Genomic DNA, 54212 nt, shown 5'->3' on the forward strand with positions numbered 1-54212 from the left:
TCCTGCCGGGAACTGTAGCCAATAATTTTCAGCGAAACTGTTTCGTCCAGCGCATGCAGCTTTTCGGCCAACTCCACCGCCTCGAAAACTCCGTTCATCTCTGCGATAGTACCCGAGTACAGGAGGCGCAGGGGCACTTGCTGCAGCCTTACGGGCGTGGCAGGCAGTGTGTATCCCGGTGCAGGTTTATACTTGTTTTCGATGATGCTATACCTGGCTTCTTCCAGAAATGGCAACTCATCGGCATAGCTGCGCTCGGCCAACAGGAAATGCGAAACAGCATGTGCCGCCCGGCGTTCTGCCCGGCGTACACTCCAGGCAAGCAGCTGCCTAAGCACCGGTAAATAATTGCGCTGCGAGGTGAGGTTCAGGCTGTAGTTTTCCTGCACATCGTACACCAGTTTAGCGCCTGTGCTTTGGCAGTAGCGCATACTTGGCAGCAGCAACTCATGCGTGCAGGCAATAATGAGGTGTGGCTGTAGCTGTTGCAGCAAGTTGAGGTATAGCTGCTGTGCTTTGAAGCGAGTGAGGCTTAACCGGTTAAAGCGAAAGATCGGGTGAAACCTAAGATTGGAGGGAGCATCCGTGGGTAGCGGCGCATGGAAACCTGCAATATGTATTTGGGTATCCGGTAGTTTGCTTAGAGATAGTCCCAGCTTCTCGTACATGCGGGTGTCATTCACGGGCTTCAATACCGCTGCCAGCAGGATTCTCTTTTCGGACATCCATCAAAAATACTTACTTTTGCTGAATATTCTGAATAAACCATATCCTGAACATGGAACTAAAGCAACTGATAGAGCAGGCCTGGGAGAACCGTGAACTGCTGAAAGAAAATAATACCATAGAGGCCATCCGCTCGGTGATGGAGGAACTGGACAAGGGCCGCCTGCGCGTGGCAGAACCAGCCGGAGACGACTGGCAGGTAAACGAGTGGGTGAAGAAAGCCGTGCTGCTATACTTCCCGATCCAGCAAATGAAAACGATAGAGGTAGGCCCTTTTGAGTTTCATGATAAGATGGAGCTGAAGAAGAACTATGCCGATCTAGGCGTACGCGTAGTGCCGCATGCAGTGGCACGTTACGGGGCTTTCCTGGCCAGAGGCGTGGTGATGATGCCATCTTACGTGAACATTGGTGCGTACGTGGATTCCGGCACCATGGTGGATACCTGGGCTACAGTGGGAAGCTGCGCGCAGGTAGGCAAGAACGTGCACCTAAGCGGTGGCGTGGGACTAGGTGGCGTATTAGAGCCATTGCAGGCTGCCCCTGTTATTATTGAAGACGGTGCCTTTATCGGCTCCAGAAGTATATTGGTAGAAGGCTGCCGCATTGGCAAAGAAGCTGTGATCGGCGCTGGCGTAACCATTACGGGCAGTTCCAAGATTTTTGATGTTACCAGCAGCGAAGAGAAAGTTTACAAAGGCTATGTGCCACCACGCTCGGTGGTTATTCCGGGTTCCTATACCAAAAAATTCCCAGCCGGTGAATTCCAGGTGCCTTGCGCCCTCATCATCGGGCAGCGCAAAGAGAGCACGGACTTAAAAACTTCCCTGAACGATGTGCTGCGCGACCACGCAGTAGCGGTGTAGTTTCGTTGCACGTTAATTGTTGCTCGTTAATCGGGAAAAACAATGTACATACTTAAAAAAAGAGCCTCTGATGTAGTATCAGAGGCTCTTTTTTTAAGTATAAGTTTTATCACACTATTCGATCAACGAATAACGAGCAACGATCAACTATTTTCTGAACCGTTCTGCCACCACCAGTTCTTTGGTGCCGTGAGTCCAGGAATAAAAGCCCTGGCCGGATTTGATGCCCTTGTGGCCGGCTTGCACCATGTTCACCAACAGCGGGCAAGGGGCATACTTAGGGTTGCCAAAGCCATCGTGCAGCACGTTCAGAATTGAGAGGCAAACATCTAGACCAATGAAGTCGGCTAACTGCAGCGGTCCCATTGGGTGCGCCATGCCGAGTTTCATAATCGTGTCAATTTCTTCCACGCCGGCAACGCCCTCAAACAGCGAGTAGATGGCCTCGTTGATCATCGGCATCAGGATGCGGTTGGCCACAAAGCCCGGATAGTCGTTTGCCTCGGCGGGTACTTTGCCTAATTTCTTCGACAGTTCTATCACTTGTGTAGTTACTTCATCAGAAGTAGAGTAGCCGCGAATTACTTCCACCAGTTTCATCACCGGCACAGGGTTCATGAAGTGCATGCCAATCACTTTGTCGGGGCGGTTGGTAACGGAGGCAATTTTGGTGATAGAGATAGAGGAGGTGTTGGAGGCAAGTATGGCCTCGGGCTTTGTGAACTTCTCCAGGTCCCGGAAAATATTCAGCTTCAGGTCCACATTTTCAGTGGCGGCTTCCACTACCAGATCCGCATCCTTCACACCTTCTTCCATAGAAGTGTGGGTGCTAATATTGTTCAGTGTCTGTTGCTTTTGCTCCTCTGTCAGGTTTCCTTTGGCCACAATGCGGTCCAGGTTCTTGCTGATGGTGCCAAGCGCTTTCTGCAGCGCCTCCTCCGATATATCAATAAGCGAAACCGGAAAACCATTTTGTGCAAACACATGCGCGATGCCATTGCCCATGGTGCCGGAACCAATTACTGCAATTCTCTTCATAGGGTATAGGTGTATGTCTTGAGTTTTGATTAGTCTATACAAAGCTAAGAACTTTAGGGTTATCCTTTTAAGGTGCTGGGGGATTCTTAAATTCTTACAAACTATTAATCCTAAAACTTATAACCTGATATTTGGCCAATGCTTAGCGCCAAGTTTATTGTAGCGGGCGCATGTTTTATTTTTAGACCTTGCCGATTGGCTTAACCTTTTGATAAATAGGGGGTATGGAGGTAAATGAAACAGCAGCCAAAGAGCGAATTGACACCTTTAGCACTATTTATTATTTAAATTTATAGTATAATCCAAATCCTTTATATTCAAGCGCCGTAAAAGCTAGAAAATAGAATAATACAAAACGCGCAGCCGCAATATAAAGCAACCTTTTTAAAGGAAATCTGTATAGTAGCTGCAATAAACAAAACGAGAACAATGGGAAATTTACTTTATATCATCGCCGTAGTACTGGTGATTTTCTGGCTGATCGGTTTCCTGGGTTTCCCGGATGCTGTCGGTGGAATTATTCACGTACTGCTGGTAATAGCAGTGATCGCGGTGCTGTTGCGCCTGATCCGAAGTGCTTAACCAAAGCACCTTATACACGTAACAACAAACAAATAACGAAACACTAAACAAATAAAACTATGGGAAATTTATTGTATATTATAGCTGTAGTACTTGTGATCATCTGGCTTATCGGTTTCCTTGGATTCCCTGATGCTGTAGGTGGTCTGATCCACATACTACTTGTAATTGCGATTATTGTAGTGCTGCTTCGACTCATAAGGGGTTAAACAGCTAAATCAACATAAATAAAAAAGCGGCTGCCATACTTTGGCAGCCGCTTTTTTATAATCTCTTAGAGAGGAAAGCTTACCTGTTCGTAAACGGTATGTTCAACCCAAACCGAATAACGGGATTGCTGTAAGGGTTATAGAAACTGTCGTTTGCGTTATAGAGCACAAGCAAATCGAAAGAGCCTTTGCTGGAGATACGCTGGCGGTACCCAAGACCCACCAGGGGCATGGTTAAGCTGCTGCGGGTCTTCCCCATCATTCGGCCCATCTGGTCGTAATAGGCGTACTCCACACTTAGGCTCTCTACCTCGCCATGTGCCAGCAAGGCGCCGCCGCCTATTTCCACCAGCTCCCCCTGCAGGTACCCACGGCCGCCGTAGTTATTGAAGTTCACACCGCCTCCGCTTTTGTAATGGTATACCGCGCCAACCCCTGCAAATACCTTTGGAAACACAGCATAGCTAAGCGTAGGCATGATGGAGATATTGGTAAAAGTGCCGAATTGCAAACCAAGGCTTCCACCAAAGTATAGCTTGTCGATAAACCGAAGCTGCTCCTCATCTGTCTCCTGCTGCACAGGCAACTCCTGCTCAATTACCTGCGGCTTTGGCTTAGGCTGCTCCTGCACACGCGGGCGCTGCTTCTCTACAGGAACCGGAGGCCCGGTAGGCAGCTCTGGCTTGCGATAAGTTGTATCAGGCACCTGTGCTGCTGCATTGTTGCTGCTAAGTAGCAGCAACAATGAAGGCAGGCACAGTACAATTAAGGAGCGGACATGTTTCAGCATCTTTCAGCAAGTTTATATATGTGGATGACTATACAACGGCTTTAGAATACATTTTCTTGCGTGTCTCTTTGATCGTTTCATCCGACAGGTACTCCTCATAGCTCATGCGCTTGTCAATAATGCCGCTTGGCGTTAGCTCCACAATTCGGTTCGCGATGGTGTCCACAAACTGAAGGTCATGCGACGAGAACAGAATGGTACCATCAAATTCACGAAGCGAGTTGTTTAGCGCCTGAATTGATTCCAGGTCCAGGTGGTTCGTCGGCTCGTCGAAAACCAGTACGTTACCAGAGTGCAGCATCATGCGGGAAAACATGCAGCGCACTTTCTCTCCACCCGACAGTACGTTCGCTTTCTTCAACGACTCCTCACCGGAGAAAAGCATGCGGCCCAGGAAGCCCCGGATAAAGCTTTCATCTTTCTCCACGGAGTACTGACGCAGCCAATCCACCAGGTTCAGATCGGTATCGAAGAACTCGGCGTTGTCTTTCGGGAAGAAGGAAGATGTAATGGTCGTGCCCCACTTAAAGTCGCCGCTTGTTGGCTTCTCTTCGTTGAACAGGATTTTAAAGAAAGAGGAGGCAGCAATGTCGTTACGACCGATTACGGCAATCTTATCGCCTTTGTCCACCATCAGGTTAATGTTGGTGAAGATAGGCTGCCCGTCAATCACCTTCGACAGGTTCTCGACGTTTAGGATTTGGTTGCCAGCTTCGCGCTCTGGTTTGAAGGCGATATAAGGATATTTGCGTGAGGAGGGCTTGATATCTTCCACCGTCAGTTTCTCCAGTAACTTGGCACGCGAGGTAGCCTGCTTTGATTTGGAGGCGTTTGCACTGAAGCGGCGGATAAACTCCTCCAGTTCCTTTCGCTTGTCTTCTGTCTTCTTATTAGCGTCTGAGCGCTGCTTCAGGGCCAGCTGGCTGGACTCGTACCAGAAACTGTAGTTACCGGCGTACAGCTGTATTTTGCTGAAGTCGATGTCTGCCACATGCGTACAAACAGCATCCAGGAAGTGGCGGTCGTGCGATACCACAATCACCGTGTTAGGGAAGCTATCGAGGAAGTTCTCCAGCCACATAATCGATTCGGCGTCGAGGTGGTTTGTTGGTTCGTCCAGCAGCAGGATCTCCGGGTTTCCAAACAGGGCCTGCGCCAACAGCACACGCACTTTTTCGCTGCCGCTAAGGTCCAGCATCTGGGAGTGGTGCAGGTCTTCTGAAATACCTAGGCCACTCAAAAGTTCAGCTGCCTCATACTCTGCGTTCCAGCCTTCCAGGTCGGCAAACTCTCCTTCCAGCTCTGCCGCGCGAAGACCGTCTTCTTCGCTGAAGTCAGGTTTCGCGTACAGCGCGTCCTTCTCCGCCATGATAGCCCATAGGCGCTTATGGCCCATGATCACCGTCTGCAGGGCTGGGTATTCATCGTATTCAAAGTGGTTCTGCTTTAACACCGCCAGGCGGGCGTTGGCAGGAATATCCACTGTGCCCGTGTTAGGGTCTATTTCTCCGGATAGTATTTTCAGAAAAGTCGACTTTCCAGCGCCATTGGCCCCGATCAGGCCATAACAGTTGCCGGGAGTAAACTTAATGGTTACATCTTCAAATAATGTGCGCTTGCCGTAAGACAGGCTGACATTGTTCGTACTAATCATAGGGTTTGCGTATGGGTATAGTTTCAGATTTGGCTGCAAAGCTACGAAAAAAAGCGCGTCTTAACGCTTTCGCTTGTAATGCAGCATAATAAAAAAAGGTGAAGCGGCGACATGCATGTGCTTAATTGCCAGCTGTTTTGCGTCTTATCACAGAAAAAAACAAGGCTAAAGCACAACACCACTGCTGTATCTTTAGTATATAATTTTAATAATATTAATAAGTGAAGCATTCCAACAAGTTCGGATGCTTCCAAATGCTCTTTATATAACCATTTGCGCGATTAATCTGTTCATTTTAGTGAGCAGTCAAGTCTAAATTTAAACCTATTCAATACATGGCATCTTCTACTATAACCTACCAAAAGGTTTCGATCAAGTATGGTATACTTGTTGGCATAGTACACATCATATACTTCCTGATAATGTGGGCTTTGGGAGTCCTCGACATTGTAGAACTTTCCTTTATAAGCGGCTTATTCCTGGTGATAGGCATTTGCCTGGCCATTTCAAACTTTAAGAAGGCAAAAGGCGGTGTGATTCAATATTTTCAAGGCCTCGGGATTGGCGCTACGGTTGGAGCGGTTTCTTCCAGTATACTTGCTGTATTCCTGGCCATCTTTGTCAGTGCCATCGACAGGGAATACCTGGCAGCCCTACAGGCTAGTTCTTTTTTCCCGGAAGGGTTGTCCATACTTTCCCTGTTTGTCTTGACAATTTTGTACGGAACCGTTCCTGGTGCATGGATTGCCTTCATCGCAATGCAGTGGTTTAAGAACCCGGATCATACTATGACGGATCAGATCAAATAAAGAAGCAGGGCTCTTTACTCCTAATTAACTTTATGTAAAATGGAAAAAATTGGCTTGAAGTACGGATTGCTGACTGCAGCTGCGCTCATCGCTTACTTCCTGCTTATGGCCCTCCTCGGCCTTACCCATATCGTTGAACTACGATTCCTCAACGGTATCATTTTGGCGGTGGGCGTGGTGTTGGCCCTAAGAGGATATAAAGTTAAAGAGGAAGGAAATGTAAAGTACTTCAAGGGGTTGGGCACCGGTATCATAACATCTATAGTGGCAACGGTAATCTTCGCGACGTTCATGCTCATTTACCTGAAAATAGCAGGGGAGGCTTTTGTGGAGCTGCTTACAGCAGAACAATACCTGGGCCAGCGCATTGAGGTAACGCCCGGAATAGTGATTTTCACCGTGCTCATGCTGGAAGGTCTTATCTCGGGTGTGATGATTTCCTTTATAGCTATGCAATTCTTCAAGCGGCCGCAACACCAAATGAATGGTTCCCGCTAATTTCTATAATTAAATCAGAGTATCTGTAGTCTCAGCTAAACAGTAGCAACTTTCCTTATTGGAGCCATACCTAATGCTGTAGCCACTTCCACTTTTCCTCAGCCAGAAAGGCGCATTCATATACATAGGTATAGAAACGCGCCTTTCTGAGATATTTCTTTTCTCTTTCTTACTTTACTATTGTGTCGGGGCGTTGTATAATCTGGACAACAACCTCGTGCCGGTCTCCTTCTTTATCTTCTAATTTGTAAATAACCAATGGATTGTCTGCGTCGTGGATAGATTCTATGTTGATCACCCTGTCACCTTCCTCCATCTGTGCTTCTAGTTGGGGGGCTAGGTCTTTTATAGCTTTCGCAAAGTTTATTTCGAGTTTACTGGGGTTGTAGTGCTTCGTCCTCATGTTGCTTTTGTTAAAAACAGATCGCCAACTGCTTTAGTATTTGCGATACATGTCATGAAAAATCCAATTCTTTTCTATGTATATAGTATACCCCTGCTATTAGGTATAGTTGCAAAACTACCCTGATAATTAGCCAAAAATTTGGAACATGAGGTTTAACAAACAATTGTTTTACTTCTGGATCTTAAAGTTAAACTAATTATAAAATAAGTTTAAATTAAAATATAGAATTTGCTAACTTGCCTGCATCAAATACGTTAAGTAAAAGCAGAAGATCATTCAGCATATTGATGCCGGATGATGAATAGTTACCCTTATACTTACTTAAATGAAGAGAATTATACTTGCATCTGTGTTGGCGTTGGTAGGAGTGGCAGGTCAGGCACAGCGCATGCCTGTTTCTGATGATGGACTGGATCAGGTGGTATTATCATTTGACCTGACGGGGCCTGCAATGGCAACAATAGAAATGAAACAGGAGCTACAGCTTACGGAAGAGCAGTATGCCCACATTGAGAGGCTGAATGCAGAGCGTTTCACTAAACTCGAAATAGCCGAGGCAAGCTTTGCACGAAACCCCGACAAGCGTGCTAGTGAGGTGAAGTCCATACACCTGCAAAGCGACCGCAGCCTGCAGGCAATCCTGACAGAGCAGCAACTACGCCAGTACCAGGTATTGGAAGGGCGCTATGATATCCAACTTATCTCTGAGAAAGAAGGAGAATAAATCAACTGCACAAGTATTAAATATTAAAAGGACAGGCCGTAGCAATACGGCCTGTCCTTTTTTATTTAGCTGTAACGGGTCTGTAGTATCCTACTTCTGAAATTTTGCCCACGGCAGTAAGGCGAATTTCAATCCTGTTGGCGTCAGACAACTGTTTGTTATCTACACACTGCGCGCCCTGCTCGATATAGTAGTAGTAGATGCGCTGGTTCCCTGCCAGTAATTCCTCACTATCTGGTTTGCCCAGCAGATTTCTCAGCACGTATTCTTTTTTGCCGTAAAGCTCTTTTTTGATCTTCTCAAAATCATCAAGTAGCGCTGCCCGCTTATTCTCGCAGCTGTAGCGGTCACTCTTCCAGGTTTCGCTGTCAAAGCCTTCTAAACTTTCTGGTACACCGCAGGAGCCAAGCAAAAAGAGGCCAAGCACGGGAATCACTCTAAAATTTTTTATCATGTGGGTGAATTTCTGCATAAAATTGCTGTTTTGTGCGTTGTCACACAAGCGAAACATTATAAAAAAGGTTTTGTTGCACCAACCCTGAAAGAAATAGAATGGTACTTATATTATGTAGGTATCAGCACGTTAGGTGTTGCATTTGTTGCAAAATAGGCTTAGGTTTATTGTAGGTCAATAATGGCAATCCTGCTGCTGCGGAACAAATTGTACTGTAGTGGCTGTTGATTTAAAAGAACGAACATAAAAGAAGCTATTCTCCTTATGCTAAAGATCATTCTATCCTCCATCACCCTTGGCTTAATGTCTTTTGTTTCATCCATTCCAGAGCAGGCCGCTGCTGCCGTGCCTCATGTGGCGCCAGTAGAAGCAGTGTCCGCAACAAAAAGCGGAGCCTCGGCAGTGGCAAAAAAGGAAGCTTTCGAGAAACATGTGGACGACCTGTATGACCGCCTGGACCTGAGAAGAAAAGGACTTTCGTATGATGTTTTCAGAAAAGCCGTAGTTGGCATGGAAAACTTCAAGCGTATGCAGTTAGTCGCTCCTTCCAAGTCTGTTTTGTCGGTGGTTGATTTCACAAAGCCAAGCACTGAGAAGCGTCTTTGGATTATTGATTTAAAGTCGAAGAAGGTTTTGTTTAACACCTTGGTAGCCCATGGCCGCAATACAGGGCAGAACGAGGCCAACCAGTTCTCTAACACGCCTAATTCATACATGAGCAGCCTTGGGTTTTACCTTACAGATGCGCCCTATTATGGCAAGCACGGTCTGTCGCTGCGCATGAAAGGGATGGACGAGGGTTTCAACACCAACGCCATGGAACGTGCCATCGTGGTGCATGGCGCTGATTATGTGAGCGAGGCTTTCGTGAAGCAGAATGGCCGCCTTGGACGCAGCCTAGGATGTCCTTCCGTGCCGAAGGAAGTTTCAGATGAAGTAATAGCGACCATCAAAAATAATTCTGTGTTCTACATCCATGGCAACGACAGCAAGTATACTTCCCGTTTTTTGAACGACAACACAGCGGTAGAGTCCTTTGCACTTGAAAATAACATAACAGCTGACATAGCCAGCTGAAGTCAACGAAGCGAAGAAATAAAAAAAGCCCCCTGTGCCTAAGCGCAGGGGGCTTTTTTTTGAACTTGTTATACTTACTTAAGCCTCGTCTTTAGTGGTTTTGATCAGATTTATTCCTGAAAAGAAAAAGATCAGACCAACAATGAAGGGAACTGCAGCTGTATATTTTCCAATTACACCGCCATCGCCTCCCATCAGGAAGGCGTAAGCTCCCCATATTATTCCTGCTATACCCAATAGGGTTAGCAGGGATCCGAATGTGCGTTTCTGGTTCATATTTGTTTTGTTTAAGTATAAGCAAGCCGTAGCAGAGCTACAGCGTTGAATGTAATACGATTATTATTTCATTAAGTCTATATAGTACTTGTGGTTAAGCCTTTGTTACTGATCCTAACTCTTGTTTTCTTCTTTCAGGATGGGCTGGTTGAATGGCTGCAACAGGGCGTTTGCTGTTAAAAAACACCCGCATAACCAGCACCTCCCTTCTCCCGTTGATGCAGGTAAACAAGCCTACAAGCTATACTTTATTTTAATGTATGAGAGTTATACTTAAGTTTATTGTTGCCATTTTGGTGGCTATCGTGTCGCTGGGTACTTACTGGTGCAGCAGTGAGGAGAACGAATATACTGGCGAAACGCAGCGGGTGGATATGACTGTTGAGCAGGAAATAGCGTTAGGCCTGCAGGCGGCACCGGAAATAGCGCAGCAGTACGGCGGCTTGCATCCCGACCAGGAAGCGGCGGCCGCTGTGAAGGCAATGGGGCAGAAACTCGTGCAAAGCACCCGCGTGCGTGAATCGCCTTATCAATTTGATTTTCACCTGCTGGCTGATGAGCAAACAGTAAACGCTTTCGCTTTGCCAGGAGGGCAGATTTTTATCACAGCAGGCCTATTGAAAAAACTGGAAACTGAGGCGCAGTTGGCGGGAGTTATTGGCCATGAGATAGGGCACGTAGTAGCCCGGCACTCAGCGCAGCAGCTGGCAAAAGCCAAGCTTACGCAGGGCTTAACCGGGGCCGCAGCTATTGCCACCTATGATCCTGACAACCCTGCCAGCCGTTCTGGCGCCGCCGTGGCCGCTATGATCGGGCAACTTACCAACATGCGCTACGGACGCGAGGATGAGCTGGAGTCTGATAAGCTGGCGGTGCAGCTAACCGGTGCAGCAGGCTACGACCCACGCGCCATGATAGAAGTTATGCGCATATTGGCGCAGGCAAGTGGGGGAGCAGGTGGCCCTGAGTTCCTGCAGACGCACCCCAACCCGGGCAACCGCGTGGCCGAAATAGAGCGCGCCATCGCTGAAGAGTACCCCAATGGTTTGCCAGCAGGTTTGAAAGAGTAAGGCAGCAGTGGCGGATTGCAGGGAGGTGAAGGACTACTGGCCGTTTTGTTTGGACAAGATTGTCCGATGACAGTAAAAGTTACTTTGTGCCTGTTCTTGCGTAAGCTCTATGCTACAGGCGCAAGCGCCCTATACTTTGGGCATAACAGCAATAAAAACAGTACCCAAACTATGAAGCACACACACATTCTTTTTGTATTGAATCCTATTTCAGGGGATGTAGAAAAAGATGATCTGGAGATTGATATTCGAACTACTTGCGAGGAGCATGGAGTAAAATGCGACTTCTTTACGACTACGGGAGAAGAAGATGAGTTGCGCATTAAGGAGTTACTGACAGGGCAGCAATACAATGCTGTCTATGCCATAGGAGGTGATGGCACGGTAAGTATAGTTGCTTCGCTGCTCATTGGCACGCAGACTCCCCTCGGCATTATTCCCCTGGGCTCAGGCAATGGCCTTGCCAAAGACCTGAATATTCCGCAGGATACGGAGGAGGCACTGCACCTCATACGCGAGCACGCGGTGCGTAACATTGATACGCTGACAGTGAACGGGCACCCTTCCATACACCTAAGCGACCTTGGGTTCAATGCCCTGGTTGTAAAAAAGTTCTGCGAGGGGGATACCCGTGGGCCTGGAGCATACGCCTGGATTGCGATGCAGGAGTACCTGTCGTATGAGCCGAAGCAGTACCGTATAGAAACGGATACTGAGAATTTTGAAGGGCCCGCTTTTATGGTCACTATTGCGAATGCCAATGCATTTGGCAGCAATGCCACCATTAACCCGAATGGAATCCTGAACGACGGCCGGTTTGAAATTTGCCTGATAGAGCCTTTCCCAAAAGCGGCGGCACTGGGCATTCTCTACCAACTTTACACCGACAGCATCGATACCAGTGTGTATACGCGTAAAATAACATGCACGCGCGCTACCATATACAACCTGGAGCACGAGGTGCTTCATATTGATGGGGAGCCCGTACCGACGGAGGATGTAATAAAAGTGCAGATTTTGCCAAAAAGCCTGAAGGTTATACTTCCGAAGGAATTACCAGAAAAGCTTTAAGAATAATTTTTAAAATCTCTGTCCAATTTACAGCAACAACTATTTCATTCGTGGTTTTGCAGTTTTAAGCATGCATAGGCAGCAGTTTTCTGAAGGCTACCTGCCCTAGGGAAGTATCCTCTGCAACCGTACGGCACTCCAGCCATGCTTGCCCGTTTGCATAGAAGTTGACCACAAAAAAGCCTAGTGCTTCCAGGGTAAAAGTGGCTTTCCCTCCCTTCTTTACGAATGCGGTTTTGCTGCCTGATCCGCTCACAATGTAGTGGTTGTTCTGCACCTCAAAGTGCTGCAGGTTGTGGTCGTGCCCAGCTACGTAAATGAGGTTGTTGTACCGGTGAAAAATGCGCAGCAGGCGTTTGCGCATCTGCTTATACTTGCGGTGCGACATGTCCTCATATGCTCCGAAAAAGCGCCTGTAAAATGGGTAGACAGAGCCAAAGAGGGGCAGCGGAATGTATATTCGCTTGTGCATGGCCGTGAGCGGGAAGATGTGCTGCTTCACAGTGAACTTACCCCCATGCAAGGCGTTGCTGTAAAGCGGGTGATGCGCTGCGATAAGGACCTGCTGGTGCGTATTTCGTTTCAGAAGTCTGTTCAGTTCCACAAAAAACTCCTCAATATGCGTGTAAGGGCAGTCTTGTTTGTGCCCCAAAGGCTTCTCCCCACGCTGCACGAACCACTGCGTGTTTATCACCACCAGCAGCACGCCATCTGCCAGTTGAATCTCGCTCGGGCCGGGGCAGCCATTTGGTGGGAGGTATACTTCGGGCTCCTGTATTTTCTCCCGCACGTAAAGTTCCTGCCGCAGCATCTGTTCATAACCGCCTGTGCGGCCCTTGAGCCAATCGTGATTGCCGCTGAGCAGGATGCCTTTGCCGGGGTATGCTGCTATACTTTTAATGATGGTGTTGAGCCGAGCCTCGGCGGTAGGCCGGTGGCGGTGTCCCTCTTCGGGTAAACCAATAGGGTAAATGTTATCCCCCAGGAAAACCATGGTACCTTTATCCTGCGCCTCCTGCTGCCATTGGCTCACTAAGTTTATAACTGGGTCAGAGCCGTCAGTAGCCAGAGCACCTACGTCTCCTATCAGCGCCACCGAATGAACCAGTTCTTCTTCAGGCGGGGGAGCAAGCCGCTGCCATCCCACGTCTGATAGGCGGTAAAATGGTTTACGCCTGTATTTGCGCTCCTGCCAATAGGTGAACACAAAAAAGGCGAACAGCAACGTCGGAATAATAACAAGGAAGTACACCAGCATATAGTAGGAACAGCTGTTCGGGGATAAGTTCTAAAAGTTAGGAGGAGTCAGGTTTTTGAAGTGCCCGTTCAGCCGCACACGGTCCTTGAGCTTTTCTGTTTCCCTTACCACCGGCAATACCTGCTGTAGGTGCAGCAAAATAACCTCCTGCCGTTCCTTCTCGCTTCGTAGCTGCAGCAGGGCGTACTCCTGAGCTACATTCAGGCCCAGGTGGTGCGCCACATCGTAACTCTTGAAATCCTCGGGCAAGTCCGCTGAAAATTTGGTGAGGCCAAGGGCCGTATACAATTGCTGCAGCAGCTCCTTTATTTTCATTTTTGTGATGATATCTTCTTCAGCATTGTTCTCCACCAACTCTACCTCTCCACCGGCATAAAGCCTGCCGGGTGCCATGCGGTCGAACCGGAGCAGTTTAAAGATGCCAAGGCCTTTGGTGCGAATATCCATCTCCCCGTTATCATGCTTCTTGTCTATGCTTAGCAGAGCTATCTCGGTGCCGTATAGGCCCACGCCGTTATTGATGTAAGTCGGAATGCCGAAGGTGGTGCCGTTTTCAGCGCATTCCAGCACCAGTTGTTTGTACCGGGGCTCAAATATATGCAGGTTCAGTTTTTCCCCCGGAAACACAACAACACTCAGAGGGAACAAGGGTAGGTATTTGCTCATAGTAATCAGGTATACAGGCGGAAGACAAGGAAAAGTGACAGCCCCCGAAGCTAAATATAAAATATAATTTAAAGATTTACCTTCAATGCTGTGCCGCGGTGCCTTGTTATAAAGTATGCGTACGGGGCTGGGCGCCTAGGGGTGCAATTGCCTGGCAAGAGTAGGAAAATATGCCAAACTCCTTACCTTTGCCACCCTAAGAAGAAGACGGAATAATGGCAAAAAAGAGGTTTGGGCTTCGGGTGGTGTGGCTGCTGGCTATAAAGCTGATGCTAAGCCTATTCCTGATAAGTGTGGTGTGGGTGTTGCTATACCGATGGGTGGCGCCGCCGGCTACCCTGCACATGCTGCAGCGCCGTGCAGAGGCGGCAGCGGCTGGCAAAGAGGAGCCTGAAATAAAGTATAAATTCGTTCGTCTGGAGGACATGTCGGAGCAGTTGCCGTTAGCCGTTGTCGCCTCCGAAGACCAACGGTTCCTGCAACACAGCGGCTTCGATATTGATGCCATCGTAGATGCCTTCAAGCGTAACCGAAAGGGTGGAAATATTCGCGGGGGCAGTACCATCAGCCAGCAGGTGGCCAAAAATGTTTTCCTGTGGCATGGGCGCAGTTATTTTAGAAAAGCGGTAGAGGCTTATTTCACACTGCTGATAGAGGTGCTGTGGGGCAAAGAACGCATCATTGAAGTATACCTGAACATAGCCGAGATGGGCGATGGTGTTTTTGGTGTGGAGGCTGCCTCACAGCGTTACTTCGGCAAACCTGCCAGTGAACTGGGACGGCAGCAGTCAGCCTTGCTGGCGGCCGTATTACCCAACCCGATTAAGTATTCCGCTGCGCGCCCTTCCGGATACGTGCGCACCCGCCGGGGCCGCATTGCCCGTGCCATGCGTCGCCTGGGCGGAACAACTTATATCAAGGAAATCTTACCAGAGAAAGATGAAGAGAAATAAGCTATACTTTCTGCTTGGCCTGGGGCTTGCCTGCGCCACATCCTGCTCTCCAAAGCAGGGGTCACGGGCTTCGGCTAACGCACGACAGGAAGTGCACCAGGTACTCGAGGAGCAGGCACAATGCTGGAGCCGCGGTGATCTGGAGTGCTACATGCAGGGCTATTGGAAATCCGACTCGCTGCTGTTTATTGGCTCCCGCGGGCTTACGTACGGCTGGCAACCCACACTCAACAATTACAAGCGCGGCTACCCTAATACGGCAGCCATGGGCAAGCTGAGTTTTGACCTGAAGGAAACAAGGGCGCTGTCGCCGGAGACGATGCTGGTAGTAGGAAAATGGCACCTGCAGCGCGATGCAGCACAAGGTGACCTGGAAGGGCATTTCTCAGTTATCTTCAAGCGTTTTTCCGAAGGGTGGAAGATCATTGCCGACCATTCCAGCTAAGCCTTTCAGCTACCGCTTATAGGTGACAGAAGCGACCTTCACCGTTTCGGCTACCTTTCCCATCTGAAGCAAAACCGTCTGACCGACTTTTGCACCTATCACCGCGCGGGCAAGCGGGGCAACGAAGGCAATTTTATTTTCCATAATTGAGGCCTCGTCCACGCCTACAATTGTTAAAAGGCGCTTCATGTTTTTCTTGCCTCCGCTAATTGTCTGCAACTCCACCGTGGCTCCAAAGCGAACCTCATCGGAAGGCTGGGTCTGAGGATCAATTACGCGGGCACTTGCCAGCCGCTGCGTCAGCGCACTTAGCTGTGCATTAAGAATGGTTAATTGCCGGGTGCGGTTCGCCTCATCCTCATGGTTTGCCTCTGTCTGCGCCCGTTCTGCCTCTAATAATGCCAGTTCCTCTTTTAGCTGCGTCAGTCCCTGGGGCGTTATATAGTTGGTGGCGCCGGGCGGCAGGGCAGGGCGCTGCGGAATAATGGGCGGCTCGCCTGCGTTGTCTTCTTTTACAAATGCTCTGCTCATACCTGATGTAACGGGGACATTCCTGTGGGGTTCCTGCCTGTGGCTTTGCCGGAGCGGCTCATAGGCCGGGGTTCCCATTCTTCCGCAAGTATGCCATACTCAAAGTTATCGGACCAACCGCTTTTTAATGGCAGTACTTTACGCTTCCGGCCTTCTCTGCTCATACCCACTTTTTCCATTACACGTACAGAACCTGTGTTTGCCACGGCACAGCCGGCCTCTATGCGGTGCAGCTTTAATTCTTCGAATCCGAAGGCAAGTACAGCATCCAACGCCTCTGTGGCGAATCCTTTGCCCCAGTGCGCCACATCTAGTTTATACCATACTTCCGCACGCTTATACTTCTCCCTGCCAACCTTCAGGGCAATCAAACCAATAAACTTTTTTTCATGCGTAATGCTGAAAGTATACTCCGGTTGCCTGTCTTTCTGGGAGGCATTAATCCACTCCTGCAGAATTTGCTTTGTGTGCTCCAAACTTTCCGGAATACCCAGCGTGTTATAGGCATCTGTTTCAGGGAGCGAATGCAGGGCATGAATGGATTCCAGATCAGCCGGTGCAACTAATTTTATTGTGAGTCTTGTGCTTTTGAGCAGGAGCGGCATAAAGTTGAATTAAAGTTATTAGTCAGGAACAGGTCCTATAAGTATGGAAGGAACGGAAACTGACACGAAGTTTACTTTACTAAACTCTATTTATCTCCCAGCCGGTCTATTTCTGCTTCCTGGGCCACCTCTGTCACCTTTTCCTGGAATATGTAACCACAACTGGCGGCATGTGCTGCGGCAGCGGCCGTATCTTTCACCAGCACCATTTCTACTTCGCCCTCCTTTTTGAGCTCATCTGAGATGGTGGTTACGGCTCTTGATTTTTCTTCTATGTTCACATCACGAATGTAAATGGCCATGATACGCCCGGGATGGTTCTTGACCACTTCCCGGTATATTTCCGGATCGGCCTGGCCACTGTCGCCAATAAGTATGAAGTTTAACTGTGGATAGGTGATGAGCACGTTCTCTATTTCCTTGTACTTGTGGCTCATGTGGTCCGACTGCAAGAACTTCTTTTCGTCAATCCCAAAGTCGCGCAGCAGGAGCGGCCCCTGCGGAATGTCATTCAGTTCCAGGAACTGGTACAGCAGGTCGTAGGTGTTCCAGGGGCTGCTGCTTACGTAAAAGAAGGGGTTGTTGCGCTTGCCGTTGCGACCTAGTTGCAGGGCGCGGTAAAACTCTGCCACCCCGTGAAACGGAATGCGGCTGTGCGCATTGTTCAGTAGCACGTTACGGCCGGTCTGCAGCAGGCTGGTGGCACCTGTTCGCACAATGGTGTCGTCTATGTCGGAGATTACCCCATACTCGGCATCGGGTGGCGGCACCAGCACATGTGCCGTTTCGGTTATGTCTGTTTTAAAATTAGGTACGGGAGCCTCCATGAGTTCCAGTTCCAAGGGATGCCAGATATCGTCTAACTGAAGGGGATTGTCAGGCTGCAGGTTCACCACAAAGTATCCTTCTGCATCGGTGGTGATCAGGTGTTCGTGCCCCTGCAGCGTAACCTTCAGTCGTGCATTCGGAATCTCGTCACTCTCAAACCGGCGGAACATGTTCAGCAGGTTTTCCCAGGTGGTGTCGTTTTCCTCTGATTTGGAGATGTTTTTATCCACCAGTACCCTGCCCTTTACATACAGGCGCGTGGGTGTGCCATAACTGCGGTAGGTAACTATCTGCAGCGGCCGGTTCAGGTGGAGCCTGTTCTTTAACTCGAAGGCGAGCAGGTCCAGCTTCTCTTCTCCCCGAAGGATCGCGTCAGTGGCTCTTCGTCTGAAATCTTTCATGATGCATTTTTGACAGAATTCCTGCTGCTTCAGCTTCAGGTAAATTTATACTTGGTATTACAAACCCAGCGCGGTCTTCAACTGCCCAAAGTCGGTATCAGGGGCAGAAGCGGTACTGCAGCCGCGTTCCTTTGCCAGTTGCTGTATGTTCCCGATCCGGTTGTCCGGGCTTGGGTGCGTGCTCAGAAACTCCGGCGGTGCGCCCTGCTGCGACTCCTGTTCCATCTTGATAAAGAACCCCGCGGCTCCGTCGCAGGCGTAGTAGTTTGTGCCGCTTAGGTACTGTACGGAAGCGGCATCCGCTTCTGTTTCGGCATCACGGCTAAACTTCAACCCAGCAAGCGAGCCGGTAAGCTGTGCCGCGATCTGCTTCAGGGTTCCCGGGTCGTTTCCAAGTGCCACCGACAGCAGCAATGCAATGCCGTAGTCGCGCTGCAGCTGTTTCACACTATGGCGCTTATCGGCATGGGCAATCTCATGGGCCAGTACGCCGGCAAAGTGATCCTCGTCCTGCAGAAACTTTATTAGGCCGGTAAAGACATAAATCTGGCCACCGGGAGTGGCGAAGGCATTCTGCATGGCATCGTCTTTAATGATCTTTACCGTCCACGGAAACTCCTGCCCATACTTCACCTGTCCGGAACTTAGGATACGGTTCACGATGCGGTCGAGGTTCTGGTAGGCTTTCTGCACGTTGGCGTTGCTGCTGTTTCGCTCCAGCAACTGGCCTTTGGCGCGGTACGTGGAGTCTACTTCGTGGGCCACCTGCTGCCCAAGGTTGATGTCGTCCTGCGTTGAGAAGATGACGCCGTCATTTTCCTCGCAGCTGCTAAGTAAGGCGCTGCTGGTAAGAGCCAGCAGCCAAAAGGGGAAGTATAGGAACTTTTTCATGAGGTTCAGTTCTTTTCTGGAGCAACGCTTTTATCCGCTGCTGTAGTATGAATGCGCGGGAGCATAGGAGGCTATGCAGCCTGTGCTTCGCCTACGCTCTACGTTATCCTCCTTCACAAGGGTTTCAGCAGTTTGGGTAGTTGGACAGGCATATAAAACAAAAAAGGCCCTTGAACATTCAAGGGCCTTTCGGTTAAGGTGGTACTTCTTATTTGGCGGATGAGGTGCCAATCTGGTTGCCTTCCGTATCAAGCTCGATCACTTCATACTGCAGCGCCTCCAGTTTAGGCATCACCGTTTTCTTGTCACCAACCACTACAATAAGCATCTTGTCGACAGGAAGCGTTTTGGCTGCCAGCGCGTCAATCTCCTTTTCGCTGATGGTGTTCAGAATATCCGTCTGCTTTTTCACGAAGTCCTTCTTCAGGTCGTACTCAATAATGCGACCCAGGAAACCGGCCTTCTGGTAAGGCGTCTCATACTTGCGGGCATCTGACTGCCCGATGGAGCTCTTCATGAAGGTCAGCTCCTCAGGGGTGATACCGTTCTTCTGGTACTCCGTCAGCTCTTTCATAAACTCCGTTACCGACTCGGCTGTGGCATCGGCACGCACACCGGCAGAGGCTGTGAACGGTCCGCCATACTTGCCGCCGGCAAAGTAAGAGCGGGCGCCGTAGGTATAGCCTTTGTCCTCACGCAGGTTCAGGTTAATGCGGCTATTGAAAGCACCGCCCAGGGCATAGTTCATCAAGCCGGCCTTATAATACTCTCCGGTTGCATCGTACGGCATAGACAGGTAACCAATGCGAATCTCGGATTGCGCTGCATCAGGCTTGTCAACCAGATAAATACGAGTTTTCTCGATGGTTGGCGTTTTGGCAACAACAGGCATTTTCACGTCCTTCTTCTTCCAATTCTTCAGGAAGTCCAGCTTCTTCATCAACTCTTTCTCGTTAATGTCGCCTACTACCACCAACTCCGATACAGAAGGAGAGTAGTTGCTGTTGTAGAAGTTCTTTACATCCTCCAGTGTGATGTTCTGCACGGTTTTCTCTGTTCCCTCTGTCGGGATGGCCATGATATTGCCTTCCCCATAAAGCAACTTGTCGTACACGTTGTTAGCGATGGCTGTTGGCTGTGTTGCCTGGTTGGCAATGCCTTCCAGCTGCTGCTTCTTCAAACGGTCAAAGTCTTCCTGCGTGAACTTCGGCCTGAAAAGGCGTTCCTCCAGCAAAGTAAGTGTCTTATCCAAGTTCTTCTTCAGCGACTGTACCGTTACGTATGTCTCCTCCGAACCGGAGTTGATGCGGATCGAGCTACCCAGCTTGTCCAGCTCGTTGCTGAATTGCTCTGAAGTATAGTTCTCGGTGTCCTCGTTCAGCATACCGGCTGTAAGGGAGGCAATGCCCGCCTTGTTCGGCATGTTTGCTTCCAAACGATGACCTCCCTTGATGCTAAGCTGCATGGTAACGGTAGGAATCTCCTCAGACTTGGCGCTAATTACCTTCAGGCCATTTTTGAGTTTAGAAGTTGAATAATCCGGCACTTTCACAACCGGGTTAGGGCCTTTACCAGGGCGCTTGCTGCGGTCGAAGGTATCAACAGCCTTGGTATACTTCAGGCCACTGTACTGATCTGCCGCTGGCGTAAAGCCTTCCTTGGAGATAGTATAGTTGTCCTGTTTGGCCAGCAAGTCAGTTTTTCCCTTAGGCACCACACTCAGGATAACAGCAGGCTTTCCTTTGATATACTGGTCGTACACACGCTGCACATCAGCCTTGGTTACGGACTGAATACGCTTCAGCTCTTCCTGAATATAGTTCGGGTCATTACGGAAGGTCTCGTAAAAGGCAAGCTGCGATACTTTACCGCTTACGCTGGCCATACGGTTGATCAGGCTCGATTCTGCCTGCGCCTTAAAGCGCTGGATGTCCTCGTCTGTTACGCCACGCTTCTCAAACTCAGCAAGCGACTTTCGCGCCAGCTCTTCTGTCTGGGCAAGTGATGTACCCGGGAAAGGAAGCACGGTGATACCGAATTCACCGGCAAGCTCAGAAGTAGAGTTGCTGGCAGAGGCCTGCACGGCTTTCTGGTCTTTTACAAAGTTTTTGTAGAAGATGGAGTTTTTGCCCTGGCCCAAAATTTCAGCCAGTACATCCAGTGCCGGCTCATCTTTGTGACCTGCCTCTGGTGTCGGGAATGTCATGCGCAGCATCGGGAAGCGAACATTGTCCTCGTAGCTCACATAACGGTCTTTGTCCAGCTTTGCCACCATTGGCTTCATATCCTCCACGGCAGGGCCGGCTGGTATGGAGCCAAAATACTGCTCGGCAAGCTTGACTACTTCCTCAGGCTTCACGTCGCCACCAACAGTAAGGGTTGCGTTGTTCGGTCCGTACCAGCGCAGGAAGAAGTTTTTCAGGTCGTTTACGTCCACGCGGTTCAGGTCTTCCAGGTAACCGATGGTTGTCCAGGAGTAAGGGTGGCCGTATGGGTAAAGGTTTTTAGAAGTCATTTCGTACACGAGGCCATACGGACGGTTGTCGTAGTTCTGGCCACGCTCGTTTTTCACTGTTTCGCGCTGCACCTCGAATTTCTTCTGCGTTACGGCATCCAGCAGGAAGCCCATGCGGTCAGCCTCCAGCCACATGGCCGTGGCCAGTTGGTTGCTAGGCACTGTTTCGAAATAGTTGGTGCGGTCGCGGTTGGTTGTGCCGTTCAGGGTACCACCAGATTCAGATACGATTTTGAAGTGCTCCTCGTCGGCCACATTATCCGAGCCCTGGAACATCATGTGCTCAAAAAAGTGCGCGAACCCAGATTTTCCTACTTCCTCGCGGGCAGAGCCCACATGATACGTTACATCCACGTGTACCACCGGGTCGGAATGGTCTTCGTGCACGATCAGGGTGAGGCCGTTGGCAAGCTTATACTTGGAATAAGGAATGACAAGTTCATCGCCCTGTCTTGTTACTTTTTCTACGAGCTTTGTTTGCGCTTCAGCGGCACTAATCACGCTGGCCGTAAGCACAATGCTCAGTCCGATTTTTTGAATCATGAATCTGATTTTAAGGTGGAGTATTACTATTACAAGGTAGAGCGGTAGGATGAAAGTTCAAAAAAATATATACCAACCGCTATTTTGTCTCGCTTAACACCTGCTTTGCGAACATTACGGACACGGTAAACGTGAGCAGCGCAATAACCAGCATAGCCGTAGTGAGCAGGAAAGCCATGCCTGCCGTTTCGGTGTTCTCAGTTGCCAGGGGTTGCTGGATGAGACCGAGGAGGCGGCTGAAGTAGGTGGCAGAGCGCCATCCAAGCACCAGTGTCAGCAGGCCGGCCTCTATGGCACCCAATACAAAGCCCCAGCGTTTGCCCCTGTTCAGGAAGTGGCCCGCCGTCAAGCCGATCAAACCACCCACAGCACCCGTTATTAAAGCGGTCATGGCCTGCTCACCTGCCAGGTCCACGGCCACGACGCCACAGCCCAGCATAAAGAAACCAAAGAAGGCGAAAAGATAAGATATGTTCTTGTGCATGGGAGCGGTTGCTTGCTGTTTAATTCAACTTTGTAAATATAAGTCAGATTCCTGAAAGATTGCAGCAGGGCAGGTGACAAGGCTATTGCACCAAGTATGAATTTATACTTGCAGTTTGCTTCCGCACGATTTTAGCCGGTCAGCTTGCACAACTTTTGCCCCCTAAGCGAGTATGATTGCAGGAAAAGAAGTTGAAGCTGCAGAAGATGGCCAAAAGAAGAAAACTACACGAATTATACGCCGACCCCAGCAAATCTGCTGAAATGGCCGGCTTGCGCTATACATCAGACGAAGAACCCGGCTATACCAGAAAACGGGCAGGCAAAGGATTTACTTACTTTGATCATAAAGGCGAAAAAGTTACTGATGCGAAAGTATTGGAGCGCCTGAAATCAATGGTGATACCACCAGCCTGGGAAGATGTCTGGATCTGTAAATCCGCCAAAGGGCACCTGCAGGTTACCGGCCGCGATGAAAAGGGACGCAAGCAGTACATGTACCACCCAAGGTGGCAGGCAGCCCGGAGCCTCACCAAGTTTGGCCGCATGATTGAATTCGGGGAAAGCCTGCCGCAACTGCGCGAGCGCATTCAGAAAGACATCAATGCTAAAAAGCTTGGCCGAAAAAAGGTGACGGCATTGGTGCTCTCCATTTTAGACAATGCGCTGATCCGTATCGGCAACAGGCATTATGCCAAGTCCAACAAATCCTATGGCCTCACCACCCTCCGCGATAAGCACGTGCAGATAGAGGGCAGTACCATCAAGTTCTCCTTCAAAGGCAAAAAAGGAGTGGAGCACGAGATAGACCTGAAAGACCGCCGGCTGGCACTTCTGGTGAAGAAGTGCCGCGATATTCCGGGGTACGACCTTTTTCAGTATTATGATGAGGACGGCGAACGGCAGACGCTGGAGTCCGGCGACGTGAACGAGTATCTCCGCGAGGCCACGGATTTCGACTTTACGGCTAAGGATTTCCGGACCTGGGGTGGCACGGTGCGCATGGTGGAGTGCCTGGAGGATGTGCTGGAAGAGAACCCGGAACAGGCGAAGGAGAAAAGTATAAAAGAAGCCGTAAAGTCTGTTGCGCTTAGCCTGGGTAACACGCCCACCGTGTGCAGCAAGTATTATATCCATCCCGAGGTGGTCAACCTCTTCAGGGAGGATAAACTGGTTGATTACCTGAAGAAGCACGATGCCGAAGCCTCTACCACAGCGCACTTATCATCTACAGAAGAGCTTGTGCTGAAGATGCTAAAGCGTGTGGCCCGGGAAAAGCAGAAAGCCGCCTGATGTATACTTCGCATTAGGCTGGCGCATTGTCCAGCGACTGCCACAGGTACTTACTGGCGATGGTGCGGTAGGGGCGCCAGCTTTCGGCTATACTCTGCATCTTCAGCTTCAGCTCTTTTCCTTTTAAGTCAAAGCCGTAATGCTTTTTCATGGCGTTCTGTATCCCCAGGTCATCCACCGGAAAAACATCCGGTCGCTCCAGCGCAAACATCAGCAGCATCTCCACCGTCCAGCGGCCAACGCCTTTAATCTGGGTGAGGTGCTGGATGAGCGCTTCATCTTCCATGGCATCGATCACGGCGTGTGCCATGTTGCCTTCTGCCGCGAAGGCGGCCACGTTGCGGATATAGCCCATTTTCTGAAAAGACAGCCCTGCACTACGCAAGGTTTCGTCTGAGGCCTCCAGCACCAGGTGCGGGTGCGGGTATGTCTCCGGAAACAGCTCCGTGAACCGCCGAAAGATAACGGCCGCCACTTTGGTACTTAGCTGTTGCGATACGATAGAGCCCACCAGCTTGAGGTATAAATCCTCGGATCGGGAAGACTTGAGCGGCAGTCCATTTTGGATCAGGTTAGTAATAATGGGGTCTTTGGCAAAAACAGCCATCACCTCATCGGTGGGAAAGGCAGCAGGAGTAGTCATAGGGGTGGGTTAAAAGCAAAAGCGGCAGCTACTGCCACCACTTATACTTGGTTTTATATTGATGCAACTTGCTCTTATGCCGGTACCTCATGTTTGTTTAGCGCTTGCAGCACCTGCAGTAAATGCTGCTGCATTTCGTCCGTTACGTCCAGGTGCGTTACAAATCGAACCATTTGTGGACCAAAGCTCGCAGCAAGTATGTTTTCCCTGGCTAGCGCCGCTACAAAGGCGGCATCTGTATAGGTATCATTCAGTTTGAAGATGACTATGTTCGTCTCCACCGGCAGCACGCTCTCTACATAGTTCGACTCCAATAACGCCTGCTCCAACTCCTTCGCCTTTTTATGGTCCTCCTGCAGGCGTTCCACATGATGGTCTAAGGCATGAATGCAGGCTGCAGCCAGATAGCCCGCCTGTCGCCAGCCACCGCCCAGTACTTTGCGGATCCGGCGCGCTCTTTTGATAAAAGCTTTGCTGCCCAGCAACACAGAGCCCACAGGCGCTCCCAGACCCTTTGAAAGACAGATGGAGATGCTGTCAAAGTATAAGCCGTAATCCTGTGCTGAGTCGCCGGAAGCGGCAAGGGCGTTGAAAACTCGGGCGCCATCCAGGTGCAGGGCCAGGTTGTGGCGTTTGCATACTCCTGAAATAGCCGCAATCTCCTCTACGGTATAATAGGCGCCGCCACCTTTGTTGCAGGTGTTCTCCAGTGCCACCAGCCTTGTCTCCGGGAAGTGTATATTATCAAGCGGTCGGATATGCGCCTCCACCTGCTGTGGCGTCATTTTACCGCGTTCACCGTGTACGAGCGCCGTTGATGCGGCCGAGTTAAAGGCAATACCTCCGCCTTCATACTGGTGAATATGCGATGTTACGTCGCAGATAATCTCTGTAAGCGGTGCTGTGTGTACTTTTATGGCAATTTGATTGGTCATGGTGCCTGAGGGGCAGAAGAGGCCCGCTTCCATGCCGAACATGGCGGCAGTTTTCTCCTCCAGCGCGTTCACAGTTGGGTCCTCGCCGTACACATCGTCACCAACAGGAGCCGCAAACATGGCCTCCAGCATGGCGGGAGTGGGCCGGGTAACGGTATCGGAACGTAAATCTATCTTCTGAATCATGAATTTGCTTTCTTAAATACTTTACTTTGTAAAATTAATAACTTACTTTTGCCGTTCAAATTAAATTTATTGCAACGATGGGAGTTACTAGATTAAAAAGAAAAGATCGCCGAAATAAGGCTAGAGCTAACAACAGAGTAGCTAGAATTAAGCAGCTTCTGTTAACACCGGTTATCAAAAATGTTGATATGGATGAGTTAAGAGCTCAGTTCGGTGAAGCCCCTAAAAACAAGCCTGCTACAGAGGAAACCACTGCTCCAGCTACAGAGGAAACAGCTGCTACAACTACAGAAGAAACTTCTGCTCAGTAGTCTTTCAAGGCGCTAAGTAAGACCATCTGCCGCTGCTATTACAGGCAAATGGCGGCGGCTTACTAAAAAGACTTCAGGTGTGTTTGCTCGCGCAGACACACTTTTTTTATGCCCTTTTGCCTAGCTCTATCACCTGCAGGTCTTTTACCTGACCGGCTTCGATAGCAAAGCGCACCATGGTCCTGATCTTGTGAAAGCCATGCTTGCCAGCCGCGCCCGGGTTAATGTGCAGCAGGTTGTTCAGGCTCTTATCTGTCATCACTTTCAGGATGTGCGAGTGCCCGGTGATATAAAGCTTGGGCGGGTTAGCCCGAATACTCTCTCTAACATCGGAGTGGTATTTACCGGGATAGCCGCCAATGTGTGTCATCAGCACATCCAGCCCCGCCACCTCAAACCGTTGCACCTTCGGGTGCACCTGCCGGATGTCATGCCCGTCGATGTTGCCGTACACGCCACGCAAGTGCGCCACCTCCTGCAGCCGGTCAGATACTTCCAGATTTCCAAAGTCACCGGCATGCCATACTTCATCACAGCCCTCCAGCAGCCGTAGAATCTGATCATCAATGTAAGAGTGGGTGTCGGAGAGGAGGCCTATTTTCATTGCTTTGATTTTGTTGTGTTGAGGTTTTACTTAATCAGAGGGAAAGGGTTTCTGTACTTGTTGATGTGATGCAGCTAATCAATTATTACACTAGCTGCTGCTCTTTCACATACGCACTACTCTGGCGAAAGCGTCTGCTTGTGCCGTCGACTGCTTCTATTGTACTTCTATACTTCCATAGCCATTGCCTGCTGCAATTGGAAACTAGCTATACTTTCTAGCTACTGTTCATCCTCCAGTTTTCAAATACCTATCGTTTCACCTTTAGCTTTAGAGCGCACACGGCTGGGGTAGGGGCCCTATATGAGCGAGGCCCCGTCCTCGGGCATCGCGCTAGGACCTTTTCTTTGCTCGCTTCGCTTTGCAATCCCGCCTCCCGCGGGACCGAAAACTCCAAAGGCGCTCAACCCAAGGGCTGGATTCTGATTTCATAGCCAAAGCTTCCGCTATGCAACAACGGCTAAGTCCCCCTTTGAAGGGGGCAGGGGGATGTCTTACTGCTGCGGATTTTTTCTCCTGCTTGTACTTATGCTTAAGCAACTTAATACGAACTCGTTACTATTTCTAGAGGAGTAAATCCTACTCCTTAGACAAGAAGCTGGGGCTGGTTAGATGTCGTTGCCTAATGAACAAAAAAGAAAGGAGGCAAAGTGTAAACTTCGCCTCCTCCCATTTATAATTCATAATTACCCTACAAGCGCCACGTTTCAGGTGATTTGCGCCACTCGGCTAAAGTATCCATGGCTGAGGTTGCGATGTACCCGTGTGCTGCAGCGGCCTCTATTAAGGCGCTGTAGTCGCTTAGGCAATGCAACGTGATGCCGGCTTGCCTGAAATTTTCATCTGCCACGGCAAAGCCGTAGGTGAAAATGGCCGCCATGCCCACTACTTCTGCACCAGCTGCTTTTACCGCTTCTGCGGCTTTCAGTGAGCTTCCGCCGGTTGAGATCAGGTCTTCCACCAGTACCACCTTTTGTCCTTCCAGCAAGCGACCCTCAATCTGGTTGCCCATGCCGTGCTTCTTTGGCTCTGGGCGCACGTACAGGAACGGCATTTCGAGCAAGTCAGCCACGAGCGCGCCTTGCGCTATGCCCGCTGTAGCAACTCCGGCAATAGCCTCAGCATCCGGGAATTGCTTTTTTATAAGATCTGCTAGCTGCTGCTTTATGTAACTGCGTATGTACGGAAAAGAGAGTGTAACACGATTATCGCAGTAGATAGGGGAGTTCCAGCCGCTGCTCCATTTAAATGGTTGCTCCGGCCTTAGCTTAACGGCCTCTGTTTCCAAGAGAAAGGAGGCTACCTGGTGTGCTGTTGTGTTCGATTGCATGGCCGAATTTACGTAAATTGTCTTTCTTTTTCAGGCAACAAATTCGCAATACGGCTATTTATTTCTTCATTTGTATAACTTAGCGTATCATCCTAAGCACCTAAACCACATGAACGTTTTCATTAACGATATTCCGCTTATTCTTAAAAAAACCAATGAAAAGGTTTACAAGCATGAGTACGACCTGATTCTCAAGCCATCAGACCATTTTACTTCAAAAGACCTGGTGGGCGATGTGCTGTTTAAGGATGCCGATATCCAGCTGATTGACAGGTTGGTACGCCTGATGGAAGTAAAGAAGCTGAAGAAGCTCCGCTCGCTCACACTGGTAACAGATAAAATTAAGAAGGTGACAGAGCACCTGAAAGACCAGTTTAAAATCGTTAAAGCCGCCGGTGGGTTGGTAATAAAGGACGGCAGGATCCTGATGATGTACCGCCTGGGTGTGTGGGATCTACCCAAAGGGAAACTGGAGAAGAAAGAGGAGGTGGAAGCGGGTGCGCTTCGGGAAGTGGAGGAGGAGTGCGGGATTCAGGTAGAGGTGCTGGATAAGCTTCCTAAAACATGGCATTCCTATGCCTTTAAAGGCAAGAAAATTCTTAAGAAAACCAGTTGGTTCCTGATGAGCTGCACAGACGACAGCCTGATGAAGCCGCAGGCGGAGGAGTTTATAGAGGAGGTGCGCTGGATGACCCCGGAAGAGGTAAGGGAAGTGCTACCGAAGGCGTATACTTCTATTGCCTTCGTTATTCGACACTACCTGCAATCTCTGAAAACTGGAAAGGTATAAACTCATCCACATTGCCGCCAAAGCGGTGAATCTCCCGGATAATAGTCGAGCTGATGGCTGCCAGGTGGGGTGAGGTGATCAAAAAAACGCTCTCCAGTTCCTTGTTGACATGGCGGTTGGCTTGGGCAATTGTGTTCTCATACTCGAAGTCGGTGGTATTGCGCAGGCCGCGCAGCAGGAAATTAGCGCCTGACTCACGGGCAAACTCTGCTGTTAACCCCTTAAACGATTGTACTTTGATATTTGCGTGGCCTTCAAAAAGACGTTTCATCACGTCCAGCATTTTCTCAACAGGAATATAACGCTGCTTGCTGCTGTTATTGCCGATGGCCACAATCACCTCATCAAACAATTTTGCCCCACGCATCACTACATCATAATGGCCGTTTGTGAACGGATCAAAAGAGCCGGGAAAAAGGGCAATTCTTTTCATAGATTAATTTTGAATAACTGATTACTGAATGATTGAATATTTTAGAGAGAATCAAGAATAGCTGAGATTATCGGCTTGAGCTAAGCTCAATTGTTTATTCAATTAATCAGTTATTCAAAATTCAAAATTAAATTCATTCACAAAGGTGCAGGCTGTAGAGTTCGAAGTAACGGTGATCGAACATGTCGTGAAACTTATAGCTGTACTCCACGTCTTCCGGCTTCTTTCCCAGCTTTATCTGCCGCACATACTTCTGAAGAATGTTGAAGAGTGATGAATCATGGGTGATATCACCCCAGAGGGTAATTGTTTCCTGCTCCGGGTTCATTTTTTGCTCCTCCATCACAAAGAGGATGTAATAAATGAAATCTTCAGGGCTGGTGTAATGGAACACATTGCAAAACTCAAGCCCCGCTGGCCCCACCACCAGCAGCGTTAAATAACTGCGCTCTACAAAGGCGTACATACTGCGCAGGTTGTTGCGCGGCACCACATGAAGAATGCTGCGGATCAAGGCGCTTGTCTGGTGCACCAACTGCAGTGGCTGGTTTTCGAATACACCCTGCAGGGCCAGGCGTACGCCACTCTCCACGGCAAAAATATTGATGGCTTCCAGGCCACTGTGGCGGTAGGTGTATACTTCGTGCTGCAGCGGATTCAGGTCAGCGTGCAGGCGCAGGTAGTCGAACTGGTGCACGGGGTCGTAGAGCGTTTCGGGCACCAGCGTGAACTGCTGGTTGCTTACAGCCACCCGAACTAACTTCCAGTTTTGCACCTGAAGCAAAGCATTTTCCTGGGCAATAAGGCGTAACTGCTCTGCCACCTGCAGTGGCGTAAACACCGTAATCAGCTCATAATCCTCTAACACTACAAATTTATTGCGTGCTGTGTCTACCACGGCAAACCGGATTGCCTTCTGACTTAGCGACAAGTATAAATGGCATTGTGCTGCCTGGCTAAGCGCAAAAGCCTCATCATAGATTTTGTACGAGAGCCTGAAGTGTGTGTGGATGGTATTCAAAGTATGCTGGCGTCGTGTGAGTAAGCGTTGGCAGGAAATTCCCCTACTGCAAGTATAAAAAAATTATCGCAAAAGGCAGCAGCCGGATGTCAGGCCTTGAAGGTATGTTTCATGCCTAGCAAATCATCCAGCGAGAACAGGTGCCTAAGCGCCTGGTGCTTGTCCTGCAGCGGCAGTTGCTGTATTTGTTTGATGGTAAGCCACTCCACCTGCTCAATTAGTTGTTTGTCAGAAGCGGCTTCAGGGTCTGTCCCGGTAATAATGGTGCCATCTGTTAACTGCACCTCAAAAAAGAACTCTATGGCGTGCAGGGGAGGGTGCAGAAATTCATTCACAAACAAAAAACGCTTTACCTGCACCTGCACCCCGGCCTCTTCCTGCAGTTCCCGGACAAGGCACGCACGCATGCTTTCGCCAAATTGCAAGCCACCACCCGGAGGGGCCCAGAAGGCTTCGTTGTCCACTGTTTTTCCGTGGCGCACCAGCAGTAGTTTGTTGTCTTCAATACAGATGCCGCACACCCGCACGCGCAACTGTTCGGCATAGGGAAGTACATTGGGGTTAAGATCGGCCATGTTGGGTATAGTCGTGTTTTGGTCGTAAATTTACGGAATGATTAAGACGTACAATCCAGATTTTGAAAAAGACATACGCCTAAAGCTGGAGCGACAGGGTTTTATGAAGCTCTTGGGCTTTAACGTGACAAAAATAGAAGTGGGTAGGGTTGAAGGGGAACTAATGCTGGAGCCCCACCACTTGCAGCATAAGGGGTTTACCCATGGGGGGGTCACAGCCACCTTGTCGGATATTGTTGCAGGATTTGCCGCCGTTAGCCTGGTGCCGAAATATCACCATGTGGTAACGGCTGAGATCAAGGTTTCCTATTTTCATCCCGGTGTGGGCGATAAATTAATAGCAAAGGGTTACGTGGTGAAGCCAGGCCGCAAGCTCAACTTCTGCGAGTCGGAGATTTTTATCATCAAGGGCGATGAGGAACCACTGCTTATTGCTAAAGCCTCTGCCACCATGGCCACCATCACCCCCGAAGATATTGCTTCAAGAGTTACGAATGCAGAGTCGTGAGTGCTGGGTGTATACTTCAAAGCACACCCACCCATTCCTAATTCTTAATTCATCATTCTTAATTCAATTAAAATGCGCCCGGTAGAAGCCTTAAGAACCAGTTTCCCTTTTGAGCCAACAGAGGACCAGGCGAAGCTTTTTGCCCGACTCGATGAGTTTATACTTGCCAAGTCGGAAGAACGGCAGGTTTTCCTGCTGAAGGGGTATGCCGGTACAGGTAAAACAACAGTAGTTACCTCGCTGGTGAAAATCCTGAACCAGTTTGGCTATAAGTATGTGCTGCTGGCTCCAACAGGCCGTGCGGCCAAAGTTATGTCCAGCTACAGCGGGCGCCCTGCGTTTACGATCCATAAAAAAATATATCGACAAACCTCTAATCCTTTTTCGGAGGGACTATCCTTTACGCGCCAGCCCAACAAGACTGATAACACGGTTTATATCGTGGATGAGGCCTCCATGATTTCGGATGAGAGTGGCTTTGGGCAGAATGGCTTGCTGCAGGACCTGCTGCAATATGTATTTGATAAGAAGAACAACAAACTGCTTCTGATCGGCGATACAGCCCAGCTGCCGCCGGTGGGCCAGACCATCAGCCCGTCGCTGGATGCTGAGTATATGAAAGTGAACCAACGCTGTGTGGTGCGGGAAATGGAACTGCGCCAGGTAATGCGCCAAGCCGAGGCCTCTGGCATTCTGATGAACGCCACGCAGTTGCGCGACCGCATGCAGCAGGAGCCGATCGAAATTAAGCTGTTTACCCGGGGCTGGAAGGACATCTATAAAATGACGGGCGAAAAGCTGGAGGACGGCCTGCGCTATGCCTATGATAAGTTTGGTACTGAAAACACCATTGTCATTTGCCGCTCCAACAAAACAGCCAACCAGTACAACCAGCATATCCGGCGCACTATCTTCTTTGCTGAGGATGAGTTAGGCGTAGGGGATTACCTGATGATTGTGCGGAACAATTACTTCTGGCTGGCGAAAGACTCCGACATCGGCTTTATGGCCAACGGCGACTTTGTGGAGGTAACCAAGATCATCCGCTACGAAGACATGTACGGTTTTCGCTTCGCCGATATCCGCATTCGCTTCGTGGATTACCCGGATGCGCAGGAAGAGGAGGTAAAGATTATGCTCGACACGCTTTACACCGACACACCCGCCTTGCCTGCCGATCAGAACAAGAAACTGTACGAGGAGGTGCTGAAGGACTACAAGGATATCAAAACCAAGAAGGAGCGCAGCAAAGAACTCAAGCAGAACCCGTACCTGAATGCCGTGCAGGTGAAATTTGCCTACGCCTTAACTTGCCACAAGGCGCAGGGCGGCCAGTGGCCGGCAGTATTTGTGGACCAGGGCTACCTGAAAGACGAGATGGTGAACGAGGAGTTTGCCCGCTGGCTCTATACGGCTTTAACCCGATCGTCGGAAGAGCTTTACCTGCTGAACTTTAACCAACATTTATTAGTTGACTGACAAAAGAAATGATTATTTTGCATCGTTTTTGATGTAGAACAAGTATACAAGCTATTGCTGTAACCCTAACCCTTTTTATAAGATGAAAAAACTACTTCTTTCATTCGCTTTCGCTGGCTTGATTGCTGGTGGAGCTGTAGCCCAGGAGAAACCAAAGGCAACTGCACCTCAGGAGCAGGCAAAAAACGGCCCTGCCATTACCTTCGAGGAAACTGAGTATAATTTCGGAGACATTTCACAAGGAGATGTTGTGGAGCACACTTTTAACTTCAAGAACACGGGTACGCAGCCGCTCGTAATCGAGCGTGTGGATGTGTCTTGCGGTTGCACTACCCCAGCCTGGACGAAAGAGCCAATCATGCCTGGTAAATCTGGCTTTATCACTGCTAAATTCAACAGCGCCGGTAAACTTGGCCAGCAGAAAAAGCCACTTACCATCCATTCCAACGCCGCCGAAGGAACGAAGTACGTTTACATCGTAACCAACATCAAAGCTAAATCTACTGCCAGTGCGCAGTAGTTATGCAATACGATATAAAAAAGCGGCTTCCGTAACAGGAGGCCGCTTTTTTTATGTCATTTAATAGAATGACAGCATCATATGAACTGAAATATAAATAGCGAGGCCGGGAGCAGTTAAACTGCTCCCGGCCTCGCTATTTATATTTCAGTTCTTCTTTTAAAAGGCTTTCAAGATGGCATAGAAAAGAGCACCCCAACCTACTATTAACAAGGTGCCTCCGATTGGTGTGATTGCTCCAAGCCAGGTAATACCCGTGGCACATAAAATGTAGAGAGAGCCCGAGAACACAAGTATGCCCAGGAAGAAGCACCAGGCAGCAACCTGTAATGCCGGTTGCTCTACCCTGAAGAGGAGCAGCCCGACGGCTAGCAGCGCCAGGGTATGGTACATCTGGTATTTAACGGCGGTTTCGAAAGTATCCACCCGGTTGGCAGCCTGCAGCATAGGAGCAAGAGCATGCGCACCGAAGGCACCAATAGCCACAGTAAGGGCACCCAGCGCAGAGGCCAGGAGAAGTATGATTTTTTGCGTCACTGTATGTAGGGTTATACTAGCCAAAGTAGCTTAGCTAAGCTGACTCTGATATAGCTTTTGATAGTGATTTATTCGGATTCTAGTGCTTCGGTTACCTGCTCTTCAAACTCCTGCTGGCTGTCATACTGGGTAAATTCCAGAGTTTTGCCCTGTGCTTTCAGCTGCGTCACTACGTCCAAAGCTACTACCAGGGGCTCTGCCTCTTTTCCGACAAGATTCTTGTCCCAGTTGGCGCCAACCAGCAATTCATCACCGTACATGCCCACGCACCAGTTTTCCAGGAACTCTACCAGTGTTATAGATTCCGGCGTATAACTTTCCCACTCATCCTCAGAGCAGGCCGTAGCGCCTCCCTTATCAGACCAGAACAGGATAACTTCCGTGTCCTCAAATTCTGATGAGCTTGAAGTTGCCCACGTATCATCCTTGGTCAGCCCCCATACTTCATTGGTTTCTACAATCCGCTGAATGAAATCTTTATACTGTGTCTCGATAGTGGCAGCGTGCTCTGTCATGGTGATTCGCTTTTTAGATGATACATTATTTACTGCAAAGTAATCAATATTACGCAGAAATGTGCAATCTGCGTAACGGGAGAATACATTTACAGTTCCCCAAAGAGGTTAGGGTAATCAGAGATAAGGCCATCTACGCCCAGCTTCTTCAAGCGCTTCATCTCCTCCAAATCATTTACTGTCCAGGGGATTACCCGCATACCCTGGCTTTGCGCTTCCTTAAGTAATGCAGGCGATACCAGTTTATGATAGGGGCTGTAAATTGTGGGCGTGAAGCCTAGGCTTTCGATATTCTTTTTCAAGCCATTCATATTCTCCACCAGAAGCGCTGTTTTAATTTCAGGGTACTTCACATGCAGCACCTGGAGCGTGCGAGGATCGAATGACTGGATAATGACATAAGGGCTAACTTTCTTCTCCTCAATTACAGCTAACAGTAAGTCAATTAATTCTTCAGGTTCAGGGTGGTATATGCCATCTCCAGAAGGGCTTGACTTAGTTTCAATGTTATAGTAAACCTGTGGCAGGCCATGATCGGAGATGTACTGCTGTACAGAGTCAATCACTTCAGCCAAAAGCGGCTTATGTGCTTTTTGTAGCTGCTGCTGTGGAAATTTTGCGTAAAATTTAGATCCTACATCAAACTGTTTTATTTGATCATAGGGCATCTGGTAGAGCACGTACCGCTCGGCGTCCTGCTTCGGAATCGCCTCCCCTGAAGGCGTCAGCTCATGGGCCGGATTGATGAAAGGGTCATGAGAGAGGAGCACCTGCTTATCCTGGCTGATGTGTGCATCCATCTCCAGCGTAGCGACACCTAACTCCAAAGCCTTCAGCATGGCCGGTACTGTATTTTCAGGAAGTAGCCCTCGGGCACCACGATGGCCTTGTGTATCAAACGTGGATACAGCTGAACCCTTAGCTTTTGCAACTTTAGACATAGTAGAGGAGCTTTTACAGCTAATGCAAAGTAAACCTAAAGTTACTACCAGCAAGTATAGTTTCTGCACCTGAGTAGGAAGGACTAAGTTCTAAACAAAAATGGCCTTTGCTGCTGTATCATGAAAGCAGGAAGGTTAAAAATAACAGAATCTTAATGTTGTGCGCCTGCTATTTATCTTCTTTTCATTTACTGTAGTCTCTCGCCCCGAAGATGCCGCTACCTACCCGAATCATGGTGCTTCCCTCAGCTACTGCCAGTTGCCAGTCGGAACTCATGCCCATGGATATTTCCTTAAAGTAGTCACTCCCGATGAAGTAGGTTTCCTTCAGGCGGGTAAAGCAGTTGCGTAGTTGCATGAATTCTGCGCGCAGCTGCTGCTCGTTGTCGGTATTAGTAGCGATGCCCATAACGCCGGTGATGCTGATATACTTCATCTGTCGGTACTCCTCTGAACGCAGCAATTCTTCTGCCTCATCGCACGTCATGCCATACTTCGTTTTCTCGTCGGCAATGGAAATTTGCAGCATGCAGTTGATGGGTAGCGTGCGGCCGTGCATCTCGGCGCGTTTGTTTATCTCCACCAACAGTTTCAGGCTATCAACCGACTGGATCGTATCCACAAATTTGGCAATATACTTCACCTTGTTTGTCTGCAGGTGGCCAATCAGGTGCCAGTTGATATCGTGCGGCAGTTGCTCATACTTGTCTGCGAGTTCCTGCGCCTTGTTCTCCCCAAAAATGCGGTGTCCCGCGTGGTATGCTTCCAGTATACTTTCAACAGGATGCGTCTTGGAAACTGCAACAAGCCGGCAGGGTGTCTGGCGCAGCTGCTCATCGAAGTATAAAATGTTTTCTTTAATGCTCATAGTTTATCATGTTGTGCTTCATTAGATTATATTGACAGTCATTGCTCCAAACAGACTCTGTATAATTAGCAATGGCTTTCAATTCATAACTCCTCATTCATAATTCTTAATTGAACTGTCAGTCTTCTAATACGTTTGCCAGGAACGTGTTTTTCAAGAAGAGCCAGAGCAGGAGCAGGAGCAGTGCCCATTTCAAGTATACCTGGTAATAATCGCGGGTATCGCGAAAGCGCTTTTCGGATACGTCGGTTTTCTCCAGCTTGTTAATGTTCCGGAAGATTTCCTGTAGGGTGCTTTTGCTATCGGCCCGGAAAAAAGTGCCCTGTCCAATCTCTGCTATCCGGCGCAGACTCGTCTCGTCCATCTGCGTCTCCACAAAAAGGGTTTTGCCTGAGGCATCCACATCATAGGGCACCTGCCCATCTTTACCAATGCCTATGGTATAAAGTTTTATGCCATAGGCATAAGCGAGTTGCGCCGCCAGTTCCGGATCCAGGCTGCCTGCGGTATTCTCACCGTCGCTTATCAGAATTACCACCTGGCTTTTGGCATTTGAGTCGCGGAGCCGGTTGATGGCCACGGCGAGCGCACTGCCGATAGCGGTGCCATCGTTCGGGATCATCTTGAACCCGATGGAATTTATACTTTCCTGCAGCAGGGTATAGTCGGTGGTGAGGGGGGCGAGCGAGTAGGCATCGCCGGCAAAAACCACCATGCCGATTCGGTCCTGCACGCGCCCTTTGATAAAGTTTTTTGCCACCTCTTTTGCCGCCTCGAGTCGGTTCGGGAGAAAGTCCTGCAACTCCATGGAGCCCGACACATCAAGCACCAGCACGATATCGATGCCCTCGGAAGTTAACTCTATCTGCTCGTTTACCCGCTGTGGCCGGGCCAGCGCTACCAGCACCAGCATGATGAACAGCATGAACACAATGCGCGGCACAAAGCGGAGCAGGGTGCTCCACTGCCAGGTATGGCGGCCTTCGAACAGGGCCAGGTCGAGTTTGTTACGGGTGTTGCGGCGAAGTATGGACTTAAGCAACAGCAGCAGCGGGATGGCCGGCAGCGCATAGAGCACCAGCGGATACACCCATTCGTAAGAGGAGAGTGTGCCGTAGGTGAACCACTCCGGGCTCAGCCAGTCCCAGAATTCATCGTTAAGTTCTAGCATGCTTGGTTAATTCGCGGTGCGTACGGTAACGGTCTTTGGCCACCCGGCGCAACATACTTAGGGCCAGGTTCGCCTCGCCTTCAAACTCAGACTGCAGGTTACCGTAAATTGCCTTGTCACAGATGCGCAGAGCCGTGTTAATTTCTTCGTCGTTGTTATAGAACTCTACTATTTCCTTTGTGGTGAACGAGTTGATGGCACTGTCCTCGAGCTTTGTCAGGTAGTTTTTCCAGAGCGACACGCCTTTTTCTATACTTATCAACGCCCCGGTTTTCTCAAAACGGTCTTTGTGGGCGTTAAAGCGGGAGGAAAAATAAACGTTGTCTTTCTTCAGCTGGTACAGCTTATACCTGCGACGGATGGATTGCCCAAAAACGAGCCAGATCAGGGACAGGAAGGTAAGGATGGCCAGTACCCATAGCAGCAGTTCGGGCCAGTTAAACCTTTTCTCCACCGGTGCCAGCTTCAGGTTTGCTTTTAACTGCAGCGGCTCTTTTACCTCCTGCACCAGCTGGCGGAGGTGCACCGCTCTTGACGGGGCAAAAATCTCCAGTGTATCCTGCTGGTGCAGCACGTAAACCGGAAGCGCCAGTTGCTGGTTGCTGTAGGTTGCGAACGTGCGTAGGGTGTAGACGGCACTGTCGGTGCTGGTGTCGCCGGATGTGGAAGTAGGGAAAAACGCTTTCCGCACTAACTCAAACGGGCTAAAGTCATACTTGTCGGAGGGCAAGATAACCTCCTGTTCCGCCGGGTGCTTATGCACGAGTATGTATTGCACCTGCTCACCGATCTTCAGCGTGTCCTTGCTGAATATTCCCACAGGTTTACTCGCTTGCTGGGCTAAGGCTAGGGAGGGCAGGAGGGCGAGCAGAAATAAGTATAGTTTACGCACTTTTCTTGGTACCCTTATTGCGCAGCCGGAACAGGTTCACCAGCTGCGGCACGTAATCTTCATTTGTTTCGATGGCCAGGTAATTAGCCTGGTACTTCTGGCAGATGCGCATCAGTACTTCCTGGTTTTCCTGGTATTGGGCATGGTAGTGGCGTCTGAATTCCTCGCCCGAGGTGTTTAGCCATAGCGTGCGCCCTGTCTCCTTATCCAGGATAGGCACGATGCCCATCGGGGGTAGTTTGTGCTCACGCAGGTCCACCAGATGCAGCACAATCAGGTCGTGGCGCCGCGCCAGCATGCTAAGTTCCTTTTCATAGTTGTTGTCGATAAAATCGGAGAGGAGCAGGATAATGCTGCGGCGCTTGATAATGTCCAGCGTCAGCCGGATGCCGGCAGCCAGGCCGGTTTTGATAGATTTTGGCTGCAACTCCTGCAGGGCTTTGATGATGCTGTAGGCCTGCTCGATACCTTTGGCCGGTTTAATATACTTCTCCTTCTGGTCAGAAATGCAGATCATCCCGATCTGGCTTTGTTGCCGGGCCGCCGAGAGCGCCAGCACACCGCAAATCTCTTTGCCGATGTCCAGCTTTTGCTGTTCGCCGGTACCGATTTTCTGCGAGGCGCTCACATCCAGCATCAAAAATACCAACTGTTCCTTTTCCTCACGGTATGTTTTCACAAATGTACCATGACCCTTCGCACTTACGTTCCAATCGATAGAGCGCACATCGTCGCCGTACTGGTAAGCGCGCACGTCATCGAATTCCAGCCCCGTGCCTTTAAACACCGAGTGGAAATCCCCCTGCATCTGCGAGGTGATGGCCTTGCGGATGCGGATCTCATACTTGCGTAGCTTCTTAACAAGCTCTTTCATGCGTGGCTGCCGTAACGTCCAATTTTAAAATTATGATTAATTCTCGTAATTTTCATCCGTGATAAGACTTTTATACATACTTTTTTGCCTTGGCCTGATCAGTTGCCAAAGCCAGTCGGAGCAAAAGCCTGCTAATCTGATTCCTGAGGAAAAGTTGGTACGCATCCTTGCCGACATCCATACCGCCGAAGCCATTATTGAGTACCAGGTGGTTTTCCCGGATACGGCATTGATGGTTTTCAATCAGGAGCAGACAGAGATTTTCAAGCGCTATGGTGTAACAGAGGAGCAGTTTGACGAAACCTACAGCTATTACCTCCGGAACCTGAAGGCCATGGACGCCCTTTACGAAACGATTGTAGATACGCTAAGCCTTCGGGAATCAAAGGCAGACAGCCTTAAACCGGCGCCGCCGGAAGAAGAGACTCCCCTTATATTCAAAAATCAGCAATAGCCGGTTAGCTTTTATTTCAGCTTACTGCCGTTCGGCACCTGTGCTGCGGGTTGCGCCAGCACGATGTCTCCTTGAGCGTCCTCAAATCCCGTTACCAAAATTTCAGACATAACTTTCCCAATCTGCTTCTTTCCCAGGTTCGTGACGCAGAGCACCTGTTTTCCTATCAGTTCCGGGCAGGTATAATGTTTCGTTATCTGCGCGCTCGTTTTCTTTAGGCCCAATGGCCCCAGGTCTACTGTAAGTATAAAAGCCGGGCGTCGGGCCTCAGGGTACTCCTCCGCCCTCACAATGGTGCCCACCCTAATATCGGTTTGCTCAAAATGATGCCACGTAATTTGCTCTGTGGTTTCAGGAGGTATTGCCATTTTTATTTGCTTGAAGTTCGGATGATCAAGTTAAGCAGGAAGAGGGCCTTTGACAAATTAACGTGTGCGGGAACCTCCAAATTGTCTTAAAAACGTGCAGCAGCGCACCTGTAGCAACATTAGCCCCACAGCCCCGTATTTCTGCAAACATACAGTTTCCTTTACCTGTACTTGTTTCTCAACCATCACAACGTACCTTAACTATGAAAAAAGCAACCGGAGCCACCCTCCCCCTATGGACCAGCCACCTGGATTTACCATTAACGAACCCACTGCGAGAGAACCTCACGTGCGATGTCTGTATCGTAGGTGCTGGGATTGCCGGTCTTACAACGGCTTATCTTCTGTCGAAAGAAGGAAAGCGCGTGGTGGTGCTTGATTCTAAAAGCGTTGCCGGTGGCGAGACAAGCCGTACCACTGCCCACCTCTCTAATGCCCTGGATGAGCAGTATTACAACCTGATCAAGCTGTTTGGGAAGGATGGGGCCCGGCTAGCCTGCCAGAGCCATGCCAGTGCCATCGACAAGATACAGGAGATATCCAAAGAGGAAAATATTGACAGTGAGTTTGCCCGTGTAGACGGTTACCTGGTGGCAAACAACCAGGAGCAGGGTGATAAGCTTCTTCAGGAGCTCGAGGCACTGCAGCAGATGGGTTGGGATGATGTGGTGCTGCGTAAAAAGAGCCCTGTGCCGTCGCTGACAACGCTGCCCTGCCTGCACTACCCAAACCAGGGGCGCGTGCACGTTCTTAAGTACATGATTGGGCTGATGAAGGCCATCGAGGAGAACGGCGGCCGCATCTTTACCGGCTCGCATGTAGCAGAGTTCAGGGAAGGAACCATTACAACGGCCGTAACGGTAGACAACTTTGCCGTGACGGCGAACCACCTGGTGGTAACTACTAATACACCGGTGAATGACAAATTTGCCATTCACACCAAGCAGGCACCGTACAGAACCTATGTCATCGGTGTGCAGGTGCCAAAGGATTCGGTGCCGGATGCCCTTTACTGGGACATGGACTCACCTTATCATTACATCAGGCTGCAGAAGGAGACAGACGCCGGACAGGGGTATGATGTGCTTATTGTTGGCGGGGAAGACCATAAAACAGGACAGCACGACAATCCGGCGGAATGCTTCCTGGAACTGGAGCGCTGGACAAAGCTGAAGTTCCCAATGGCGCAAGAGGTGCTCTACCGCTGGTCGGGCCAGGTGTACGAGCCGGTGGATGGCTTGGCGTATATTGGCCGTAACCCCGGCTCCACGGATAATGTGTACATCGCCACCGGCGACTCCGGACACGGCATCACACATGGTACTATTGCGGGGATGATTCTTACAGACCTGATAGTCGGCCGCCAGAACCCATGGGCCAAACTGTACGACCCGGGAAGGGTGAGTTTAAATGCTCAGGCAGTAGGGGAGTTTATGAAGGAAAACCTGAACGTGGCGGCTCAGATGAAAGACCATTTAACCCCGGGTGAAGTAGAGGATGTGCTGGAGGTAATGCCCGGCACTGGCCGAATCATGCGCAAGGGAGGCCATAAAGTAGCTGTTTTCTGTGATCAGGATGGCGTACGGCACCAAAGCTCAGCTGTTTGCCCACACCTGGGCTGCGTCGTGAGTTGGAATAGCGTGGAAAGCTCCTGGGATTGCCCGTGCCACGGCTCGCGCTTTGATCCCTTCGGCAAAGTAGTGATTGGCCCTGCAAACTCTGATCTTGGTCCAGCTAAATAAACTTTGGAATAAGTAGCGTCTATAAAGAAATCCTTCTTGCTTCCGGCCAAATGATCGGAAACAAGAAGGATTTCTTTATTTGCATCAGTATGTTTATTTGTAAGCCTCTAGCTTCTCAAGTCTTGCTTGAATTGTGTTAGCCCAGTGTTTCTGCGCAGATTTGTCCAGGCCGTGTCTGCAGTCCTCGTCAAAGGTGTCCTGTTCTGCCTTCCATTTCGCGAAGGCATTTGAAACTACGTCATTCAGACTCTTTTTTACGGTGGTACAGTTCAGCTGCTGCAAGTCTCGCCTCAGTTGGCGGGCGTGCACTTCAGTTAAATCAAAATGCAACTGCTCGTGTACCAGCAGTTTCTCAGAAACTTTATTTTTGCTCCAGGACTGCCGCGGCAGGAAAACACAGTTTACCACGTAGGTATACTTGTTGTCTTTGCACTTGGCATTTACCGCTAAGTTGGCCGCTGTAAGGGCATGATGTGGGTTGGAATCGTCTGGCTGGGCTTTAAAATCCTCCCACGATAATTTCCGTTCATCAGACCAGATAACCTGCTCTATTACAAAAGGCTTGGATGCCTCTGTTGCAGTTTTGCTTGCAGCTGCAGGTAGGGCCACAGCAGCATCAGGCATGAAAGAAGTTAGCATTACTCTTGCCCAAAAAGTGAGGAGGAGTGTAAACGTAAACATGTATAACCCGGCTAAAAGTTGAAATCAGTTACTGAGCTGCTAACAGCAGCACCCGGGAAAAAGTGCCTGCTCCGGATGCTTATCTGACTCTGAGCCGATTGCTTAGAGTCCTGAAACGCAAAGTGAGCAAAACCGCTGCTACCGACAAGCCGATCAGCAGCCCCAACCAGATTCCGTTTACGCCAAAGTCAGCTTTGAAACAGAGAAAGTATCCGATTGGCAGACCTATTACCCAGTATGCAAGTAACGAAATTAAACTAGGAATCCTAACATCCTCGAGGCCTCTTAATGCACCTAAACCCACAACCTGCACACCATCAGATATTTGGAATAGTGCGGCAATGATAAGTAGTCCGGAGGCAATCTGGATTACCTGTGGGTCGTCGATGTAGAGCATGGGGATGAGCTCGTTGCAGAGGATCATCAGTAGTCCGCTCCCGATCATGAAAAGCACACCCATGGCCAGATTGCTGTAGCCGGCCATGCGCATGGCCCTGAAATTTCCAAGCCCTTTCTGGTTGCCTACGCGTATGGTGGCCGCCGCTGCAATGCCACTTGCCATCATATAGGTAACAGAAGCCACGTTGATGGCTATCTGGTGTGCAGCGAGCTCAGTGGCTCCCAGCCAACCGATCATGACTGCTGAAAAACCAAAGGCGCCCATTTCAAAGATCATTTGCACGGAAATGGGAAGGCCCAGCTTAAAGATGCGGTAAATATGTATAAACGACAGGTGCCTCAGGCGCAGAAAATGACGGTATACTTCAAAGCGCTTGGCATACATGACCCATCCTGCCATGGCGATGGCCATGACAATGCGCGAAATAAGTGTGGCCCAACCGGCTCCCACCAGCCCCATCGGCTCAAAACCTCCCTTTCCGAAAATCAGCAGGTAATTCAGGAAAATATTAAGCGTGTTGGCAAGTATGGAGATATACATGGCCTGCTTCGTCAGCGAAAGCCCCTCCGCGAATTGCCTGAATGCCTGAAACACCATGAGCGGCACCATGGACAGGAATAGAATATTGATATAGGGTATAGCAAGCTCCACTACACGTGCAGGTTGGTCCAGCACGGTGATGTAGGGGGAGAAGAAGTAGCCGGCAAAAAACAAGACGATCCCTAAAAGCACGTTAGAGACAAGCCCATTGAGCAGCAACAGGGAAATACGCGTGTGGTTGTGCCGCCCGTCAGCAGCGGCAATCAGGGGGGTAATGCTGTAGGAAACGCCTAATCCGAATACCAGCACAATGGTGAAGATACTATTGCCGAGTGAGGCAGCAGCCAGCGGCAGCGTTCCTGTCTGGCCTACCATCAGGCTGTCGAACACGCTGACCAGGATATGCCCCAGCTGGCTCAGCACAACAGGGTAGGCAAGGGTGAAGTTTTTGGCGAAGTTTTCTTTGTAAGTAGCGGTTTCCATGCGGGGTACTAAGCGATGCTGAACGGCCGCAAAAGTACGGGAATAAACCGAAAGGCGCTTTGGAAAAGTAAAATTAGCTTGTTGCCGCGCCTGGGATTAGATTGAGTATTGATTCATGGCAGATGGGCGCAGGCAGACGTCAGCGCCAGTAACTTCTTTAGTTTGAAAATATTCAAGAGAAGCTTTTATTTGTATCATTTAAGTTGTTAAATAATAGATGCTTATCATATAACTAGTCAGCCGTAAGCAGCAGCAGGCCTTGGCGTAGCCTGTTCAGGGCGTCCTGCAGGCGGGGCGTTTCTACGGCAAAGGACATGCGTGCATGGCCGGGAGCACCAAAGTAGTCGCCTGGAGAAAGCTCCAGGTTATAGCAGGTGCGGAGGTAGCGGCAAAGGTCAACGCTGGTGCTGATTTTTTCGCCGGTGATGCTGGTGCGGTTCAGGTATTGACTGAAATCCGGAAAAAAATAGTAGGCGCCGTCTGGCAGGTAGTAGCGCACTTCCGGTATGGCATCCAGCCCCTGCTGCATCACAGAGCGGTTGTGCGCAAGAATTTCCTGCATGTGCGGGAGCGCCTCGTGCCTGTTTTCTACCGTAGCCTGGGCGGCATCTTGGATAAATATACTCACACCCGCCACAGTGGCATTCTGAAAGTGAACACACTTTGCTATCAGTTCGTCCGGGCCAAGTATAAACCCCAGCCGCCAGCCCGACATGGCAAAGGATTTTGAAAAGCCGTTTACGACGATTGTTCGCGCTGCTTTTGCCCCCTGGCAGGAAAGGATAGAAGCAACAGGGCTGCCGTAAGTAACAAGGTCGTATATTTCATCGGAAATGACATATAAATTAGGGTAATCTTTGGTAACCTCCAGCAGCGCCTCCAGTTCACTTTTGCTATAGACGCGGCCGGTGGGGTTGCCAGGGTTAGTCAGTAGTAGTATACGTGTGCGCTCGGAGAGGGTAACGCGCAGCATGTCCGGCGTTAACTTATAACCGTCTTCCAGTTTGGTGGGCAAGGGCACCAGCGTTCCGTTGCTATACTTCATCAACTCATGGAAACCAAACCAGGCGGGCGTGGGAACCACCACATCATCGCCCTGGCGCAGCAGCACCGAGAACAGGTTAAACAGCGCCTGCTTGGTACCCGGCGTAATCAGCACCTGCGATGGCTCGAGCGAAATTCCTTCGGCTTTATACTTCTGACTAATGGCTTTACGCAGCTCTGGAGTTCCTTGGGAAGGGCCGTAAAAAGTCTTGCCTTCGTGCAGGGCCTTCACCGCAGCTTGGGTGGCCGCCTCAGGACTTCTAAAATAACTCGAACCAGCAGCAAGCGAAATGACTTCCATAGTGTTTGATCTCCTCTAATAGTGGGGTTATGAAGCTTTGTGAAGTATAGGTTTTATTCTTAGCAGGTATGACTGGTGCAAATAGCTGAAATTTGTTCTAAATTAACTAAAACAAGGCAGTACGCTTATCTCCGGAAATAAACTTGCTGCTGTGCCTGATGGCTTAGCGGACAGTGAAAAGCACGTCTGCAAATCTTTTCTGGCCGTCGTAGAATACCGTCTCTATCTGAAAGCCGCATGTTTCTCCAAGTTCCGCCACCTGTGGCAAGCTATACTTATGTGAGTTCTCGGTATGAATGGCTTCCCAGGCCTCGAAATGAAATTTTTGCCCTGTTTCACGGATGAATACCTCCTGGTCTGTTTTGCTCACGAGAAAACTGCGCATCACGCCCTCACCCGGATTATACATGGCGTAATGATAAAACTGGTCGACATTAAAGTTGCCACCCAGTTCCCGGTTGATGCGGTGCAGCAGGTTAAGGTTGAATGCTGCGGTAACGCCAGCCTTGTCGTTGTACGCAGCCAGGATAGTGTCCGGGTTTTTGCGCAGGTCAATGCCCATCAGCAGGCGGTCGCCGGGCTGCAGGTAGCTTCGCACTTCCTTTAAAAAGGCTATACTTTCCAGCTCTTCAAAGTTGCCGATGTTGGAGCCCAGGAACAGTAGCACCTTTCTTTCGGATTTATTTTCCTGCAGCCACTCCAGCGCTGTGAAATATTCACCCACCACAGCCTCCACCCGCACTTGCGGCAAATCTGTGTGCAGACTCTCCGTGAGTTGCTGCATGGCATCCCCGGAAATATCAACAGGCACGTAATCAAACGCACACTGCTGCCTGGCCAATTCGTGTAGCAGTATTTTTGTTTTCAAGGCATCGCCGGCACCCAGGTCAATCAAATGGAAATAACCTTCGCGGGAGAACTGCGCTGCCATGGCCTCGCGATTTTCGGTGAGCACCTCAAACTCGCTTCGGGTAAGGTAATACTCCGGCAGGTCCATGATCTGCTGAAAAAGCCTGCTGCCTTTGCCGTCGTAAAAGTAGCGCGAGGGCAGGTGCTTCTGTTTTCGGTTCAGGCCTTCCGCCACATCACGGGTAAAGGCTGCCAAATCGTTGGTACCGTCTTTTTTGCGGCTAAGGTCAATCACGGGAGATACTTTCGTATTCATTAGGGGTGCATTTATTTATTAGCCAGCCGTATGCCACTGAATTGCCAGCGCTTTTCGGGATGGAAAAAGTTTCGGTAGGTGGTGCGGATGTGGCTCTGTGAGGTAGCGCAGGAGCCGCCACGCAGCACCATCTGGTTCAGCATAAACTTCCCGTTGTACTCGCCAATCGCGCCGGGAGCCTTTTCAAAATTAGGATAGGGATGATAGGCGCTGTAAGTCCATTCCCACACATCACCATACAGTTGCTGCAGTCCCTCTTTGGCCGGGTCTGCGGCTCTGGGCTCCAGCACATCGCTTTCCACAAAATTGCCCTCAGTAGGAGGGTATACCTGGGAGGCGGCCTCCCATTCAAATTCGGTGAGCAGGCGTTTGCCGGCCCAGTTGGCGTACGCATCTGCCTCGTAGAAGCTTACATGGCAAACGGGCTCATCAGGGTTTACCTTCTCCAGGCCGTGCAGGGTATAGCGGTACCAGTCCTCTTCCTGCTTCACCCAGTACAGAGGCGCCTGCAGCTGTTCCTTGTTCACCATCGCGAAGCCCTCTTCGAGCCAGTGCCTGAAGTCGCCGTAGCCGCCATCCGCCATAAACTGCATGTACTCGCCGTTGGTCACCAGCCGGTTCATGATCTCGAAGTCAGAGAGAAGCACCTCGTGTACGCTATGTTCGTTGTCAAAGCTGAAGTCTTCGCCCCGGTAACCAATAGTATAGGTACCACCCGGTACCTCCAGGAAAAAGGCCGGCACACTGGCAGATGGCTGCGCTTGTTTGGGCCGGGGGGTATAGACCGGCAACATAGGATTTGTGCTAAGGATATACTTGATATCTGTTATAAGTAGCTCCTGGTGCTGCTGCTCGTGCTGTAAGCCCAGTTCCAGCACCGGCTGCAGTTCTGCCAGTTTTTCCTCTGATACAGTGCCCAGGAACTGAGCCATGTGCGCATCTACATACTGTCGGTAAGTATAAATGTCGCGCAGTGGCGGACGGGTGAGGGTACTGCGCTGGTCGCGCTGCACACGGCTGCCCACCGAGTTATAATAGGAGTTGAACAGGTAGCTGTACTGCTCATGGTACACGTTGTAACCGGGCAAGTGTGGCGTAAGTATAAAGGTCTCGAAAAACCAGCTTGTGTGGGCCATATGCCACTTAGGTGGACTCACATCCACGATCGGCTGAACAACAGTATCCTCCGGCTCCAATGGCTGGCAGATCTTTTCAGTAAACGTTCTGATGTTTTCATATTGCTGCAGCATGGTTTGGGCAGCGGTAGCGGTGAGGGTGCTCATATTGTTCAGGTTTGTATGACTGGTATGGCCTTTTTAAATTATAACAAGCAAATCGGCTGAAGGTTATGCGCAGCTTTATCAACTTTGCTTTGCCTTACCTGCTTTGCAACGCACCTAAAGCCGGTAAACTGGTAAAACCGGTGATATCGTTTTGTTGTTATTCTTCCTCATCTACGTCAATATTGCGAAGATTGGTTTTACTTTGCCTCTTTATCCTAAGCCTATGCCGCTCCAACTAAGCTATACCCGCCACACCCTTCAGTTTAAGTTTGATGCCCGTACCTCGCGGGGGGCTATTTCAGAGCACCAGGTGTATTACTTGAAAGTATGGGATACGGCTTCTCCTTCCGTTTATGGTGTTGGGGAGTGTGCCCCATTGGCCGGTTTAAGTATAGATTATCGCCCGGACCTGGAGCAGAAGCTGCAACAGGTGGCATACCTGATAAACGAAGGCGAAGCAACGCTGGATGCAGGAGCAGAGCTACCCGCCATACTTGCCCTGCAGGAGTGGCCGGCGTTACGGTTTGCTCTGGAAACAGCTTTGCTTGATCTGCAGCAGGGGGGTAAAAAGCGCCTGTTTGACAACAACTTCAGCAGGGGTGAGGCTGGTATTCCCATCAACGGGTTGGTATGGATGGGCGACAGAAAATTCATGCAGGAGCAGATCGAAAAAAAAATGCAGGAGGGATATAATTGCTTGAAACTGAAAATCGGTAGCCTTGACTTTACAACCGAACTAAATCTTTTGCAGCAAATCCGGGAGGTAGCCGGAAGTGACTCTTTGACGGTGCGTGTAGACGCAAACGGTGCTTTCACCCCGCAGGAAGCTTATAAAAAACTGGAACGCCTGGCCAGGTATGAGCTGCACTCCATAGAGCAGCCCATTCGGCAGGGGCAGGTAGAGGAGATGGCGCAGTTGTGCGCCTACACACCTGTTCCCATTGCCCTGGATGAGGAACTTATCGGTGTGCAGGAGCCGCAGGCGAGAAAGGCATTACTTGAATGTATACACCCGCAGTACATCATCCTAAAACCAACACTGGTAGGAGGCTTAGCCGCCAGTGCGGAGTGGATTAAGCTTGCAGAGGAAAGAAGTATAGGCTGGTGGATTACGTCTGCCCTGGAGTCAAACATTGGGCTGAACGCCATCAGCCAGTTTACGGCGCAATATGACATCAACATGCCGCAAGGCCTCGGAACCGGGCAACTCTACCACAACAACATTGCCTCGCCGCTGCAAATAGAGCAAGGCGAGCTGTGGTACAAGCCAGCGCAGCAGGAATGGGCTTTTAATGAGTAATGATCAATGTACAATGAGTACTTTTCGATCATTACTCATTAGACATTGAAAATTTTATCTAAGTAACGTTGGTAGTTTTGATCAGCAGCTTGCGGTACTTAGTGAAGATGCTGGATTTAGACACAAACCCCAGGTACATCTCATTGTGGAGCACGGGGAGGTTCCAGGCCCCTGAAGCATCGAATTTTTTCATCACGTCTGCCATACTATCATCATACTGCACAATGGCCGGCGGTTTGATCATAAGTTCACGCACCTGCACCACATCATACTTGTCGCTCTTAAACATGATCTCGCGCACATTCTCCAGCAAAAGCACGCCTGCCAGAGTACCGTCTGCCGTGACAACCGGGAACAGGTTGCGGCGCGAGGAGGCAATTACCTGCACCAGTTCACCCAGAGTGGCATCGGGCGCAATGGATTGAAACTCTGTCTCGATCAGGTGGCGGATTTTCATAATGTGCAGGATGGTGCGGTCTTTGTTCGGCGTCAGGAGCTGCCCTTTCTGCGCCAGCTTTTTGGTGTCCAGCGAGTAAGGCTCAAAAAACTTTACCATAGCATAAGAGGTGGCTGCTACGAGCATCAGCGGAATCATCAAAGAATAGCCGCCCGTAATCTCAGCGATCAGGAAAACAGCCGTGAGCGGGGCATGCATCACACCGCTAAGTATACCGGCCATTCCCACCATCGAGAAACTGCTGGTAGGGAGGTTGCTGATGTTCAGCAGGTTCACGATGCGCGAAAAGAAAAAACCGGTGCAGGCACCAACGAACATAGAGGGAGCGAAATTACCTCCGTTACCACCGGAGGCAATGGTGATGGTGGTCGCAAAGACTTTAACCAGCGCAAGCGCACCCACAAACCCCAGCACCAGCCAATCATTCGTGCCAAAAAATGCGAGCCAGCTATCCTGCAGCAACTGTTGCGCTTTGTTTGATTCCAGCAGCGTAATGCTGTCGTAGCCTTCGCCGAACAGGGGCGGGAACAACATAATGAGCAAGCCCAGCAACAAACCGCCAACCAGCGCGCGGGCAAAGACAATATTTTCATACGCCTCAAACTGTTCCTCCACCAGCAGCGTCATGCGTGTGTAGTACACCGACATCATCCCGCATAAAATGCCCAGCAGTACATAAAATGGCACATGACCAGCGGCAAATACTTCCGGTTGGCCAATGTAAAACAGAATATCTTCCTGCAGGATAATACGGGAGCAAAGGGCACCCACTACGGCAGCGATAATCAAGGGGATAAATGCTGAAATGCTGATGTCCGTAAGCAGCACCTCGATAGCGAAAAGAACACCTGCAATGGGGGCATTAAACACGGCGGCAATTCCTGCGGCGGCACCGGAGGCCAGCAACAGCGTTCTGTCGCGGTAGTTTAAATGGTACTCCCGCCCGTAGTTAGAGCCGATGGCAGAGCCAGTCACCACGATGGGAGACTCCAACCCGGCAGAGCCACCGAAGCCAGCCGTAAGCGCACTGGTTATAACGTGGGAGTACATTTTATGCCGCTCCACCATGCTGGACTTCTGAGAAATATTATAGAGGATGTTGGCTGTGCCGCGCCCAATCTTGCCCTTGAAGTATAGCTTGACAATGACCACCGTCAGGAAAATGCCGATGGTGGGGAACACTACAAGCCAGTAGGGCTGGTCGAGCAGGCGATTGCCGTAAGCCAGCAACAGGTGAATGTAGTGCACGAGTGTCTTCAGTACCACGGCGGCAAGCCCGGCAGTCAGGCCAACCAGCACACTGGACAGGAGCATGAATTCGCGGTCGGAAGTGTGGCGGCGCAACCACAGCAGCGGAATCTTAGTTTTTCTGTAGGAGTAGGGCATTTCAGATTTGAAGCCTGAAAAAATAAATCTTGCTCAAAATTAGGAAGAACCTACACCAGGCCCAACCAAACGTGCATAGTTTTTGCACTTATTTATTTCATTATCATGGCATATTACTCAACCACAGTCCCCTTTTTACTGTTAATATAGGGATAAGTGATGATAGAGACAGGCAGGAATAACAATAACATGAGCATAAATAGAAAGGATTTTCAGCATACGTTTAACCTGGCGCTGCCGGAACAGCACGGGCCTTTCGATATCATCGGGGATGTGCACGGCTGTTTTGAGGAGCTCGTGGCGCTGCTGCTGCGCCTTAATTACAGCCTTCGTTTCGATAAAGAGGCCCAGCGTTACCTTTTAGCGCACCCACAAAACCACAAAGCTATTTTTGTGGGTGACCTGGTGGATCGCGGCCCGAATTCGCCGGAAGTACTGCGGCTGGTGATGGACATGGTGGAACAAGATATGGCCTACTGTGTTAGCGGAAACCATGACGATAAGCTGCTGCGCATGCTGAAGGGGTGCAATGTACAGGTAAGGCATGGGTTGGAGCTCACTAAGGCGCAGCTGGCGCGCTATGATGCCGCATTCACCGAGCGCGTAAAAGCTTTTTTGCAGGCACTGCCGCACCATTTGCTGCTCGACGAAGGCAGATTAGTTATCGCACATGCTGGCTTGGAGGAACACCTGCACGGGCAAAATTCCAAAGGCGTACGCGCCCTCTGCCTGTATGGCCCCACCACCGGAGAGACTGATGAGAAAGGGCTGCCGCTCCGGCTGGATTGGGCTGCGGACTACTGTGGACATGCCATTGTAGTTTACGGGCATACGCCGGTACATGAACCGCTCTGGCGCAACAATACCATCAACATCGACACAGGCTGTGTGTTTGGAGGCAGGCTAACGGCACTCACGTACCCGGACCACATTGTTACCACCGTTAATGCGCTGCAGGAGTATGCTCAGCCGGTAAGGCCATTTGTCATGTATCCTTCCAAGGTTTCCTAACACCAAGCCCTTCCTACTTCATTTTTCACTAGTGCATTCATTCCCACAAATTTCTTGTGAAAACAAATTTTCTGCCTCCCGCTCAGTGCGGCTCTCCTTATCAAAAAACCTTTCTTTGTTTCTTTCACTATCATTTCTCCTATCGATTTTTAAAGTAGGCTAGTAGCTACTGAAAGTATAAAATCCTGTAGAACGTAAAGGTAATTGCCTTTGCCCCGTATGTCAGGTTAAGCACCTTAATTAACTCCTGCCTTTGTAGTTGCACCGCACCAGCAAGCAAAAGAAGGATGATTGGGATAGGCAGAAACGGAACATTAAAACGAATCGCATGGATACGCTGAAAAGAATAATGGTTGGGCTGGACCTGACCGAGATGGACGAGCAACTGATGAAGTATGCTGCATTTTTGTGCAGTGTCTCTAACGTTGAGCAGGTTGACTTTATTCATACAGAGAAAAGCCTGGATATTCCGCAGGAAATAATTGCCGACTTACCCGCAAAATCGGCGGGGAAGGCTTTGGAGCAGGTTATAGCACAAAAGGTAAACGTTTACTTCGGACAGTTGCCACACGTGCAGGTTAGTGTACAGGTGGTTGAGGGAACACCCGTGAAAGAGATGCTGCACCATGCCAAAGTGAGCCAGGTAGATTTAATTCTGGTGGGGCGGAAACTTCGGCTAAAAGGAAGCGGAGTACTGGCGCAGCGCATTCTTCGATCCGGACATGTAAGCGTGCTGTTTGTTCCTGAAAACTCAGAGCCGCGACTGGAACGCATTATATTGAGCTTAGATTTTTCGGACTACTCTATGATGGCACTAGAGCGATTGCTTGATTCAACCCTTCTAAAGACAGGTGTGGAACTTATTTGCCTGCATGTATATGAAGTACCCTCAGGGTATATCACCATGGGCGAAAGTTACGCGGCCTTTGATGAACGCATGAAAGGCTTTGCAAAGGAAAAGTTTGAGCAGGTAGTGCAGCGCTTCCCTAAGCTTGCCGGACGTACGAGCTTAAAATTAGTCAGGCAGGAGAATGACCAGGATATTGGCGGACTGATTGTGCTGGAGGCAAAGCGGGAGCGGGCAAACATGCTGGTGATCGGGGCAAAAGGAAAGTCTGCGGCGGCCCTGTTCGTGCTGGGAAGCGTGACTGAAAAGGTAGTGCGCCACGACAATGATGTGCCGCTGCTTGTGTTTAAAAATAAAAATGAAGGCATCGGTTTTCTGGATGCCCTGTTGGGAAATATTTAACTACCTGCGAAAAAGCAAAAGGGCGTTTGCCAAACTTGACTTGGCAGACGCCCTTTTGCCTTTTCGGTATAGAAGGGGCTACGGTATGTTGCTCATTTCGCGCCATTCCTCTTTCGGCAACGCAGGCTCCTTTATTTTCGCCGTCTGAATATCAAGCACCCAGCCGTGCGCCTCATGAATTGCAGCTGCCTTAAAAGCAAGGTGCAGTTCCAATGTATTATAAATATTGCGTAACCTGCGGTATCACATTCAGCTCCGCAAGATTGTTTACATGCGCCTCCTCTGAAGGCAGCGGGTCTATTTGCGTTCGGTGCTGCAAGTATGATTCCCGGATAGGTTCACCCAGCGCTCCAATATGCCTGTGGCTGTACCGGCATACGCAGCCGCCACTCCGCCGCAGAAGTAGTGGCCGCTAACTACAATGTGCTACACCTTCAACACCACTACCGCATACTCCAGCACAGCAAGCAGGTTGATGTTGGTAAGGGAAGCTGGGTGGCGAAATTACGGTAAATAAAAAGCTTTCCGGGTTCCGTTTTAGTATATGTGTTAGAGGACAATTTATCTGTTATAATAAAGCTTCCTCTACACTTTTATACTTATGCGGAAAGCCGCCGATGCTTATTTTACCACCTGTTTCTCCACATACCGGGAATTCAGCACGCTAAGCGCGCCCATGTAGCGCAGATTAAAGCGCAGCACATCACCCACTTTATACTTGTTTTCATTCGTACCCAGTTCCACTACCAGCATGTCGGAGCTCGCTCCAACCACGGCCATACTTTCTTCCTTCGGAAGCAGGAACTTCGGGTTGATGTCAAGCAGGCCCACATCCAGAATGGCACGATGCGAGGTTTTACCGTACAGGCTTTCGTCTATCTCAAAGCTCTCGCCACTTGGGTTTTCTGCCAGCACTCCACTCGGTATCATTGGCTTTTCGGTGAGTTCTATAATTTCGGCTACTAACTCAAAAACATCGTCGTGCATGTTATCGAAAGTCTCGCCCGTGAACAGGTTCAGGCCGAAGAATAAGGCCTCGCCAATCCTGAAATGGTTGACGCCTGCGGGCAGCTGGTGGTTGAACAGCAGCGGAATAGTGACCGAGGTGCCCCCGGAAACCCACGGGATAGCGCGGTTGAATTTTGCCTCAATCACCTGCTTGTACAGGCTGAGCTGTATGAGCTTGTCGCGGGTGGGCATTACCCCGTAAAGGCAGTTAAAGTTAGCCCCAAGCCCGATAACGGAAATGCCTGGCAACTCAAACACCTTTTCGTAAAAATCAACCAATTCCTCGCCCATCACGCCTTCCCGCAGATCCCCCATCTCAATCATGATGATGACCTTGTGCACTTTCTGCTGCCGTATGGCCTCCTCGGAAAGCAAGCGGATGATGTCCAATTCGGTCTGAAAGCTCACGTCGGCGTAGGTGATGATGTCGGGTATACTTTGCTTTGGGGCAGGCTTAATGTACACCGTCTGCACATCGGGCGCCATTTTCTTAATTGTCTTAAGATTGGTCACCCGCGAATCATGGATTTCCTTCACACCTAGCGA

Annotated in this window: 60 protein-coding genes (2 of these 60 running past the window's edge); 22 read left to right on the forward strand and 38 right to left on the reverse strand. The window is 49.9% G+C overall.

The features are described from left to right. Positions 1-725: the 5' portion of a glycosyltransferase gene (locus tag A0W33_RS18020; RefSeq protein WP_068839488.1), read on the reverse strand. The gene continues 406 nt to the left of window position 1, outside the view; the window shows 725 of its 1131 coding nt (coding positions 1-725); it begins with the start codon at positions 723-725; its stop codon lies beyond the left edge, outside the window. 53 nt (positions 726-778) lie between these two features. On the opposite strand from A0W33_RS18020, the gene A0W33_RS18025 reads away from it, so the two are divergent. Then, a complete protein-coding gene (locus tag A0W33_RS18025; protein WP_068839489.1) occupies positions 779-1591 on the forward strand; it encodes a 2,3,4,5-tetrahydropyridine-2,6-dicarboxylate N-succinyltransferase in 813 nt (270 codons plus the stop codon). A 147-nt stretch (positions 1592-1738) separates the two neighbouring features. Here A0W33_RS18025 and A0W33_RS18030 read toward each other — a convergent pair whose 3' ends face one another. Next, entirely contained in the window at positions 1739-2629 is an 891-nt protein-coding gene (locus tag A0W33_RS18030; protein WP_068839490.1) for a 3-hydroxyacyl-CoA dehydrogenase family protein, read from the reverse strand. Positions 2630-3058: 429 nt separating this feature from the next. Here A0W33_RS18030 and A0W33_RS21005 point away from each other — a divergent pair, with 429 nt between their 5' ends. Both A0W33_RS21005 and A0W33_RS21010 read left to right on the forward strand, forming a co-directional pair. After that, a complete protein-coding gene (locus A0W33_RS21005) occupies positions 3059-3211 on the forward strand; it encodes a lmo0937 family membrane protein (protein ID WP_139237079.1) in 153 nt (50 codons plus the stop codon). Positions 3212-3270: 59 nt separating this feature from the next. After that, the gene (locus A0W33_RS21010; protein WP_115566706.1) at positions 3271-3420 is read left to right on the forward strand and encodes a lmo0937 family membrane protein; all 150 of its coding nucleotides are present in this window, start codon (positions 3271-3273) and stop codon (positions 3418-3420) included. 79 nt (positions 3421-3499) lie between these two features. Here A0W33_RS21010 and A0W33_RS18035 read toward each other — a convergent pair whose 3' ends face one another. Both A0W33_RS18035 and A0W33_RS18040 read right to left on the reverse strand, forming a co-directional pair. Beyond that, positions 3500-4210: a hypothetical protein gene (locus A0W33_RS18035; RefSeq protein WP_082815299.1), complete on the reverse strand. Its 711-nt coding sequence runs from the start codon at positions 4208-4210 to the stop codon at positions 3500-3502. Positions 4211-4238: 28 nt separating this feature from the next. After that, entirely contained in the window at positions 4239-5864 is a 1626-nt protein-coding gene (locus A0W33_RS18040) for an ABC-F family ATP-binding cassette domain-containing protein (protein WP_068839491.1), read from the reverse strand. Between the two features lie 335 nt (positions 5865-6199). On the opposite strand from A0W33_RS18040, the gene A0W33_RS18045 reads away from it, so the two are divergent. Then, a complete protein-coding gene (locus tag A0W33_RS18045; protein ID WP_068839492.1) occupies positions 6200-6673 on the forward strand; it encodes a DUF4199 domain-containing protein in 474 nt (157 codons plus the stop codon). A gap of 39 nt (positions 6674-6712) precedes the next feature. After that, the gene (locus A0W33_RS18050) at positions 6713-7171 is read left to right on the forward strand and encodes a DUF4199 domain-containing protein (protein WP_068839493.1); all 459 of its coding nucleotides are present in this window, start codon (positions 6713-6715) and stop codon (positions 7169-7171) included. Positions 7172-7340: 169 nt separating this feature from the next. Here A0W33_RS18050 and A0W33_RS18055 read toward each other — a convergent pair whose 3' ends face one another. Continuing rightward, positions 7341-7574 (reverse strand): hypothetical protein, encoded by a 234-nt coding sequence (locus A0W33_RS18055; protein ID WP_068839494.1) that lies wholly within the window; start codon positions 7572-7574, stop codon positions 7341-7343. Positions 7575-7902: 328 nt separating this feature from the next. Between A0W33_RS18055 and A0W33_RS18060 the strand changes: the two genes are divergently transcribed. Further along, positions 7903-8301 (forward strand): hypothetical protein, encoded by a 399-nt coding sequence (locus A0W33_RS18060; protein WP_068839495.1) that lies wholly within the window; start codon positions 7903-7905, stop codon positions 8299-8301. A gap of 61 nt (positions 8302-8362) precedes the next feature. On the opposite strand, the gene A0W33_RS18065 is transcribed toward A0W33_RS18060, so the two are convergent. Further along, positions 8363-8773 (reverse strand): hypothetical protein, encoded by a 411-nt coding sequence (locus A0W33_RS18065; protein ID WP_139237080.1) that lies wholly within the window; start codon positions 8771-8773, stop codon positions 8363-8365. A 246-nt stretch (positions 8774-9019) separates the two neighbouring features. Here A0W33_RS18065 and A0W33_RS18070 point away from each other — a divergent pair, with 246 nt between their 5' ends. Continuing rightward, positions 9020-9832: a murein L,D-transpeptidase catalytic domain family protein gene (locus tag A0W33_RS18070; RefSeq protein WP_068839496.1), complete on the forward strand. Its 813-nt coding sequence runs from the start codon at positions 9020-9022 to the stop codon at positions 9830-9832. A gap of 78 nt (positions 9833-9910) precedes the next feature. On the opposite strand, the gene A0W33_RS18075 is transcribed toward A0W33_RS18070, so the two are convergent. Beyond that, a complete protein-coding gene (locus A0W33_RS18075; protein WP_068839497.1) occupies positions 9911-10108 on the reverse strand; it encodes a hypothetical protein in 198 nt (65 codons plus the stop codon). A 260-nt stretch (positions 10109-10368) separates the two neighbouring features. Between A0W33_RS18075 and A0W33_RS18080 the strand changes: the two genes are divergently transcribed. Next, a complete protein-coding gene (locus A0W33_RS18080; protein WP_068839498.1) occupies positions 10369-11178 on the forward strand; it encodes a M48 family metalloprotease in 810 nt (269 codons plus the stop codon). A 171-nt stretch (positions 11179-11349) separates the two neighbouring features. Beyond that, the gene (locus A0W33_RS18085) at positions 11350-12249 is read left to right on the forward strand and encodes a diacylglycerol/lipid kinase family protein (RefSeq protein WP_068840226.1); all 900 of its coding nucleotides are present in this window, start codon (positions 11350-11352) and stop codon (positions 12247-12249) included. Between the two features lie 64 nt (positions 12250-12313). Here A0W33_RS18085 and A0W33_RS18090 read toward each other — a convergent pair whose 3' ends face one another. Continuing rightward, on the reverse strand, positions 12314-13507 hold the full coding sequence (locus tag A0W33_RS18090; protein WP_068839499.1) for a metallophosphoesterase: 1194 nt from the start codon (positions 13505-13507) through the stop codon (positions 12314-12316). A 30-nt stretch (positions 13508-13537) separates the two neighbouring features. Then, on the reverse strand, positions 13538-14173 hold the full coding sequence (locus tag A0W33_RS18095; protein ID WP_068839500.1) for an LON peptidase substrate-binding domain-containing protein: 636 nt from the start codon (positions 14171-14173) through the stop codon (positions 13538-13540). A gap of 215 nt (positions 14174-14388) precedes the next feature. Here A0W33_RS18095 and mtgA point away from each other — a divergent pair, with 215 nt between their 5' ends. After that, positions 14389-15126, forward strand: a complete 738-nt coding sequence (gene mtgA, locus A0W33_RS18100; protein WP_068839501.1) for a monofunctional biosynthetic peptidoglycan transglycosylase — start codon at positions 14389-14391, stop codon at positions 15124-15126. Beyond that, positions 15113-15571: a YybH family protein gene (locus A0W33_RS18105; RefSeq protein WP_071890936.1), complete on the forward strand. Its 459-nt coding sequence runs from the start codon at positions 15113-15115 to the stop codon at positions 15569-15571. The genes mtgA and A0W33_RS18105 overlap by 14 nt, the downstream gene beginning before the upstream one ends. Positions 15572-15580: 9 nt before the next feature. Here A0W33_RS18105 and A0W33_RS18110 read toward each other — a convergent pair whose 3' ends face one another. The 6 genes from A0W33_RS18110 to A0W33_RS18135 form a co-directional block, all read right to left on the reverse strand. Beyond that, positions 15581-16102, reverse strand: coding sequence for a GreA/GreB family elongation factor (locus A0W33_RS18110; protein ID WP_068839502.1), 522 nt, complete (start codon positions 16100-16102; stop codon positions 15581-15583). Next, positions 16099-16707 carry a GNAT family N-acetyltransferase gene (locus A0W33_RS18115; protein ID WP_068839503.1) on the reverse strand — a complete coding sequence of 203 codons (609 nt, stop codon included), beginning with the start codon at positions 16705-16707 and terminating at the stop codon, positions 16099-16101. The genes A0W33_RS18110 and A0W33_RS18115 overlap by 4 nt, the downstream gene beginning before the upstream one ends. A gap of 86 nt (positions 16708-16793) precedes the next feature. Further along, entirely contained in the window at positions 16794-17936 is a 1143-nt protein-coding gene (locus A0W33_RS18120) for an App1 family protein (RefSeq protein WP_068839504.1), read from the reverse strand. A gap of 57 nt (positions 17937-17993) precedes the next feature. Then, a complete protein-coding gene (locus tag A0W33_RS18125; protein WP_068839505.1) occupies positions 17994-18827 on the reverse strand; it encodes a M48 family metalloprotease in 834 nt (277 codons plus the stop codon). A 208-nt stretch (positions 18828-19035) separates the two neighbouring features. Next, positions 19036-21885 (reverse strand): M16 family metallopeptidase, encoded by a 2850-nt coding sequence (locus tag A0W33_RS18130; protein WP_068839506.1) that lies wholly within the window; start codon positions 21883-21885, stop codon positions 19036-19038. Positions 21886-21964: 79 nt separating this feature from the next. Beyond that, entirely contained in the window at positions 21965-22369 is a 405-nt protein-coding gene (locus A0W33_RS18135; protein ID WP_068839507.1) for a hypothetical protein, read from the reverse strand. Positions 22370-22575: 206 nt separating this feature from the next. On the opposite strand from A0W33_RS18135, the gene A0W33_RS18140 reads away from it, so the two are divergent. Further along, entirely contained in the window at positions 22576-23661 is a 1086-nt protein-coding gene (locus tag A0W33_RS18140; protein WP_068840228.1) for a DNA topoisomerase IB, read from the forward strand. A 13-nt stretch (positions 23662-23674) separates the two neighbouring features. Here A0W33_RS18140 and A0W33_RS18145 read toward each other — a convergent pair whose 3' ends face one another. Both A0W33_RS18145 and A0W33_RS18150 read right to left on the reverse strand, forming a co-directional pair. After that, positions 23675-24304 (reverse strand): DNA-3-methyladenine glycosylase family protein, encoded by a 630-nt coding sequence (locus A0W33_RS18145; RefSeq protein WP_068839508.1) that lies wholly within the window; start codon positions 24302-24304, stop codon positions 23675-23677. Between the two features lie 74 nt (positions 24305-24378). Then, positions 24379-25425 (reverse strand): threonine aldolase family protein, encoded by a 1047-nt coding sequence (locus A0W33_RS18150; protein ID WP_068839509.1) that lies wholly within the window; start codon positions 25423-25425, stop codon positions 24379-24381. A 77-nt stretch (positions 25426-25502) separates the two neighbouring features. Here A0W33_RS18150 and A0W33_RS18155 point away from each other — a divergent pair, with 77 nt between their 5' ends. Then, complete coding sequence (locus A0W33_RS18155) at positions 25503-25736, forward strand: hypothetical protein (RefSeq protein ID WP_068839510.1); 234 nt, start codon at positions 25503-25505, stop codon at positions 25734-25736. A 106-nt stretch (positions 25737-25842) separates the two neighbouring features. On the opposite strand, the gene A0W33_RS18160 is transcribed toward A0W33_RS18155, so the two are convergent. Further along, positions 25843-26340, reverse strand: a complete 498-nt coding sequence (locus A0W33_RS18160) for a metallophosphoesterase family protein (protein ID WP_068839511.1) — start codon at positions 26338-26340, stop codon at positions 25843-25845. Between the two features lie 691 nt (positions 26341-27031). Beyond that, positions 27032-27670 (reverse strand): orotate phosphoribosyltransferase, encoded by a 639-nt coding sequence (pyrE, locus tag A0W33_RS18165; protein WP_068839512.1) that lies wholly within the window; start codon positions 27668-27670, stop codon positions 27032-27034. Positions 27671-27779: 109 nt separating this feature from the next. On the opposite strand from pyrE, the gene A0W33_RS18170 reads away from it, so the two are divergent. Beyond that, positions 27780-28460 (forward strand): NUDIX hydrolase, encoded by a 681-nt coding sequence (locus tag A0W33_RS18170; protein WP_068839513.1) that lies wholly within the window; start codon positions 27780-27782, stop codon positions 28458-28460. Here A0W33_RS18170 and coaD read toward each other — a convergent pair. The 3 genes from coaD to A0W33_RS18185 all read right to left on the reverse strand — a co-directional run bounded on the left by coaD (position 28417) and on the right by A0W33_RS18185 (position 30489). Then, positions 28417-28893 carry a pantetheine-phosphate adenylyltransferase gene (gene coaD, locus A0W33_RS18175; RefSeq protein ID WP_068839514.1) on the reverse strand — a complete coding sequence of 159 codons (477 nt, stop codon included), beginning with the start codon at positions 28891-28893 and terminating at the stop codon, positions 28417-28419. The two genes, A0W33_RS18170 and coaD, sit on opposite strands and share 44 nt — an antisense overlap. A 133-nt stretch (positions 28894-29026) precedes the next feature. Next, positions 29027-29914 carry a DUF3822 family protein gene (locus A0W33_RS18180; RefSeq protein WP_068839515.1) on the reverse strand — a complete coding sequence of 296 codons (888 nt, stop codon included), beginning with the start codon at positions 29912-29914 and terminating at the stop codon, positions 29027-29029. A gap of 89 nt (positions 29915-30003) precedes the next feature. Next, on the reverse strand, positions 30004-30489 hold the full coding sequence (locus tag A0W33_RS18185; protein ID WP_068839516.1) for an NUDIX domain-containing protein: 486 nt from the start codon (positions 30487-30489) through the stop codon (positions 30004-30006). Positions 30490-30526: 37 nt separating this feature from the next. Here A0W33_RS18185 and A0W33_RS18190 point away from each other — a divergent pair, with 37 nt between their 5' ends. The 3 genes from A0W33_RS18190 (at position 30527) to A0W33_RS18200 (ending at position 32996) form a co-directional block, all read left to right on the forward strand. Beyond that, complete coding sequence (locus A0W33_RS18190; RefSeq protein ID WP_068839517.1) at positions 30527-30997, forward strand: PaaI family thioesterase; 471 nt, start codon at positions 30527-30529, stop codon at positions 30995-30997. Between the two features lie 72 nt (positions 30998-31069). Then, a complete protein-coding gene (locus tag A0W33_RS18195; protein ID WP_068839518.1) occupies positions 31070-32476 on the forward strand; it encodes an ATP-dependent DNA helicase in 1407 nt (468 codons plus the stop codon). Positions 32477-32558: 82 nt separating this feature from the next. Beyond that, complete coding sequence (locus A0W33_RS18200; RefSeq protein WP_068839519.1) at positions 32559-32996, forward strand: DUF1573 domain-containing protein; 438 nt, start codon at positions 32559-32561, stop codon at positions 32994-32996. Positions 32997-33155: 159 nt separating this feature from the next. Here A0W33_RS18200 and A0W33_RS18205 read toward each other — a convergent pair whose 3' ends face one another. From A0W33_RS18205 to A0W33_RS18235, 7 genes are all read right to left on the reverse strand, one after another. Next, positions 33156-33533 carry a DUF423 domain-containing protein gene (locus tag A0W33_RS18205; RefSeq protein ID WP_068839520.1) on the reverse strand — a complete coding sequence of 126 codons (378 nt, stop codon included), beginning with the start codon at positions 33531-33533 and terminating at the stop codon, positions 33156-33158. Positions 33534-33601: 68 nt separating this feature from the next. Then, the gene (locus A0W33_RS18210; protein WP_068839521.1) at positions 33602-34048 is read right to left on the reverse strand and encodes a DUF2750 domain-containing protein; all 447 of its coding nucleotides are present in this window, start codon (positions 34046-34048) and stop codon (positions 33602-33604) included. An 89-nt stretch (positions 34049-34137) separates the two neighbouring features. Beyond that, the gene (locus A0W33_RS18215) at positions 34138-34989 is read right to left on the reverse strand and encodes a glycerophosphodiester phosphodiesterase (protein ID WP_068839522.1); all 852 of its coding nucleotides are present in this window, start codon (positions 34987-34989) and stop codon (positions 34138-34140) included. A gap of 184 nt (positions 34990-35173) precedes the next feature. Further along, positions 35174-35857: a YggS family pyridoxal phosphate-dependent enzyme gene (locus A0W33_RS18220; RefSeq protein WP_068839523.1), complete on the reverse strand. Its 684-nt coding sequence runs from the start codon at positions 35855-35857 to the stop codon at positions 35174-35176. A gap of 118 nt (positions 35858-35975) precedes the next feature. Continuing rightward, positions 35976-37028, reverse strand: coding sequence for a vWA domain-containing protein (locus tag A0W33_RS18225; protein WP_068839524.1), 1053 nt, complete (start codon positions 37026-37028; stop codon positions 35976-35978). Then, positions 37015-37848, reverse strand: a complete 834-nt coding sequence (locus A0W33_RS18230) for an Asp23/Gls24 family envelope stress response protein (RefSeq protein ID WP_068839525.1) — start codon at positions 37846-37848, stop codon at positions 37015-37017. The genes A0W33_RS18225 and A0W33_RS18230 overlap by 14 nt, the downstream gene beginning before the upstream one ends. A 64-nt stretch (positions 37849-37912) precedes the next feature. Next, positions 37913-38794: a DUF58 domain-containing protein gene (locus tag A0W33_RS18235; protein WP_068839526.1), complete on the reverse strand. Its 882-nt coding sequence runs from the start codon at positions 38792-38794 to the stop codon at positions 37913-37915. Between the two features lie 58 nt (positions 38795-38852). On the opposite strand from A0W33_RS18235, the gene A0W33_RS18240 reads away from it, so the two are divergent. Next, complete coding sequence (locus tag A0W33_RS18240; RefSeq protein ID WP_068839527.1) at positions 38853-39248, forward strand: DUF4296 domain-containing protein; 396 nt, start codon at positions 38853-38855, stop codon at positions 39246-39248. 11 nt (positions 39249-39259) lie between these two features. Here A0W33_RS18240 and A0W33_RS18245 read toward each other — a convergent pair whose 3' ends face one another. Then, a complete protein-coding gene (locus A0W33_RS18245; RefSeq protein ID WP_068839528.1) occupies positions 39260-39616 on the reverse strand; it encodes a tRNA-binding protein in 357 nt (118 codons plus the stop codon). Positions 39617-39819: 203 nt separating this feature from the next. Here A0W33_RS18245 and A0W33_RS18250 point away from each other — a divergent pair, with 203 nt between their 5' ends. Beyond that, the gene (locus tag A0W33_RS18250) at positions 39820-41358 is read left to right on the forward strand and encodes an FAD-dependent oxidoreductase (protein WP_068839529.1); all 1539 of its coding nucleotides are present in this window, start codon (positions 39820-39822) and stop codon (positions 41356-41358) included. Between the two features lie 93 nt (positions 41359-41451). Here A0W33_RS18250 and A0W33_RS18255 read toward each other — a convergent pair whose 3' ends face one another. The 5 genes from A0W33_RS18255 to egtB form a co-directional block, all read right to left on the reverse strand. Further along, positions 41452-41982, reverse strand: a complete 531-nt coding sequence (locus A0W33_RS18255) for a DUF922 domain-containing protein (protein ID WP_229802036.1) — start codon at positions 41980-41982, stop codon at positions 41452-41454. 136 nt (positions 41983-42118) lie between these two features. Next, positions 42119-43462, reverse strand: coding sequence for an MATE family efflux transporter (locus tag A0W33_RS18260; protein WP_068839531.1), 1344 nt, complete (start codon positions 43460-43462; stop codon positions 42119-42121). A 232-nt stretch (positions 43463-43694) separates the two neighbouring features. Then, the gene (locus tag A0W33_RS18265) at positions 43695-44807 is read right to left on the reverse strand and encodes a pyridoxal phosphate-dependent aminotransferase (RefSeq protein WP_068839532.1); all 1113 of its coding nucleotides are present in this window, start codon (positions 44805-44807) and stop codon (positions 43695-43697) included. Positions 44808-44970: 163 nt separating this feature from the next. Beyond that, positions 44971-45972: an L-histidine N(alpha)-methyltransferase gene (gene egtD / locus A0W33_RS18270; RefSeq protein WP_068839533.1), complete on the reverse strand. Its 1002-nt coding sequence runs from the start codon at positions 45970-45972 to the stop codon at positions 44971-44973. A gap of 11 nt (positions 45973-45983) precedes the next feature. After that, positions 45984-47255, reverse strand: coding sequence for an ergothioneine biosynthesis protein EgtB (gene egtB / locus A0W33_RS18275; RefSeq protein ID WP_068839534.1), 1272 nt, complete (start codon positions 47253-47255; stop codon positions 45984-45986). A gap of 223 nt (positions 47256-47478) precedes the next feature. Here egtB and A0W33_RS18280 point away from each other — a divergent pair, with 223 nt between their 5' ends. Next, complete coding sequence (locus tag A0W33_RS18280) at positions 47479-48555, forward strand: o-succinylbenzoate synthase (RefSeq protein ID WP_068839535.1); 1077 nt, start codon at positions 47479-47481, stop codon at positions 48553-48555. A gap of 58 nt (positions 48556-48613) precedes the next feature. Here A0W33_RS18280 and A0W33_RS18285 read toward each other — a convergent pair whose 3' ends face one another. Beyond that, entirely contained in the window at positions 48614-50398 is a 1785-nt protein-coding gene (locus A0W33_RS18285) for a chloride channel protein (RefSeq protein ID WP_068839536.1), read from the reverse strand. A 189-nt stretch (positions 50399-50587) separates the two neighbouring features. Here A0W33_RS18285 and A0W33_RS18290 point away from each other — a divergent pair, with 189 nt between their 5' ends. Together A0W33_RS18290 and A0W33_RS18295 are read left to right on the forward strand one after the other, a co-directional pair. Beyond that, positions 50588-51409, forward strand: coding sequence for a metallophosphoesterase (locus tag A0W33_RS18290; protein WP_068840229.1), 822 nt, complete (start codon positions 50588-50590; stop codon positions 51407-51409). A gap of 328 nt (positions 51410-51737) precedes the next feature. Then, a complete protein-coding gene (locus A0W33_RS18295; protein WP_068840230.1) occupies positions 51738-52658 on the forward strand; it encodes a universal stress protein in 921 nt (306 codons plus the stop codon). Between the two features lie 78 nt (positions 52659-52736). Here the strand turns inward: A0W33_RS18295 and A0W33_RS21280 are convergent, their stop codons facing one another. Further along, positions 52737-52871 (reverse strand): hypothetical protein, encoded by a 135-nt coding sequence (locus A0W33_RS21280; protein WP_262502132.1) that lies wholly within the window; start codon positions 52869-52871, stop codon positions 52737-52739. A 408-nt stretch (positions 52872-53279) separates the two neighbouring features. Then, on the reverse strand, positions 53280-54212 hold the 3' portion of the coding sequence (locus A0W33_RS18300; protein ID WP_068839537.1) for an alanine racemase. Its footprint extends 141 nt past the window's final position; 933 of the gene's 1074 nt are visible here — the last part of the coding sequence; its start codon lies beyond the right edge, outside the window — the gene reads right to left on this strand; it ends in the stop codon at positions 53280-53282.

It is taken from the genome of Pontibacter akesuensis (assembly GCF_001611675.1).
GTDB classification, from domain to species: domain Bacteria; phylum Bacteroidota; class Bacteroidia; order Cytophagales; family Hymenobacteraceae; genus Pontibacter; species Pontibacter akesuensis.

Excerpts from the sequence above, each read along its gene's own strand:
- A0W33_RS18150 (WP_068839509.1), bottom strand. The coding sequence starts at position 25,425 with ATGATTCAGAAGATAGATTTACGTTCCGATACCGTTACCCGGCCCACT.
- A0W33_RS18295 (WP_068840230.1), top strand. The coding sequence starts at position 51,738 with ATGGATACGCTGAAAAGAATAATGGTTGGGCTGGACCTGACCGAGATG.
- A0W33_RS18160 (WP_068839511.1), bottom strand. The coding sequence starts at position 26,340 with ATGAAAATAGGCCTCCTCTCCGACACCCACTCTTACATTGATGATCAG.
- A0W33_RS18095 (WP_068839500.1), bottom strand. The coding sequence starts at position 14,173 with ATGAGCAAATACCTACCCTTGTTCCCTCTGAGTGTTGTTGTGTTTCCG.
- A0W33_RS18105 (WP_071890936.1), top strand. The coding sequence starts at position 15,113 with ATGAAGAGAAATAAGCTATACTTTCTGCTTGGCCTGGGGCTTGCCTGC.
- A0W33_RS18025 (WP_068839489.1), top strand. The coding sequence starts at position 779 with ATGGAACTAAAGCAACTGATAGAGCAGGCCTGGGAGAACCGTGAACTG.
- A0W33_RS18280 (WP_068839535.1), top strand. The coding sequence starts at position 47,479 with ATGCCGCTCCAACTAAGCTATACCCGCCACACCCTTCAGTTTAAGTTT.
- A0W33_RS18255 (WP_229802036.1), bottom strand. The coding sequence starts at position 41,982 with ATGCCTGATGCTGCTGTGGCCCTACCTGCAGCTGCAAGCAAAACTGCA.
- A0W33_RS18110 (WP_068839502.1), bottom strand. The coding sequence starts at position 16,102 with ATGAGCAGAGCATTTGTAAAAGAAGACAACGCAGGCGAGCCGCCCATT.
- A0W33_RS18210 (WP_068839521.1), bottom strand. The coding sequence starts at position 34,048 with ATGACAGAGCACGCTGCCACTATCGAGACACAGTATAAAGATTTCATT.
- A0W33_RS18215 (WP_068839522.1), bottom strand. The coding sequence starts at position 34,989 with ATGTCTAAAGTTGCAAAAGCTAAGGGTTCAGCTGTATCCACGTTTGAT.
- A0W33_RS18145 (WP_068839508.1), bottom strand. The coding sequence starts at position 24,304 with ATGACTACTCCTGCTGCCTTTCCCACCGATGAGGTGATGGCTGTTTTT.
- A0W33_RS21010 (WP_115566706.1), top strand. The coding sequence starts at position 3,271 with ATGGGAAATTTATTGTATATTATAGCTGTAGTACTTGTGATCATCTGG.
- A0W33_RS21005 (WP_139237079.1), top strand. The coding sequence starts at position 3,059 with ATGGGAAATTTACTTTATATCATCGCCGTAGTACTGGTGATTTTCTGG.
- A0W33_RS18075 (WP_068839497.1), bottom strand. The coding sequence starts at position 10,108 with ATGAACCAGAAACGCACATTCGGATCCCTGCTAACCCTATTGGGTATA.
- A0W33_RS18130 (WP_068839506.1), bottom strand. The coding sequence starts at position 21,885 with ATGATTCAAAAAATCGGACTGAGCATTGTGCTTACGGCCAGCGTGATT.
- A0W33_RS18155 (WP_068839510.1), top strand. The coding sequence starts at position 25,503 with ATGGGAGTTACTAGATTAAAAAGAAAAGATCGCCGAAATAAGGCTAGA.
- mtgA (WP_068839501.1), top strand. The coding sequence starts at position 14,389 with ATGGCAAAAAAGAGGTTTGGGCTTCGGGTGGTGTGGCTGCTGGCTATA.
- A0W33_RS18200 (WP_068839519.1), top strand. The coding sequence starts at position 32,559 with ATGAAAAAACTACTTCTTTCATTCGCTTTCGCTGGCTTGATTGCTGGT.
- A0W33_RS18055 (WP_068839494.1), bottom strand. The coding sequence starts at position 7,574 with ATGAGGACGAAGCACTACAACCCCAGTAAACTCGAAATAAACTTTGCG.
- A0W33_RS18140 (WP_068840228.1), top strand. The coding sequence starts at position 22,576 with ATGGCCAAAAGAAGAAAACTACACGAATTATACGCCGACCCCAGCAAA.
- A0W33_RS18070 (WP_068839496.1), top strand. The coding sequence starts at position 9,020 with ATGCTAAAGATCATTCTATCCTCCATCACCCTTGGCTTAATGTCTTTT.
- A0W33_RS18250 (WP_068839529.1), top strand. The coding sequence starts at position 39,820 with ATGAAAAAAGCAACCGGAGCCACCCTCCCCCTATGGACCAGCCACCTG.
- A0W33_RS18235 (WP_068839526.1), bottom strand. The coding sequence starts at position 38,794 with ATGAAAGAGCTTGTTAAGAAGCTACGCAAGTATGAGATCCGCATCCGC.
- A0W33_RS18065 (WP_139237080.1), bottom strand. The coding sequence starts at position 8,773 with ATGCAGAAATTCACCCACATGATAAAAAATTTTAGAGTGATTCCCGTG.
- A0W33_RS18030 (WP_068839490.1), bottom strand. The coding sequence starts at position 2,629 with ATGAAGAGAATTGCAGTAATTGGTTCCGGCACCATGGGCAATGGCATC.
- A0W33_RS18185 (WP_068839516.1), bottom strand. The coding sequence starts at position 30,489 with ATGGCCGATCTTAACCCCAATGTACTTCCCTATGCCGAACAGTTGCGC.
- A0W33_RS18195 (WP_068839518.1), top strand. The coding sequence starts at position 31,070 with ATGCGCCCGGTAGAAGCCTTAAGAACCAGTTTCCCTTTTGAGCCAACA.
- A0W33_RS18040 (WP_068839491.1), bottom strand. The coding sequence starts at position 5,864 with ATGATTAGTACGAACAATGTCAGCCTGTCTTACGGCAAGCGCACATTA.
- A0W33_RS18045 (WP_068839492.1), top strand. The coding sequence starts at position 6,200 with ATGGCATCTTCTACTATAACCTACCAAAAGGTTTCGATCAAGTATGGT.
- pyrE (WP_068839512.1), bottom strand. The coding sequence starts at position 27,670 with ATGCAATCGAACACAACAGCACACCAGGTAGCCTCCTTTCTCTTGGAA.
- A0W33_RS18265 (WP_068839532.1), bottom strand. The coding sequence starts at position 44,807 with ATGGAAGTCATTTCGCTTGCTGCTGGTTCGAGTTATTTTAGAAGTCCT.
- A0W33_RS18170 (WP_068839513.1), top strand. The coding sequence starts at position 27,780 with ATGAACGTTTTCATTAACGATATTCCGCTTATTCTTAAAAAAACCAAT.
- coaD (WP_068839514.1), bottom strand. The coding sequence starts at position 28,893 with ATGAAAAGAATTGCCCTTTTTCCCGGCTCTTTTGATCCGTTCACAAAC.
- A0W33_RS18225 (WP_068839524.1), bottom strand. The coding sequence starts at position 37,028 with ATGCTAGAACTTAACGATGAATTCTGGGACTGGCTGAGCCCGGAGTGG.
- A0W33_RS18050 (WP_068839493.1), top strand. The coding sequence starts at position 6,713 with ATGGAAAAAATTGGCTTGAAGTACGGATTGCTGACTGCAGCTGCGCTC.
- A0W33_RS18080 (WP_068839498.1), top strand. The coding sequence starts at position 10,369 with ATGAGAGTTATACTTAAGTTTATTGTTGCCATTTTGGTGGCTATCGTG.
- A0W33_RS18035 (WP_082815299.1), bottom strand. The coding sequence starts at position 4,210 with ATGCTGAAACATGTCCGCTCCTTAATTGTACTGTGCCTGCCTTCATTG.
- A0W33_RS18125 (WP_068839505.1), bottom strand. The coding sequence starts at position 18,827 with ATGAAAAAGTTCCTATACTTCCCCTTTTGGCTGCTGGCTCTTACCAGC.
- A0W33_RS18220 (WP_068839523.1), bottom strand. The coding sequence starts at position 35,857 with ATGAGCATTAAAGAAAACATTTTATACTTCGATGAGCAGCTGCGCCAG.
- A0W33_RS18260 (WP_068839531.1), bottom strand. The coding sequence starts at position 43,462 with ATGGAAACCGCTACTTACAAAGAAAACTTCGCCAAAAACTTCACCCTT.
- A0W33_RS18290 (WP_068840229.1), top strand. The coding sequence starts at position 50,588 with ATGAGCATAAATAGAAAGGATTTTCAGCATACGTTTAACCTGGCGCTG.
- A0W33_RS18115 (WP_068839503.1), bottom strand. The coding sequence starts at position 16,707 with ATGCCGCTCCTGCTCAAAAGCACAAGACTCACAATAAAATTAGTTGCA.
- A0W33_RS18090 (WP_068839499.1), bottom strand. The coding sequence starts at position 13,507 with ATGCTGGTGTACTTCCTTGTTATTATTCCGACGTTGCTGTTCGCCTTT.
- A0W33_RS18285 (WP_068839536.1), bottom strand. The coding sequence starts at position 50,398 with ATGCCCTACTCCTACAGAAAAACTAAGATTCCGCTGCTGTGGTTGCGC.
- egtD (WP_068839533.1), bottom strand. The coding sequence starts at position 45,972 with ATGAATACGAAAGTATCTCCCGTGATTGACCTTAGCCGCAAAAAAGAC.
- egtB (WP_068839534.1), bottom strand. The coding sequence starts at position 47,255 with ATGAGCACCCTCACCGCTACCGCTGCCCAAACCATGCTGCAGCAATAT.
- A0W33_RS18060 (WP_068839495.1), top strand. The coding sequence starts at position 7,903 with ATGAAGAGAATTATACTTGCATCTGTGTTGGCGTTGGTAGGAGTGGCA.
- A0W33_RS18135 (WP_068839507.1), bottom strand. The coding sequence starts at position 22,369 with ATGCACAAGAACATATCTTATCTTTTCGCCTTCTTTGGTTTCTTTATG.
- A0W33_RS18245 (WP_068839528.1), bottom strand. The coding sequence starts at position 39,616 with ATGGCAATACCTCCTGAAACCACAGAGCAAATTACGTGGCATCATTTT.
- A0W33_RS18085 (WP_068840226.1), top strand. The coding sequence starts at position 11,350 with ATGAAGCACACACACATTCTTTTTGTATTGAATCCTATTTCAGGGGAT.
- A0W33_RS18190 (WP_068839517.1), top strand. The coding sequence starts at position 30,527 with ATGATTAAGACGTACAATCCAGATTTTGAAAAAGACATACGCCTAAAG.
- A0W33_RS18120 (WP_068839504.1), bottom strand. The coding sequence starts at position 17,936 with ATGAAAGATTTCAGACGAAGAGCCACTGACGCGATCCTTCGGGGAGAA.